Genomic DNA, 56,215 nt, shown 5'->3' on the forward strand with positions numbered 1-56,215 from the left:
CTGGGCCCCCCAGTTGAAGAAGGTCGCGCTGGAGGCGAGCAGGGTGGCGATAAAGCCGGTGGTGGCAAAATTGATGAGGGGGCTGTGGTGATGACGCGCCATCAGCTGGCGCGCCCGCATGGCGACCGAAGCCGAGAAGCAGGTCACCAGGAAGATGGGCCAGTCACCGCCAAACAGCAGACTGAAGGCACCGCAGGAGAGCCCCACCATGGGCACCACCAGCCAGGGGTGATAGTGAAACGGTACTATGGCCTCCAGGCGCTGGCGCACTTCCCGCGCGCCGATCAGATCCTTCTCCGCCATGATGCAGATACGCTGGATCTCGCACACCACCTGCATGTTGATGCCGTGCTCGCGCACCCGCCGGGTGGTGGTGACGCAACTGCCCTGATAGAGGCTGGTGAGCACGATGGCGCTGGAGGAGATGGCCATCTCGACGCTCTCCAGCCCGAGCGCCATGCCGAGCCGGACCGTGGTCTGCTCTATGATGCGACTCTCGGCGCCGAACTGGGCCAGCATCTGGCCCACCTTGACGATGATCCGGGTGATCTCCGTCTGCTGTTCCCGCGACAGCACCCGCCTTGGTGTGATACTTCTCATAATCCCTTCGAGTCGTAGCAAATTAAAAAAGTGTCGCCATGTTAGCCTAACTATCGGCGCCGTTCATCTACACATATCACGCCAATAAACAAACTCAAATAAAATAAAAAGCGACACAAAAATACATCAAATAGATTACAAATCACCCCAAACAGTTCAACGCCAGTCAGATAGCCTCACCCGGAAACCACAACAATGGCGGGAATATATTAAAATGACTCATCCAGAATAATATTATTTTCTCTTGCGATAATAATCACTGAAATAGAGGATGTTGTTCTCTTTATATTCCGGTAGCGGTTCAACATAATCAGGATTATTGAGCTGAACCATTTCACAGCGCATGGAATAAAAGGAGTCGTGCATCATGGCGGCAATCCGGATGCAGCTGTCCATATTGTTCTTGGCCAGCTGGCGCTGACAGTCGATGCGAAATTGCAGGCCGCGCAGGCGCATTTGCTGCTGCGGACTGACCCGGTCTATCAGCCCTTCTATCTCTTGCTGAAGCAACTCATCGAGCCGCTCGGGCTCCGCCACCGCCAGCCGTTTCAAGGTATCAAAATCAGGCAACTCCATATGCCCTCCCGCGGCCAGCCGCTGCATGGTGATACTCAAACAACAACAATCGGTTCATATTTTCACCAATCGCTTCAGGTGTTATATAAGCCGAACCCCGCCGCGGTTCAATCCATGAGGCCGGCTTTCCCCTCCCGCTGCGCCAAAAGATGACGGCGCAGGAAAACCACGACCCGGTTATTCGTTATGGATCAAGCGATTATTCCTGAATATCGGCGGCGGGTTCGTTTATACATTTTTGGCACGGCAATATGCCGATGTTATGTCTTATTGAAAGGAAGCGGCCAATATAGTTTGCCATTTGACGCTCGCCTTCGCGCCGCGATCTGGCTGGTTTAACATATCTTGCTGATTATGTTATTTTATTTGCCACTTATAGCGGCAACCAAGAGCAGACCATGAGCAAGGCAAGAATCGGTATCGTCACCGTCAGCGATCGCGCCAGTGCGGGCATCTACGAAGATCTCTCCGGCAAGGCCATCATCGACACCCTGAACGCCTATCTGACCTCGGAATGGGAACCCCTTTATGAGGTGATCCCCGACGAGCAGGAGCAGATCGAGGCAACCCTGATCCGGCTGGCGGACCAGGAGCAGTGCAGCCTCATCGTCACCACAGGTGGCACCGGGCCGGCCAAACGGGACGTCACCCCGGAGGCGACCGAGGCGGTGTGCGATCGCATGATGCCGGGCTTTGGCGAGCTGATGCGGGCCGAATCCCTCAAGTTCGTGCCGACCGCCATCCTGTCGCGCCAGACCGCCGGTCTGCGCGGCAGCTCGCTCATCGTCAACCTGCCGGGCAAGCCCAAGTCCATCCGCGAATGTCTGGATGCGGTCTTCCCCGCCATCCCCTACTGCATCGATCTGATGGAAGGCCCCTATCTCGAGTGCGACGAGGCCGTCATCAAGCCGTTCCGTCCGAAGAAATAAGGGCTGATTGGACGGGGGATTTGAACCCCCGTCCAGCGTTTATTTGCGGCCGTACACCTTGACCCCGGCCCGACTCCCTTCCGAATTGCCGTATACCTCGATCCGCTTGATGCAGAGCCGGCTGCCGAGGGATTTCCACTCCGACTCCTGATCCTCTCTCAGATCCTTGCCGAAATAGAGGGTCTTGCTGCGATCATTGCCATAAAACACCTTGACCCGCTCCAGGGTTAATTCCCGCCCAGCCTTGACCATGATGGATTTGGTCGGCCGGCAGGCGAGCATGGGAATGATGGCGGGATGATCGCCGACCCCGAGCAGAATGGTCTTGCCCAGCCGAAATTCATCATCGGCCATGGCCGGGGCGGCCAACGCCCACAACAAGGTGGATAACAGTACGCTCTGAATGACGCGAAGACGCTTGGCAGAAAAAGAAAAAGCAGATAACACAGACATGATGCCTCCCGAAAAAAACGGGGGGCATATTAATTCATCAAGGCTAAACCCAACCTGTACCGGTGCCCTGCCAGGCAGGGCACCGACACTCAGGACCAGCGCTTGAAGATGAGGGAGGTGTTGATGCCGCCGAAGGCGAAGTTGTTGGACATCAGGTACTCCACCGCCAGCGTGCGACCGCTGCCCACCACGTGATCGAGCGGGGCGCAGGCTGGGTCCGGCTCGGTCAGGTTGATGGTGGGGGCAAACCACCCCTCCTGCATCATCTCCAGCGCCAGCCAGGCCTCGATGGCGCCGCAGGCCCCCAGGGTATGGCCGAAGTAGCTCTTGAGGGACGAGATGGGGGTGCGGTCGCCGAAGATGGCGGCGGTGGCGTGACTCTCGGCGATGTCGCCGCGCTCGGTGGCGGTGCCGTGGGCGCTGATATAGCCGATATCCTCAGGCTGGAGCCCGGCCTGGGCCAGTGCCATCTCCATGCAGAGCTGCATGGTCTCCTGCTGGGGCTGGGTCACGTGAGCGGCATCGCAGTTGGTGGCAAAACCCACCAGCTCGGCGAGGATGGTGGCACCACGCGCCTGCGCATGTTCCAGCTCCTCCAGCACCAGGGTGCCGGCCCCCTCGCCTATCACCAGCCCGTCCCGTTGCCGGTCGAACGGACGCGGCGCCAGCTCCGGGTTGTCGTTCATCTGGCTGGTGGCAAACAGGGTATCGAATACCACGGCCTCCGACGGGCAGAGCTCCTCCGCCCCACCAGCCACCATCAGGGTCTGGTAGCCGTGCTTGATCGCCTCAAAGGCGTAGCCGATGCCCTGGCTGCCGGAGGTACAAGCGCTGGAGGTGGGAATGACCCGCCCGCGCAGGCCGAAGAACAGCCCGGTGTTGACCGCCGCCGTGTGCGGCATCATCTGCACATAGGTGGTGGCCGTGATGCTGGCGGTGCTCTTGTCGTTGAGCATGACCCCGAAGGCGCGGATGGGGTCCGTACTGCCGGTGGAGGAGCCGTAGGCGATGCCGGTGCGCCCGTCGGTGAGCACCGGGTTGTCCAGCAATCCCGCCTGCGCCAGCGCCAGCTCGGTGGCGACGGTGGCCAGTGCCGAGACCCGCCCCATGGCGCGGGTCTTCTTGCGCGGATAGTGGGCCGGCAGCGTGAAGTCCGGAATGGGGGCCGCCAGCCGGGTGTTGAGGCCGTCGTAGATGGCCCACTCCGGCATGTTCACCACCGCATTGCGCCCCGCCTGCAGGCGGGCCCGCACGCTCGGCCAATCCTGCCCGAAGGCGGTCACCCCGGCCATGCCGGTGACTACGACTCGCTTCATACCATGCCTCCGTTGATGGAGATGACCTGGCGCGTGACATAGCCGGCGATGTCGGACATCAGGTAGGAGACCAGACCGGCCACCTCGTCGGCCTGCCCCATCCGCTTGAGCGGAATGATCTTCATCGCCTCCGCTTTCACCTCCTCGTCCACCATGCCGGTGTCGATGAGGCCAGGGGCCACGCAGTTGACCGTTATCTTGCGTTTGGCAAGCTCGAGGGCCAGCGCCTTGGTGGCCCCCATGATGCCCGCCTTGGCGGCGCTGTAGTTGACCTGGCCCCGGTTGCCCATCAGCCCGGACACCGAGGAGATGGTCACGATGCGCCCGCCCCGGCGCAGGCCGATCATCGGCATGATGCAGGGCTTGAGCAGGTTGTAGAAGCCGTCCAGGTTGGTGTGCAGCACCCCGTCCCACTCCTCGTCGGTGAGGGCGGGAAAGGCGCCGTCACGGATGATGCCGGCGTTGCAGACCACGCCGTAATAGGCGCCATGCTCGGCCATGTCGGCCTCCAGCCGCGCGCGGCACCCCTCGCGATCGGCGATGTCGAACTGGAGCAGACGCCCCTCTCCCCCTGCTGCCTGCAGGCTGGCCAGGGTGGCTTCGGCGCCGGCCCGATCGCTGTGGTAGTGCACCACGATGGAAAAACCGTCGGCCGCCAGCTTGAGGGCGATGGCGCGGCCTATCCCCTTGCTGGCGCCCGTGACCAATACGCTAGAGATCATGAAGCTTCCTCAGGCTAACAAATCGGACAATTCGCCGGGGCTCGGCTGGTAGGTGGAGAGCCGCGCCTGGGCGCACTCTTCCCCCTCCAGCAGGATCCGGCAATCAAAACTGGCCATGCCGCCGTCTTGCAACAGGCAGCACGCCTCTATGGTGAGCAGGCTGCCGGCCGCGAAGACGGGACGCAGGCAGCGATACTTGCGACTGCCGAGCAGCATGCCGATGCGCACCGGCTCGCCGCGCAGGCGCCCCTGCATGCCGGCCCAGGCGGCGATGGTCTGGGCCATCAACTCGATGCCGACCCAGCCGGGCAGATTGCCCTCGCCATCCAGCAGCAAGGCATGGCGGGCACCGATACGGGTCTCGCAGCGCGCCTGCTGGGCATCCGCCGCGCAGAGCCGGTCCAGCAGCAGCATGGGGGCCTGATGGGGCAGCAGGGTCTCGATGGCGGGCAGTGAACCTGGCTCATTCATGGTGAGCGCTCCCAAACAGCAGACTGACATTGTTGCCACCGAAGGCAAAGGAGTTGGAGAGCACCCGGGGCGCCGCCAGTGGCACCTCGCCGCTCACCAGCCGGATGGGGGCCAGCGCCGGATCCGCCGTGGCCACCCGCTGGGGCGGCAGCGGCAGAGTGCGCTCCAGCAGCAGGCAGGCGAGCGCGGCCTCGATGGCTCCCGCCGCCCCCAGGGTGTGGCCGGTGAGCGGCTTGGTGGAGCTGCAGGGCACCTCGGCACCAAACAGCCGGTGCACCGCCTGGCTCTCCATGGCGTCGTTGAGGCGGGTAGCGGTGCCGTGCAGGTTGACGTAGCCCACCTGCTCCGGCGTCAGGCCCGCCTGGGCCAGCGCCATGCGCATGGCCGCCTCGGCGCCGACACCGTCTGGATGGGGTGCCGAGATGTGCCAGGCATCGGAGGACTCCCCCGCTCCCAGCAGGGCCAGCGGCGCAGGCGTGCGGCTCAACAGAAACAGCGCCGCCCCCTCGCCGATGTTGATCCCCTGGCGCGCCTCATCAAAGGGCTGGCAGCGCACACAGCTGAGGGACTCCAGGCTGTCAAAGCCGTTGAGGGTGAGTCCGCACAGGCTGTCGGCGCCGCCCACCAGCACGGCGTCTGCCAGTCCGGCCGCCAGCAGCCGCTGGCCGCTGATGAAGGCGCGCGCGCTGGAGGAGCAGGCGGTGGAAATCGTCCAGGCCGGCCCGGTCAGGCCGAGGTGGCGGGCCAGAAATTCCGACGGTGAGCCCAGCTCCTGCTGACGATAGTCAAACTCGGGGGGCACGGCCTCCCCGCGCCGGGCAGCCGCCACCGCCAGCTCGGCCTCGCCGATCCCGGCGGTGCTGGTGCCAAGCACCAAGCCGACACGGTCGCAGCCAAAGGTGGCTAGCGCCTCATCGAGGGCGGGCCGGATCTGGGCCAGCGCCGCCAGCAGCAACTGGTTGTTGCGCGAGGCATAGGGGGCCAGCGCCGCCGGGATGGTTGGCAACTCCCCTTCCACCCGCCCCACCGGAGTCAGGCGGCCATCCAGCAGCGGCGCCCGGTGGCGATCCAGCGGGCTGATGCCCTCTCTCTGCCAGGCCAGCTGCGCCTCGGCGCTGGCATCACGCCCCGTCCCCAGCGCCGAGACGAGGCCATAGGCGGCGATATAACAGCTCATTGGCTCAGGGTCTCCAGTTGCAGGCGGTAGTTGAACACGTGTTGCTGCAGGCCGACCGGCTCGCGCACGCCGTCGGCGTCGCGGTAGCGGATTTCGGTCACCAAAGTGCCGTCGGGGGCGCGCAGTCGGCGCAGCAGCCCCTCGTCACGCAGCGTCCAGCCTGGCGGCAGTTGCGGTTGCCAGCTGGCCAGCGGCCAGTAGCAGAGCATCACGTCCGCCAGCACCTGGTTCACCGGTGGCATGCCGCTGGTGAGCAGCGGGCTGAGCTGGCGGGTCTCGATGCCCTGCTGGTCATAGCGCACCAGAAACAGCCGTACCCCGCTCGGGGTCAGCCCCACCAGGGTCAGCTGGTGGCCGTCCGCCTCCAGCACCGTCATCAGCTGGTAGTTGCTCTCCCCCACGCTGGCGGTCAGCAGCTGCTGGCGATAGAAGGGGGCGGCCAGCACGGGGGCCGGCAGCGTCATGACGGTCCCCTTGTCGAGATAGGCGGTGGGGGTCGGCTGGCTGCTGCAACCGGTCAGCAGCAGGACGACGAACACGAACAAGGCTTTCATGATGAGGTTGGCTCCCGGCCATGTGGCCCCGGCAACTGCGGTCGCACCCGGTCCAGTACCAGGGGCGAGAGCAGGAAGGCGGTAAAGATACCGCCGCTCAGCACCAGACCAAAGCCCGCGATGGCGGGGGTGTGACTCAGCGCCAGCAGACCGAAGGCCAGCTGGGTGGTGAGGTTGGCCAGCAGGATGGCGAGCAGGGTGGAACTCTGGCGCGCCACCCCGCTCCCGCTGTGGGCGAAGAAGAGGCCGTAGTCGATGCCGATGCCGAAGATGAGGCTGAGCGCCAGCACCCCGAACAGGGTGAGCGGCTGGCCGCAGGCGGCGAGCAGCGCCAGCCCCATGGCCAGCGCAATCAGGTTGACCAGCAGCACCCGGGCAGCTCGCGCCGCCCCCATCCGCCGCCATAGCAGCAGGGCCACCAGCGCGATGGCCACCGACAGCAGCTCCGCCAGCTTGATGCGGTAGTGGGCGAACAGCTGGCTCCACTGGCTGCGCTGATCCTGCCAGTAGACCCCTGACTCGGCCGCCGCCAGCGCCGTCAGGGCTCCTTCGTCTGCCACCCCCACCAGCGGCACCCAGATGGCGACACGGCCATCCGCCAGGGCGTGCCACAACAGGCGGCTCCCCTCGCTGACCGGGCTGGCCAGCCAGGCGGCCGGGGTCAGCCAGTGCGGCTCGCGCACGGGCGTCTGCAGCGGCAGGCCGGCCGCCTTGAGCTGGCTCACCACCTCGGGTAGCAGGGCCCGGATGGCGGCGGCATCCTCCTGCTGGCGTGCCAGCGAAGGCAGCCAGCGGGCAAGCGAGACGAACGCCTGCAGCGCACCGCGCTGTTGCAGCTCGGCCAGCCGGCCATCGAGCCGCTCCAGCCGTTGCAGTGCCTGCTCGCCGTCCGCCCCCGTCACCAGCAAGCCCTGCATGCCCCCCTGCTGGCCAGTGAGGGCCTGGATCCGCTGCTCCTGCCCCTGCAACGCCACCGGCAGAGGCTGCAGCCGGCGGATGTCGTCATCCACCTGCAACCGGCTGATGCCGAGGGCCGCCAGCAGCAGGCAGCAGAGCGGCAGACCGATGCGCAGCAGCGGGCGCTGCTGCCAGGCCAGCAGCCAGCCCTGCAACCAGCGCTGACCCAAAAGCGGCCTTGTCGGCAGCGGGCCGGCCCAGCGCGGAAACAGGCAAAGCACGGTGATGAAGGCGCTGAACAACCCCGCCAGCGCGCACACCGCCAGCTGCTGCAAGCCGGGGAAGGGGGCAAACCAGAGCAGGCCATAGCCGATCAGGGTGGTCAGCACCGCGAGCGACAGGCTTGGCAGCAACTTGAGCCGGGTCTGGTGCGGTGTCTCGTCGTCGCCGTGCAGCCGCCGCTCGCACAAAAAGTGGATGGCGTAGTCGATGGCGATACCGATGAGGCTGCTGCTGATCACCAGGGTGAAGACGTGGATCTCGCCGAACAGGATGAGCACTGTGCCGAGCCCCCACATCAGCCCTACGCCGATGGGCAGCAGGGAGAGCAGTAGCGCCCGGGTGGAGCGAAACACGCCCCAGATGAGCAGGATGACCCCGACCATGGAGCCCAGCCCTATGGTGGAGATGTCCTGCTGGGCCAGCTGGCTGGCGTGCTGGCTGTAGAAGAGGGTGCCACGGCGCAGCAGCTCGGCGCCGGGATAGGCCTCGGCGAGGCGCTGCTCGGCCCCGGCCAGTTCGCTCAGCAGCGCCTGGTTGCGCTGGATGTCGAAGGCGGAGAGATCCAGCTCGGCGCGCACCATGTACCAGTCGCGCCCCGCCTTGTCCCGGCTCACCAGCCAGCCCTCCTTGAGCTGCATGGGGCCGCGGGCCTCGGCCAGCACCCCGGCCCGAGTCAGCAGCAGAGGGTCGCTCTGCCACTCGGCGCGGGAGACGCCGCCGAAAGGGGAGTAGATCTGGCCGAGTACCCACTGGCTCCACCCCTCGGCCCCCCCGGCGAGCCGGGCCCGGCTCGCCGGATCCAGCCGCTGCCAGGCCAGCTCGTGCAGATAGCGCTGCCAGGCGGGGGCCAGCTCAGGCTGATACCCCTTGATGCGGGACAAGGCAGGCAGCTCGCCGAGCTGCTGCGCCCAGAAGGTGGCGGCCGCGCGCCCGTCCTGGCCGGCGGGCAGGCTCAGCAGCCAGACCAGCTGGCGGTCGAGCTGCTGCAGCAGACCCTGCTGCAGGGCCGGGTCCAGATCGCTGCGGGACTCGTGGGGCAGCAGATCCATCAGGCTGGTGTTGATGCGGCTGTGGGGCAGTTGCCAGGCAAGCACAGCCGCCAGCAGCAGACAGAGCCCGATCCAGAGGGTCCCGAGCCGGCGCCAGGTGGTTTCAGCGTGCAGCAAGGTGGGCTCTCCTCGTCCCGGCGGGGACGGCGCGCTGGCGCAGCGAGGTACTAGTGGACAGCAAAGCGGGCCTGCTCCTCAGGGGTCAATGGCAGGGGGCGCTCGCGCCAGTCGCTGAAGCGGATGCGGGTGCTGTCACCCTGCTTGTCGGCAATGAGCAGCTGATCCAGCTGCCCCTGCCCGCTCAGGGTGAGGCTGGCAAACACCTTGTCGAGCGGCGCCAGGGTCGGCACCAGCACCAGCTGCCAGCCCTCCTCCGTGCTGTGAAAGTCGATGCTGAAGTAGCGCCCCAGGGTCGCCTCGTCCGAGCCAAACAGCGCCAGCAGCATCTGGCTGAACTCCAGCAGCTGGGGGTTGTCGATGACGGTGGCAGGCTGGCCCGCCATCTGCTGCACCATGCGCGTCGGCGTCAGGGTGAGGGTCAGCGGGAAGGGCTTCTGCTGCTGCCACCAGAGCCCCAGATCGCGCACCAGCAGCAGCTCGCCGGAGGCCTTGAGCGGCTGGCTCAGCCCCGCCACCTGCTTCTCCTGCTCGAAGCGGGCCTCCTTGGCCTGGCTCAGGGCGAGCAACTGTTGAACCTCGGCCCGGCTCAGGGGCGCCGCCTGCAGCGGCCATGTCAGCAACAGGATCAGACCGGCCAGCAGCGGCCCCATCAGCCGGCTCACTGGCTCACCCCCAGCTTGTCCAGCAGCACCTGGGGCGAGGCCAGACACATCTCGCCGCTCGCCTTGCTCACCGCCACCTGGATGCTGTAACCCTTGCTGGTGCGGGTGCCGCTCACGGCGTCGCTCAGCAGGTAGTCGATCTTCAGGCGGTTCTGGTACTCGGTCAGGGTGGCGCGCACCCGTACCCGCTGGCCGAAGCGCAGCGGCGCCAGGTACTTCATCCGGGTGTCGATGATGGGCCAGAGGTAGCCGGAGGCCTCCATCTGCGGGTAGTTGTAATCGATGAGGTCGAGCAGGGCGCAGCGGGCCAGCTCGATGTAGCGAAAGTAGTGGCCGTGCCAGGCCACTGCCATCATGTCCACGTCGTGGAATGGGATGGTCACCTCGACTTCGGCGCTGATCTGCCAGGGTTCTTGCTGCATGGTTGTTCTCACAAGTAGTGCCCCCGCCAGAGCGACACAACCACCCAGTCCACGCCGTGGAACGGGATAGTCACTTCTATCTCGGTGCTGATCTGCCAGGGTTCAGGCGTAGTCTGGATACGGCTCATAGTGAAGAGTCCTGATAGAGGGGATAGTGGCGCTGGCGAATGCGGGCGATCAGCGCCCTCAGCTCGGGCTCTAGCCCCCGGTCTTCCAGCAGCGGAGCAAACTCGGCCCGCACCTGCGCGACCATGGCGGCCAGCGCCGAGCCGAGCGGGCGGGTGAAAGGGGTGGGCCGGGCGAGGCGCAGCTCCACCCCCTGCACCGCCGCCAGCAAGCAGGCGGCCGCCACCTGCTCGGTCAGGGTAAGCACCCGCAAGGCATCCCGCGCCGCTATGGTGCCCATGCTCACCTTGTCCTGGTTGTGACACTCGGTGGAGCGGGAGAAGACGCTGGCGGGCATGGTCTGCTTGAGCGCCTCCGCAGTCCAGGCCGAGACGCCGATCTGCACCGCCTTGAAGCCGTGGTTGATCATCTGCCGCCCATCCGGCGCGCCGGAGAGGTTGCTCGGCAGGCCGCCGTTGAACTTGCTGTCCACCAGCTGGGCCAGCTGGCGATCCAGCAGGTCGGCCAGGTTGGCGACGGCCGCCTTCATGCTGTCCATGGCCATGGCGATGTGACCGCCGTAGAAGTGGCCGCCGTGCATCACGTGCTCCTCTTCGCCATCGATCAGCGGGTTGTCGTTGGCGCTGTTGAGCTCGTTTTCGATGAGCTGGCGCCACCAGGGCAGGCTGTCGGCCACCACCCCGATGACGTGGGGGGCGCAGCGCAACGAGTATCTGTCCTGCAGCCTATCGCTGTGGCGCGGCAGCTCGCCGGCCACCAGATCAGCCCTCAGCCAGGCCGCGACCCCCTGCATGCCGGGGTGCGGCTTGGCGGCAAACAGCCGCTCGTCGAAGTGGAAGGCGTTGCCCCCCATGGCGACGCTCACCAGGGCGGTGATCCGGGTCGCCAGTTGCATCAGGTAGTCGGTGCGGGCGTAGGCAAGGCAGGCCAGCGCCGTCATCACCGAGGTGCCGTTCATCAGCGCCAGCCCCTCTTTCGGGCGCAGGGTCAGGGGGGTCACCCCCAGCTCCCGATAGACCTCGGCGGCAGGGCGCAGCCGACCCTGCTGATGGAGCTCACGCTCACCCACCAGCACGGCGGCGACATAGGAGAGCGGGGTGAGATCGCCGCTGGCGCCCACTGAACCCTCTTCGGGAATGCGCGGCACCAGATCCTGTTCCAGCAGCCAGCAGAGCCGCTCGAGCAGGGCCGGGCTGACCCCGGAGACCCCCTGCGTCAGGGAGCAGAGCCGGGTGGCCAGCACGGCGCGCGCGGCATCGAGCTCGAGATCCGCCCCCAGCCCGCAGCCGTGAAAGCGGGTCAGGTGCAGCGGCAGCTCGGGCACCAGCTCGGTTGGCACCGGCCGGGTCACCGAATCGCCGTAGCCTGTGGTCACCCCGTAGATGACCCCCTCTTCGGCCAGCAGCCGGTCGAGGAAGTCGGCACCCCGCTGGATGCGGGCCATGAAGGCGGGATCCGGGTTCAATGCGGGGGTGGCACGGCGTTCGGCCAGGGCCACCACGTCTTCGATGGTCAGCGGCTTCGCGCCGAAGACAACCCTGCTCATCTCACTCTTGTTCATCGGTCAGCTGCCAGAAATCAAAAAAGTTGAACCAGTCCAGCGGGGCGCGCAGGCAGTGGTGCTGCAGGCGATCGGCATAGGCCTGTACCCGGGACGCGAGAATCTGTTGGCGCCCCTGCCGCGGCAGAGGTTGGCCATCGGCAAAGGGCTCGAAATGCACCCGAAAGCGCCCCTGCTCCTTGAGGCCGAACATCAGGTAGACGGGGCAGCCCAGCACGCTGCTGAGCACGAAGGGGCCCAGGGGAAACGGCGCCGGCGCGCCGAGGAAATCGGCCCAGATCACCCGCTTCTCCCGGGTCACCGAGGTGCGATCGCCGACGATCACCACCCACTCTCCCTGTTCCAGCTTCTCCTTGAGCAGGATGGCGGTATCGGCCCCCAGCTCCTGCACCTGGATGAGGTTGAGGTGCGAATCCGGGTTGATCTGCTTGAGCAGGGCGTTGAAGCGGGCCGCATGGCGGGTGAACACCAGCGCATTGATGCGCAGCCCCTGCTTGCGACTGCCAAGGGCCCGGCACAGCTCTAGATCGCCCAGGTGGGAGCCCAGCAGCAACACTCCCTTGCCGCTGCCGATGGCGGCCTGGTAGTGCTCAGCCCCCACCAGCTCCACCTGCTGCTCGGTGATATCGCCGCGCCAGCCCGCCAGCTTGTCGAGGGCCGCCTCGCCAAAGCGCAGGAAGTGGCGAAAGCTCGATCTCGGCTCGGCGGGCAGCGCAACGCCTTGTGCGTTGGCGAAGGTCTCGAGCCGGGCCAGATAGGCCCGGGATGCCTCCCGCTGGGCGCGGCCGGTCAGCCAGAAGTAGCCGATGACCGGATAGAGCAGCAGGGAGAAGCCGCGCCGCCCCAGCAGGCGGTAGCTGGCCAGCATGATCTGCATGCCGAGCAATGAACCCCGCTCCGGGGTGCGCGACCAGTGGGTACGCCGCTCGCGCCACAGCCGGGTCAGCTGGGCGCCCAAGCGGGCGGGCCAGCGGCAGAGGCGCAGCAGCAGATCCCACAGCAGGCGGCACACCAGCCGGGTGTGCATCCAGGAGATGTCGAGGTTGTCGCGAAAAAGCCGAAAGTGGGAGCGGCCGTCGACGGGATAGATGACCCGGGTCGGCACGAAGCGCATCGGCACCCCGGCCCAGTGCAGGCGCACCATCACCTCGGTGTCAAAATCCATCCGCCGGCCGAGGGCCACCCGCTCCAGCAGGGCGCAGGTGGACGCCAGCGGATAGACCCGAAAGCCGCACATGCTGTCCTTGATGGCGAACGACAGCGTCTCGATCCAGACCCAGACATGGGTGATATAGCGGCCGTAGAGGCGCCCCTTGGGCACGGAGTCGTCGTAGAGCGGGCGGCCGGAGACGAGCGCCGCCGGGTGCTGGCGCGCCTCCGCCAGCAGGGCCGGCAGATCCGTCAGATCATGCTGGCCGTCGGCATCCACCTGCAGGGCGTGGCTGAACCCCAGCTCATGGGCGCGGCGCAGCCCCGTCATCACGGCGCCCCCCTTGCCCTGGTTGTGGGGATGGCGCAGCAGGCTGACCCAGGGGTGCTGGGCGGCCAGCGCATCGAGCGCGGCGGCGGCGACGGGCTCGCTGCCATCGTCGACCAGCAGGCAGGGCAGCTCGAATTCGGCCAGCCGCGCCAGCACGACGGCCAGCGGTCCGGCGTGGTTGTAACAGGGAATAAGAAGGCAAGGGTTCATGGGGTCAGCCGCACCCGTCCGCTGCTCGCCGGCTCGTCGTCGAGCAGATAGCTGAAGAGAAGCTGGCCCTTGTCCGCCTGCCACTGCAAGCTCAGGCTGCACTCGGCCCCGGGGCGCAGCGGGCGCTGGAACTTGAGCTGATCCACCCCGTGAAACGGCAGTGTCAGCTTGAGCCGGCTGGCGGCGTAGTGCATCACCCAGTGGATCTGGGTCACCCCGGGCAGCAGGGGCGCGCCGGGAAAGTGCCCTGCAAACCAGGGCAGTGCGGGATCGAGTCGCAGCCGCAGGCGCACGCCATCGGCCAGCACCTCGCAACCCAGCTCGGTTGGCAGCGTGTCAACGGACAGGCTCATCGAACAGCTCCTTGAGTTGTGACCAGGGGCGCTTGCCCTGGGCGTTGACGGGCATCTGCACCACCCGGCGCACGCTGCGCGGCAGGGCGACCGGCTCGAGCCAGGGGCGCAGCTGCTGGCGCAGGGCCAGCAGGAAACGCCCCTGACCAAGTTCGTCCCAGCGGGCGGCCCCCAATTCGCTTAGCACCAGCACGGCGCCGAGGATCTGGCGCTGGCCCTGTTGCAGCGGCAGCACGGCGGCCGACTCCACCTCCGCCAGGGCCTGCAGGCGCGCCTCCACCTCGTCGAGGGAGATGCGCTTCTCCTCCAGCTTGACGATCCTGTCCTGGCGCCCCAGCAGCTCGAAACCCTCCTCGCGCAGGGCGATGCGATCGGCGCAGGCCAGCCAGCCATCCTCTTCCAGAAAGGGGGAGCGCAGCAGCAGCCCCTGCTCCGGGCCGACCCGTACCTCGACCCCGGGCAGCGCCGTCCAGGGGGTCTGCTCCTGGTGGCGCTGGCGCCAGCCGATGCCGCCGGTCTCGCTGCTGCCGAAGATCTCTACCGGCAGCTGACCGAAGAGCGACCGGGCTTGCCGGGCATCCTCCAACTGCAGGGGACCGCCGGAGGAGACGATCAACCGGCAGCTGGCGGCGGGCATGGCCGGATCGAGCCGGCTCAGAAACGCCGGCGACGCGATCAAACACCAGGGGGCGCCTTGCGCCGCCAGCTGCTCCGGGTAGTCGATGGTGCGGCGATCGAACGGGCGACCGAGGGCCAGCGGCAGCAGGATGCGAAACAGCAGGCCGTAGATGTGCTGGTGGCTGACGCTGGCCAGCACCCTGCTATCGGCCAGTCGCTCGCCCCACAGCGCTATCTGCACCCGCAGCTCGGCCTCCAGCTGGGGCCAGGCCTTGGGGATCGCCTTGGGCTCGCCGGTGGAGCCGGAGCTGAACAGGGTGATATCCAGGCGCGCGGGCGCAAGATCACCAAGATCACCGTGTGCGGCGTCCAGCCCCTCGTGGGCATCGGCCAGCGGCAGCCTGAGCTGAGGCACGGTGAGCGCTGCTCCCGGCAGCTCGGAGTCGGTGAGCAGGCCGTCAAACTGGCTCTGCAGTTCCTGCAGGCCGGCCAGCCGCTGATGACCCGGCAGAATAGCCTGATAGCCGCCGAGGGCGCAGGCAAGCAACGCTTGCGTGAACAGCAGGCTGTCATCGAAGCAGAGCGCCCAGCGCGCGCCTGGCTGGCCGGCGCCGTCGTGACGGGACATGGCCCTGGCCAGTTGCAGGCTGGCGCGGCGCAGCTCGGCCAGGGTCACATCCCCCTGCGGGCCGAAGGCCACCGGCTGGGCACCATCGCGCTGCCAGAGGGCTTGCAGCAGGCTCATGGGGTCAGCCTCTTGAGCAGGCGGCGACGCACCAGATACTCAGCCCCCATCAGGCAGCCCATCAGGAGGTAGCTGACGAGGCCGTTGTAGAGGCTCCAGAGCGCCAGATCCCCGTGCCAGATGGTGAAGGCCGCCAGGGCGCCGTTGATGACGAAGAAGCCGCACCAGACCTGGGTCACCCGCCGGGTGTAGCCGATGGCTGCCGGCGGCAAAGCGGGATCCTGCAAGCGGGCCAGCCGCTCCACCAGGCTCATGGGGCGGGTCAGGCTCCAGCCAAACAGGCAGAGCAGGCAGAGGCTCACCGCCAGCGGGTAGTAGAGCAGCCAGTGCCGGGCGCTGAACAGAGCGCAGAGCAGGGTCAGCCCCAGCCCGATGCAGGCCAGCAGGCGCCCCAGCCAGAGCCACTCCGGCAAGGGGCCGAGCCGGACTCGCCCCTTCAGCAGGCCGGGCAAGAGTCGCAGCGAGAAGATGAGCAGCAGGCCGAGCAACAGCGGGGTCTGACCGGCATGGGTCAGCCCCCAGTAAACCGCCAGCGGGTAGAGCAGCAGGGCACCACCGGCCAGCCAGGAGAGCCAGCGCATCATGGCAGGGCAGACACCGGCATCAGGCGTCGGCCAGCAGACGCTCGACCGCATCCACCACGTCGTTGACGCTGCGCACCGACTTGAACTCCTCCGGCTTGATCTTCTTGCCGGTCAGCTTCTGCAGGTGCACCACCAGATCGATGGCGTCTATGCTGTCGAGCTCGAGATCCTGATAGAGGCGGGCCTCGGGGGTGACGGCCTCTTCGTCGACTTCGAACAGCTCCACGAGGGCGGCCTTGATCTGGGCAAAGATGTCGTCGCGGGTCATGGCTCAGGCCTCCCCTTTCGACTGAGCCTGCACCAGGGCCACCAGGGCCGCAACGGAGGCAAAGTGGCGACGGGTGTTCTCATCCTCGGCGGAGAGGACGATGCCGTAGCGGCCCTTGATGGCAAGGCCCAGCTCCAGCGCATCGATGGAGTCCAGCCCCAGGCCGTCACCAAACAGCGGGGCCTGGCTGTCGATGTCGTCAGGGGTGAGCCCCTCGAGGTTGAGGCTGTCGATGATGAGTTGTTTTATCTCTAGATGCAGGTCTTGCATAACTGTTCCATATGCTGTCATTGGGGCCCGGGTTGCAGGGCCCGGGTGAGAAACCGGGTCAACTGGCGAGCGGCCAGCGCACTGCTCTGGCCGGTGGCGACCACCTCGTCCGCCGCCACTTGCTGCAGGAATTCTATGGTGAAAGTCGGCTTATTTTCCGGGATCTTGAACCATTTGTCCTGCTTGGTGAGAAATCGGGTGCTGCAGTGGATCCGCACCAGTTGCAGCGGCACCTGGCTGCGCACCGCCAACTGGGCCGCGCCGCGCTGCAGCTTGATGGGTTCGCCCGGCGTGGTGCGGGTCCCTTCCGGGAAGATCAGCAGCAGGCCGCCAGCCCGGATCCGCGCCATGCACAGGGCCAGCAGATCCTCCCCCGCCACGTTGGGCAGGTAGTCGGCCGCCCGCACCACGCCGCCGATGAAGGGGTTGCGCCAGAGGGACTGCTTGACGATGCAGTCGCACACCGGCATCTCGGCCGCCAGCATGACGTAGTCGAGCAGGCTGGGGTGATTGGCCACCACCAGGGCGCCACGCAAATCGGCGGGCATGCCGCTGACGCGATAGTCGAGCACCCCCCAGCCGCGCAGCATGGCGAGAAACAGCCGGAAGCTGTGGCGGATGGTGAGTTGGGCCAGGGTGCGCCGCCGCTCCCCGCGCAGACAGAGCGCCAGCAAGGGGAACCAGAAGAGGGTGAGCAGCAGGCCGCCCACCCCGAACAGGGTGAAGCCAAGCGCCGTGCCGATCAACCGCCAGGCCCGGTTCAGCAACGCTGCCATCTCCACGCCTGACGGTCATCGCCGAGGATCAGGGTCGGCTCGCTCCGCAGCAAGGCGCGCCACAAGGCGAGACTCTGGGGCAGCGAACGGGTGGGTTCAACCACGGGGCTAACCCCCTCGCAGCGCCACTGCTCACCTGCCTCCAGCACCAGTCCCAGCGCGTGGGGCGGCGCCTCCTCCGCCAGCCAGGGGCGATGAAATTCGGGCACAGGCCCCTCGAAGGCCACCAGCAGCACCCGGCGGGCGCCGGCCTGCAGGGCGCCGACCGCTTCGGTCAGGCCTGCCATCAAGCTGTTCTCCCCCGCAGCCAGCGAGCTCATGGGAATGGCGGCCTTGCCCTGGATGGAGCAGAGTCCGGCGGCGGTGTTGTGCACCGACATGGAAAAATCGGTGGGGGAGAGCGCCTGCCCGTCCGCCAGCGCCTGCAGCAGCGTCATGGAGCGGGCCAGCTCGCCGTGGCGGCTGACGAAGATGGCACTGTCTACCTGGTGGCGGGCCAGCAGGCTCAGCCCCACCTGCACCGCCAGCCGTGAGCCCTGGCTCAGGCGGCGCGCTATCATCATGGGCAGCAAGGGAGTGGCGGGAAACGGCGGGTCGACGGGCCAGCGCCCCTGCTGCGCCCACACCTGCCAGGCGGCCTCATCGGCCAGACCGGGTGACAGCGCCTGACTATCCAGCAGCGAGAAAGAGAGCATGTTGCAGGCGACCTGTCCTTAAAACCGTGGTGGGAGCGAAGAGCATAAAAGGCACTCACCCGACGGGCAGTGCCTGCGCCATGGTATTGAATGGCGTCATCGGCTTAATACCGGCGGATAATACCATTATTCATCAAAAATAATAGCCAGCCCGGATTATCCACCGCCTTGGTGATTGAAAATAAACAATTTGTGTTGTCTCATTGCCACGCTCAACTGATGAATATCCTTCTCAAGGAAAATATTATGAAAATTATTAATAAAATATCCCTGCTGCTGGCCTGTGCCCTGCTGGCCGCCTGCTCCACCAGCCAGCCCATCCGCAATATGGCGGCCAATCCGGTGCCATCCAACCTCACCGAGGAGCAGGTTGCCAACGCCATTATTACGGCCGGTATCAGCAAGAGCTGGGTAATGCGCCAGGAGCAGCCTGGACTGATTCGGGGCCAGGTCAATGTGCGCCAGCATCAGGCGGTAATCAATATTCCCTACAGCGCTCGCGATTATTCCATCAATTATGTGAGCAGCGTCAATCTGGACGACAAGGGCAAGGGCAGCATCCACCGCAGTTATAACCGCTGGGTACTGGGTCTGAACCAGGCCATTCAGCTGGAACTCGCCCGCGCGCAGAGCCGCTGATCCGGCAGGAGCCCCCCGTGAATCACTATCAGACAGACCCCTACAACGCGCTGGAAGCCATCAGCGAGGCCCAGAAAATCGCCTTCGGGCCCATGCTGTTTCAGGCCAGCTGGTGCCTGCGCGAAACCGGGGTGCTGGCCTATCTCGAGACCCGTGGCCAGCGGGGGGCACCACTGGCCGACATCGCCCAGGCATGCGAGCTGAGTGAATACGGCGCCAGCGTGCTGCTGGACATGGGGCTCGGCGGCGGGCTCTGCTACCTGGCCGAGGAGCACTATGTGCTGGGGCGGGTCGGCAAATACCTGCTGAACGACACCATGAGCCGGGTCAATCTCGACTTCACCCAGCACGTCTGCTACCAGCCCCTCGCCCACCTGCTCGACGCCATCCGCAACGGCACGCCGGCCGGCCTGCAGGAGTTCGGCCCCTGGCAGACCCTCTATCCGCACCTGAGCGAGCTGCCCGAGCCTGCCCGCCGCAGCTGGTTCGCGTTCGATCACTTCTACTCCGACTGGGCCTTCCAGCAGGCCCAGGACAAGGTGTTCGGTTACGAGCCGCGCCACCTCTACGACCTGGGTGGCAACACCGGCAAGTGGGCCATCGCCTGCGCCAAGCGGGATCCGGCGCTGCGAGTCACCATCCTGGACTTGCCCGAGCAGCTGGCACTGGCTCGCCGCAACATCGAGGAGGCGGGGCTGACGGAGCGGGTACAGGGTCACCCGGTGGATCTGCTGCAGCCAGGCACCCTGCCCGGCGAGGCGGACATCTGGTGGATGAGCCAGTTCCTCGACTGCTTCAGTCACGAGCAAATCGTCGCCATCCTGAACCGGATCCGGCTGGCCATGAAGCCGGACGCCCGGGTCTGCATCCTGGAGCTGTTCTGGGACCGCCAATCCTTCGAAGCCGCCAGTTTCAGTCTCAACGCCACCTCCCTCTACTTCACCTGTCTGGCCAACGGAAACAGCCGCTTCTACCACTCCAAGGAGCTGTACCAGTGCCTGCGCGAGGCCCACTTCCACGTGGAAGCCGAGCACGAGATCCCAGGCCCGGGCCACACCCTGCTGGTTGCCCGCCCGTTGCACACGAGGCCATAATGCCGCCATCGGCATAACGATGATGAAACGAGAAGGAGCACGGCATGAGGCGTGACTGCATGGCCCTGATGGCCCTCGGCCTGGTTCTGGGCAGCCTGCTCGGCGGCTGCGCCGACATCAAGGAGGCGGGCAGAACCGTGGGGCACACCACCCGCAATGTGACCCGCGAGATTGGCCACACCACCCGGGACGTGACCCGCGAGATCGGTCACGGCACCCGGGACACCGTCAAGAAGGTCGGTGATGAGCTGAGCAAATAGAAACAGGGGCCGACAGGCCCCTGTTTTCATCAGCGTCATGGGTGAACTCAGTTGCTCCACATGGCCATCAGCTGGGACTCCATGGCCTCTTCCTGTTCATCCGGCAGCTCGGCGAAGAAATCGAGCCCGGTCTGCTGCTCCACCTCATCCACCGTCACTATGTAATCCGCCAGCCGGCTGGCCGACACGTTCTCCTGCGGCAGGATGAAGGCGATCGCCTCCTGGTTGGCCACATCCATCACCACCCGGTAGTAGGCGTGGGGCACGGTCACACCGTTGCCGATGGAGGCATCGGAGTTGGTGAAGATGGGGCCGGTGATCACATAGACATCCTGATAGGCGATGGCCCACTGCCGGGTCTTCTCCTCCAGGATGCGCCAGGCCCCCTGGTTGAGCGCCGGCAGCTGCGGGGTCATGTTGGTCAGCAGGAAGCTCTGCTTCATGGTGGTGGCGGTGGAGCGCATGTCCGCCGCGGGCGCCTGGTGACCGCGGTCATAGCCGGAGCCCTTGTAGTCGGCCAGGGTAGCGCGGAACTGCACCGGCACCTCCTTGTCCTCGGCAAAGGCATCCTTGCGCGGCACCTGACCCTGGGCGCTGGCGGCCGTCATCCGATAAGAGACCCAGTCAGAGACCTTGGTGTCGTAGTTGTAACCGGCGGCATAGCCGTCCCGGCACAGCAGTTGACTGGATTGGCTGGGTACCCCGAGCTTGACGTGATCCTTGCATTGGAAGCCCGCCGCCAGGCTCGGGAAGGTGGTGAGAGTGAATCCGATAGCCAGAACTAATTTATTGATATTATTCATTATTATGCCACTCCTTGTGTTAGGCGGAGTGATTTGACACCAGGTCGGATGAGTAAGGCAATCGAACGAATTGTGAGCGTGTCGGAAATGTGAAGAGGGCTGCAAATCGGTAAAATCGCCGTCGCCAGCTGGGGGATTGTCATCCCTTTGTCATTGTGTAGTGCAGTAACTTCGAGAGGCTTATCAGATAGATAGGAACAAAAAAGCGGAGCCGGCGGCTCCGCTGCAATCATCACGCCCGCTCAGCTCTTGACCTGAGGCCTGGGGGTATCGGGCTGGGAGGGCGGCAGGATCGGCAACACGATCTGCGGCTGCTCGCCGGTCAGGCTCTTGAGGTAGGCGGTCATGTCGTCCGCCTCCTGCTCGCTCAGGGTCTGGCCGAGCTGGATGTCCGCCATGATCTGCACCGCCTCCTTCAGATCCCACACTGAGCCGTCGTGGAAGTAGGGGTAGGTCAGCTCGATGTTGCGCAGGGTCGGCACCTTGAACCAGCCGATGAACTGCTTCTCGCCGGTCACCCCACCGCGTCCCTGGGCCGGGTTGTCGGTCTTGAACGGCTTGACCAGCCCCATCTTCTGGTAGGAGTTGCCGCCGATGGCCACCCCGTTGTGGCAGGCGGTGCAGCCCTTCTCCTTGAACAGCTGATAGCCCTTCAGCTGCTGCGCAGTCAGCGCCTTGGCATCCCCCTTCAGCCAGCGATCGAACGGCGCATCGGGGGTGACCAGGGTCTCCTCGAAGGCGGCGATGGCATCGGTCACCTCGTCGATGCCGAAGTCCGCCTTGCCGTACACGGCGCTGAAGCGGGCCCGGTACTCGGGCAGGGTGTGCAGGGTCTCCACCGCCAGCTTGTGGCTGAAGGCCATCTCCAGCGGGTTCTCGATGGGGCCCGCTGCCTGCGCCTGCAGATCCTTGGCGCGCCCATCCCAGAACTGCACGAAGTTGAGGCTGGCGTTGAGCACGGTGGGCGAATTGATCGGCCCCTCCTTCCACTTGTGGCCGAGGGAACTGACCTGGTTGTCCACTCCGCCGGTCGCCAGGTTGTGGCAGGAGTTGCAGGAGATGGCGTTGGATTTCGAGAGCCGCGGCTCGAAAAACAGCATCTTGCCCAACTCGACTTTTTCCGGTGCGCTCACCTTGGCTGCTTCCACTGCCTGGATAGGCTCGTTCGCCCACCCCATCCCTGGCAGGCCCAGCGCCAGCAACAGACAATATTTATTCATTGTTTCTCTCTCCCTTGTGGCTGTGCATAACAGCAGCCTCAGCCTGCCCGGGAAAGCCTGTGTATTATTTGCTCAAGATCAAATGAGACCAACAAAAACCACATTTAAAACAATGAATTAGTTTATTGCGGACGGAATAATGGCGGGGACTTGCGCGGCAAAAAAGAGCTGAATTCTGATGAGTGAATTATGAACAAATTCATCCGCGATGACAGCCAATTAATTAGATTGCTGTCATTGAATAAAGCGATTATTCAATATGCAGGCGTGACCGCCCATTATTTAGATTCATATTAAATGCATCATAAATATCATCGGCGTTCACCCAGCCAATAATAACAATAGCGTCTGACCTTCTGTATCCCGCAATTCAGATGATGCCTTCCGTTATTTCCTCGTCAATGCAGGAAACGGATCGCCGTGCTTTTCAATCAAGATAAGGATGCATGATGAAAGAGTCCCTGTTGGCCGCCACCCTGTTGCTCTGCCCCGCCGCTTTTGCCGCTACAGTGCACTGGGAATACAGCGGCGAGGCCGGCCCGGCAAAATGGGCCAGCCTGACCCCGGAATATGGCCAGTGCGCGGGCAGCAACCAGTCGCCGGTCAATCTCTCGGGTCTGGTCAAGGCCGAGCTGGCCCCGCTGCAGTTTCACTACCTGGCGGGGGGCCGCAGCGTCACCAACAACGGCCACACGGTGCAGGTCGACTATGCCCCGGGCAGCACGCTGGAGCTCGACGGCATGCACTTCACCCTCAAGCAGTTCCACTTCCACGCTCCCAGCGAAAACCTCATCGAGGGCAAATCCTACCCCCTGGAGGGGCACATGGTGCACGTCAATGATCAGGGAGAGCTGGCGGTGGTGGCGGTGATGTTCGAGCCGGGTAAGGCCAATGGGGCCCTGAGCCAGGTCTGGCAATCCTTGCCAGCCAAGGCGGGGGAGCAGCGCCAGCTCAAGGAGGCGGTCTCGGCGGAGCAGTTGCTGCCCGCCAAACGGGACTACTACCGCTTCAGCGGTTCGCTGACCACCCCGCCCTGCTCGGAAGGGGTGCGCTGGCTGGTGATGAAGGAGCCGGTACAGGTAAGCCAGGCCCAGATCGACGCCTTCAAGGCGGTGATGTACCACCCCAACAACCGACCCGTCCAGCCCCTCAACGGGCGCCTGGTGCTGCAGTGACAGGGCAGCCGATCTGACAATAAAAAGAGGGCCAGTCGGCCCTCTTTTTCATTCGTCGCATCGCATTACAAGCTGGCTGCGATGCGCGCCCCCAGCGCCGCGTTGTTCAGCACCAGCTGGATGTTGGCCGCCAGGGAGTTGCCGCCGGTCAGCTCGCACACCCGGGCCAGCAGGAAGGGGGTGGACGCCTTGCCCTTCACTCCCAGCTCGTCCGCCTCCCGCAGTGCCTGGGCGATGGCGGCATCGATGTCGGCCTTGGGCATGGCAAACTGGGCCGGAATGGGGTTGGCCACCACGGCGCCGCCGGCCAGCCCCAGCTCCCACTTGAGGCGCAGCGCCTCGGCGATGGCCGCCGGGCTCTCGAGGCGGTAATCCACCTTGAAGCCGCTCTCGCGGGTGTAGAAGGCGGGCAGCTCCTCGGTCTGGTAGCCGATCACCGGCACCCCCTGGGTCTCCAGGTACTCCAGGGTCAGACCGATATCGAGGATCGACTTGGCGCCGGCGCAGACCACGGCCACCGGGGTCTGGGCAAATTCCTGCAGGTCGGCGGAGATGTCGAAGGTCTCCTGGGCGCCGCGATGCACGCCGCCGATACCGCCGGTGGCAAACACCCGGATCCCGGCCATGGCGGCAATGATCATAGTGGAGGCAACCGTGGTCGCCCCCAGCCCCTTGTTGGCCAGCACGAAGGGGATGTCGCGGCGGCTGCACTTGGTGGCGGCGTGGCCGGCCCGACCCAGCGCCTCCAGCGCCCCCTCATCCAGACCCACCTTGAGGCGGCCATCGATGATGGCGATGGTGGCCGGCACGGCGCCGTTGTCCCGCACCACCTGCTCCACCTGGCGCGCCGTCTCCACGTTCTGTGGATAGGGCATGCCGTGGGAGATGATGGTGGACTCCAGGGCCACCACAGGCTTGCCGGCGGCCAGGGCTTCGGCGACGACCGGTTGGATATCGAGGTAAGCGTTCAACATGGGTACTCCTCCAGCATGCGTTCAACGGCGGCCTTGGATAGGCCGGAAAAGACGGTATCGGGACAATTGACGGTAAGGGCGGCGCAGCCGAGGGCGAAACGGGTGGTCTCGACGATGTCCTGCTCCTGCAACCAGGCGTGGGCCAGCCCTGCCATGAAGGCATCGCCGCCGCCGGTCACGTTGACGACCGGGCTGCCGAGCACGGACAGATGGCCCTGGCACTCCCCGTCGCTATAAAAGATCCCCTGATCGCCGAGGCTCAGGAACAGCCGCTGCACCCCGGCGCGGTGGAACCAGGCCGCCGCCATGGGCCAGGTGTCGGGCCCGGCGATGCGCAAGCCGCACAGCTGCTCCGCCTCGCTGCGATTCGGTTTGAGGGTGTGGATGCGGTGCAGCCAGGGGCGGATCTTCTCCACCTTGGCCACCGAGACGGTGTCCACGAAGATGGTGTGCTCCCCCTGACGCTCGAACAACCAGTCGAGGGTGTGGGTGGCGAGGTTGGTGTCGAGCAGCCAGAGCCGGGCAGCCCCGAGAAAGCCGCTCAGGGGGGCGAGCCGGGCCGGTGTGAGCTGGTCGATGATCCCCATGTCGTTGACGGCGCAGCTCATTTCGCCGCTGCCATCGTGCAGGCTGAGGTAACAGGAAGTGGCCTGGCCGTCCAGCACCAGCACCTGGCGCACGTCGACGCCGGCGCGCTGGCTCACCTCCAGCAGGTGATGGCCGTACTGATCGTTACCCACCGCGGTCAGCAGCCGGGTGTCGGTGCCAAGGCGCGCCAGGTTTTCGGCGATGTTGCGCCCCACCCCGCCGGCGGAGGTGCGCACCCGGCCCGGGTTGGAGTCGCCAATGCGCAGGTTGTCGTGGCTGCAGCCGCAGATATCCATGTTGGCACCGCCGATCACCACGGCGTAGGGGCCCTCCCGCAGCACATAACCACGCCCCTGCACATAGCCCTGACGCATCAGGCTGGAGATGTGGCTCGCCAGCGCCGAGCGGCTGATGCCGAGCCTGTCCGCCAGCTCCTGCTGGGCAATCATGGGATCCTGGCGCAGCAGGGCGAGGATCTCTTGCTCACGTTCCGTCATAGACAAACATCCAGTTACAAACGTTTGTCCATTATTTCCGAAAAACGTTTACCCGCCATCGCTTCGTGCAAAAATTGTCGGCTTGCGCACAAAAACTCGACGATGGGAAGCAAGCGAATCTCGGCCTCTACCTGTTACTTTTTCTGCTTTTGCCGGCGGGCACGGCTTATAATGCGGCCGCCACAGAGGAGAGCGAGATGAGAGAGTCAGACCACGAATGCCTGCCACCACAGGGGGATGAGTCAGCACCGCATGGCGACGCAGGCTATTGCTGCATCGGGCTGGTCAACCCCAAGTCACCGGAGAACGTGGGGGCCGTGATGCGGGCTGCCGGCTGCTATGGGGCGGATGAGGTCTACTACACCGGCAACCGCTTCGAGCTGGCGCGCCGCTTCGTCACCGACACCAAGCAGATGGTGGAGCAGATCCCCCTGCTCGGGGTCGACGATCTGATGGAGATGGTGCCGGCCGGCTGCACGCCGGTGCTGGTGGATCTGATCGAGGGGGCGACCTCGCTGCCGGACTACGTCCACCCCGAGCGCGCCTTCTACATCTTCGGCCCCGAAGACGGCACCCTGGAGCCGGCCCGCTTCAAGGCGGTGAAAGAGGTGATCTACGTACCGACCCGGGGATGCATGAATCTGGCCGCCTCGGTCAACGTGATCCTCTACGACCGGCTGGCCAAGCAGTTGAGGCGCTGATGATAAAGACGAGCAACAGGAGGTAATCTGCGTGGCCATACCCAGGGTCGCATCAATCTAGCCGCCTCGGTCAACGTGATCCTCTACGATCGGCTGGCCAAGCAGCTGCGCGGCAACTCGGCAAGCTGACAGAAAAGTTCCTGAACAGGTAACCAGCCCTCCCCGACGCAGGGCGTTTTAGTTGTCAGGCTTTAGCCGCTGCTCCTGCTCTTCGATAAAACCGCGGTAGTAGTCGTGCAACCGATAGCGTCGGTAGATTTCGGCCAGGGTGCCGTGCCGCACCAGGTTGACCATGCCCTGATCCCAGAGCTGCTGCAGGGTGCGACCCTTCTCGGTATCGGCAAAGATGGGGTAGGTCGGGATCCAGCGCAGGAAGGTACGATGCATGTTGGCAGGAATGGAGTCCTCCGAGTAGAGCACCCCGGCAGTCAGATAGTAACGGTAGCGCTCCTTGGCCAGCAGTTGCAGCGCCATATCGTGGCTGTCTATCTCGTGCCAGCGCATGGAGACCGGGATGTACTTGTCAAAGGCCCAGCCCCGCAACCACACCACCCCCTGCCCCTTGAGGCTCGACTCGCCCAGCCACTGGGGCTGCCACTTCTTGAGCATCAGCACCGTCAGGTCATCGGCCGAGGCGGGATAACGGGGTTGCAGCACGCCACTCACCTCATCCCGGTAAACCCCCATCGCCATGTCCCCCCCCTGCTGGGCGATCACCGCCAGCGCCCGCTTGTAGGGCACGATGCGGGGGATGACCTCGTAGCCGTTGGGCTGGTAGATGGCGCGCACTATGTCCAGATAGATGCCACGCCCATCCCGCTGGCAAAAACCCGGCCAGTCATCGCAATAGACATTGAGGGGATCGGCCCGACCGGGCCAGCAGAGCAGCAGCAATACCCATGAAAGCAGCAAACGAACCATGTCTTGACTATTTCTCCGGAGGCGAACGCTGTCACCCATCGAGCCGGCCTATCTGGCAAGGGTGCACAGGCCATATCCCATGATATGAAGATCCGTCGGCAAAGCACCACTTTTTACCGGTTTTGCGAGCGAGTCGAGGGTTATTGCCGACCGAATGGGTATTATTGACAATGAGATTCATTAGTAACCCAACCATAGGGGAGCCTTCATATGCCATCCATCAAAACCCTGCTCTGCCCGGTCGATTTTTCCCAGATGTCGCAAGCCGTGCTCGACTATGCCGTATTCATGGCCCAGAGCCATCAGGCCGAACTCAAACTGGTTCACGTGGTGGACCAGCTGCACGGCTTCGACAGCTACAAGATCCTGCACATGACCGCCATCGAGATCACCCACGAGATGGAGCGTCAGGCCAAGAGCCAGATGAAGGAGCTGATCGCCAGCCTGCCCATTCCGGCCACCTTCGAGGTACGCTTCGGCCGCGCCGCCGACGAGATCGTCGTGCAGGCCAAAGAAGAGAAGGCCGATCTGGTGGTGATGGGCAGCCACGGCCGCTCCGGTATCAGCCACCTGCTGGTGGGCAGCGTCGCCGAATCCGTGGTCCGTCACGCCCCCTGCCCCGTGCTGGTGGTGCGCAAGTAATCCACCGCCCGAAACAAGAAGGCCAGCATATGCTGGCCTTCTTTTTTGGCTCTAAGGCAGGCCTCAGCCGTGGGCGTAGATGACGCTGCCCCCCTTGATGATGTCGATGATGGCCCTGGACTGCTCCTTGGGCAGCGCCGGGCAACCCCAGCTGCGCCCCAGCTTGTCATATTTGAGCAGATGGCGAGGGCTCGCATAGTCGGCGCCGTGCACCACGATGGCCCGCTTGCGGGCGTTGCTGTTCTGGCCCGGGCTCAGGCCATCGAGGCGCAGCGAATAGCCGTGCTTGCCCTGATAGGTTTCGGCTGTGCGATAGACCCCGAGCGAACTCTTCATGGAGTTGAATTGGTTGGAAAACTGGCGAGCGTCCCGCTCACCCGAATTGCGGCCATGGCTGACCCAGGTGTGATAGAGCAGCTTGTGGCGTTTCACGTCGATGACGAACAGACGGCGCTGGGTTGAGGGTTTGCTGTAGTCGATGATGGTGAGAATGGGTTTGCGCTTGTGGCTCACACTCTGGTAACTGCTGAGAGCCTTGCGAAACACCTGTTTGTCGAGCTTGCCGGCCAGCCCCAACTGGCGATAGAGATCCTGATCCCAGCTGGCGTGGCTGCTGCTGCTGAAACAGATCGCCCCCAGCAACAGTGGCACGCTCAGCCACAGCGCTCCCCAGCGCTTTATCCAATCTGTCTGCTTCATCCTTGAATCTGCTCCCGTTTTTGTTGCTAGCAAAGTGTGCAAATTATCGCCACACCCTGCTGGATAGTTATATGCAAGCCCCTGATAGCCCGCAAGAAAAAAGCAAAAAAATGCCGACCAGGGTCGGCATCTTCACACAGGGCAAAACGGGGGCTCAGGCGCGGCTCAGATAATCCGCCAATCCCACCCATTTGTAGCTGGTGAGCTCGGTCAGCCCCATGGGGCCACGAGCGTGCAGCATCTGGGTCGATACCGCCACTTCGGCGCCGAGACCAAACTGGCCGCCATCGGTGAAACGGGTGGAGGCGTTGACGTAGACAGCCGCCGAACCGGCGCCGTTGACGAAACGCTCGGCATTGGCCAAGTCGTTGGTGAGGATGGCATCGGAGTGACCGGCATTGTGCTCGCGCATATGGGCCAGCGCCTCGTTCACGTCCGCCACCAGCTTGACCCCCAGGGTCAGCGAGAGCCACTCGGTATCAAAGTCTTCCGGGCCGGCGGCACGCAGGCTGTCGGCGCCCGCCAGCAGCGGCATGGCCTCCGGCGTGGCCACCAGGGCCACCTTGCGCTCGTTCATTAAGCCAACCAGTTGCGGCAACAGGGCCGGCGCCACCTTCTCGTGCACCAGCAGGGTGTCGAGAGCGTTGCAGGCGGAGGGGCGCTGCACCTTGGCATTGTCGATGAGGGGCAAGGCACGGGCCAGATCGGCGCTCTCGTCCACGAAGATGTGGCTGATGCCGAATCCGCCGATGATGACCGGAATGGAGCTGTTCTCCTTGCACATCTTGTGCAGACCCGCACCGCCGCGGGGGATGATCATGTCCACGTAGCGGTCGAGGCGCAGCAGCTCACCCACCAGGGCACGGTCCGGGTTGTCGATGTACTGCACCGCCGCCTCGGGCATGCCGGAGGCCGCCAGCGCGCGCTGGATCACCCGCACCAGCTCCAGGTTGGAGTGGAAGGTCTCGCGGCCGCCGCGCAGTATGCTGGCGTTGCCGGTCTTGAGGCAGAGGCTGGCGATGTCGATGGTGACGTTGGGGCGCGCCTCGTAGATGACGCCGATGACCCCGATGGGTACCCGGCGACGGGAGAGACGCAGGCCGTTCTCCAGCACCCGGCTGTCGATCTCGCTGCCGACCGGATCATCCAGGGAGATCACCTTGCGCACGTCCGCCACGATACCGGCCAGTCGGGCCGGGTTGAGCAGCAGCCGATCCAGCATGGCTTCGGAGAGGCCAGCCTCTCGCCCGGCGGCGATGTCTTTCTCGTTGGCGGCCAGGATCTGGTGGCTGCGCGCCTCCAGCTCGTCGGCGATGGCGGCCAGCGCCCGGTTCTTCTGCGCCGTGCTGACGGTGGCCAGCTGATAGGCGGCTTCGCGGGCAGCCTGCCCCATTTTCTCCAGACTCATCTCTCTTCCCTTTGGTTCTTGCGGGGCCGCCTGATGGCGGCGCCTCTCTTATCCTGGTGTGCCGCTGCCCATGCTCTGCCGCGGCTGACGCCTCACAGCAGCACCATGTCGTCGCGGTGGATCGCAACGGCGCCGTAGCCGTAGCCCAGCACCTGTTCGATGTTGTCCGAATGGACGCCGCGCAGTTTATCCAGCTCCAGATGATTGTAACGGCAGATGCCGCGCGCCAGCTCGGCCCCCTTGGGATCGAGAATGCGCACCACGTCGCCGCGCACGAAATCCCCCTTCACCGCCACTATGCCCTTGGGCAGCAGGCTGGAGCCCTTCTCCTGCATGGCGGCGACAGCCCCCTGGTCCACCTGCACCTCGCCGTGAGGGGGCGGCCCTGCCAGGATCCAGCTCTTGCGTCCTTCCAGCGGAGAGGCCAGCGCCGGGAACAGGGTGCCGATGCGCTCGCCCCTGGCAAGACGCCCCACCACCTCCGGCATCTGGCCGGTGGCGATCACCACGTTGACCCCCGCGCGGCGCGCCACGTCGGCCGCCTGCAGCTTGGTGGCCATGCCACCGGTGCCGAGCCCGCTGACGCTGTCACCCGCCAGCTTGCGCAGGGTGTCGTCTATGGTCTGTACCTCTTCGATGAGCTGGGCATCCGGATTGGTGCGCGGATCGGCGGTGAAGAGCCCCTTCTGGTCGGTAAGCAGGATCAGCAGATCCGCATCGGCCAGGATGGCGGCGCGAGCGGAGAGGTTGTCGTTGTCACCCACCTTGATCTCGGCGGTGGCCACGGCGTCGTTTTCGTTGATGACCGGGATGATGCGGTGATCCAGCAGGGTGCGCAGGGTGTCGCGGGCATTGAGGTAGCGCTCCCTGTCCTCCAGATCGGCTCTGGTCAGCAGCATCTGGCCGATGTGCAGCCCATAGAGGTTGAACAGATCCTGCCAGACCCGGATCAGCTGGGTCTGGCCCACCGCCGCCAGCATCTGTTTGTTGGGCAGGGTTGGCGCCAACGGAGGGTGGCCCAGATGCTCACGGCCGGCGGCGATGGCCCCCGAGGTGACCATCACGACCCTGTGGCCGTGACGGTGCAAGGCTGCACACTGTCTGACCAGCTCGACCATGTGGGCACGATTGAGCTGGGAAGATCCCCCGGTGAGCACGCTGGTGCCCAGTTTGACGACTATGGTTCTGTTTTCCATGGGAGCAAAAAGGCTGAAATGTAAGGAATCCCTTTATACCCACGGCCCTGTTGCCCTGCAAGGCAATTAACGCTGCCCGGTAGGCGGGAAATCAGGATGGCCGGCAGCGCGGCAAAGAAATGCCCCGCCAGCCGATGGGTGGCTGGCGGGGCGGCGGGTCATCAGGCGGCGGTGACGGTCAGCTCGTTGGTGACCTGCTCGGCGGGAGCGAGCTGGCAACCAAGCTGGTGCAGCTTGTCGCTGATGAGCTTGTAGAAGTGGTTGAGGGTGCGTTCGACTTCCACCTGATGCTTCTTGGGCAACGGCTTGTCGAGCCACTCCCCGTCCGCATTGTAGAAGCCGACCTGATAGTGGTAGCTGAAGCTGTGATCGTCTTGCTCCAGCACCAGCCACCAGCCCCAGAACTCCCGTTTGTCCGGTGCCGGCTTGGCACTGACACAGACGGAAAGGCAGTCGAAACGGTAACGCCCCTCTTCACACAGGTCCTCACGTAAATAGGGGCCAATCGCGGCAAACTGCCTCAGCAGTCGCTTGTAGGTCACTCTTTCTGACATGTTAACCTCCCTGTTGAACAAGCCACGTCACCCTGGGATGACGATAAATTTTAGCGCTATATCATGTACATAAGTGCTTCTTGAGCCAGTCGACCATCTCTTTCAACGCCTCGTCGTACACCTCCAGCAAGGGTTGTTTGTCGAACACCACCGCCTTGCCGTTGCGGCTGGCGGAGGCCAATGCCCGTACATCCTGCTCGGGACAAATGAAATCTCGCTTGTGCCCAATACTCAATATCGGCACGGATGTGCGAGTCCCCAGCAATCCTTGCGTCTTGAGTGAAAATACCTGGCACTTGGTGCGCAGCGACTCCCACTCGGCCGCATCGGCGCCGAGGCGGTTGGCCAGCCCGTCCCGCATCATGCGGGGGCAGCGGGCGAACATCTCATGATTGGTAAACACCTGGTTGACGCCGGCGCCGATGCAGACCACGGTCCGCAGCTTGAACGGTTCGATGAAGGCGAGCCGCGCCGCCACATTGCCCGCCAGACGGAATCCCACCATGGCGATGCGCTGGTGATCGACCCAGGCCACCTCGGACAGATGGTTCAAGACCGCCTGGTGGAGCCGGCTGGTGTCCTGCACCAGTGGCCAGTGCTCGGCATAACCGATGCCCGGCATGTCCAGCGACAGCATGCCGATGCCGTTGGGCTCCAGGCACTTGAGATAGAGATTGAGGAAGTCGACCTGCAGCGAGTCGATGCCGCCGCTGACGATGACCAGGGGTACCGGCTTGTCGGTGGTCGGCAAATGCAGGTAGCCTTGAATGTGCTTGCCGCGAAATGGTACCTGGATTTCCTTGAGCGGCACCTTGAACAGGCGTCCCGCCTCGCGGTAGGCCATGTTGCCGAGCAACTGGGCCTGATCCGCCAGCTCGTCATTCTTCAGATGGGGATAACTGGCAATGGAGTAGTAACGTACCGCCTTGAGCAGGCTTTTCAGGGCTGCGCCCCGCTCGCCCTGCGCCACCAGCTCGCGACCCCGGTTGAAGTAGCGGCCGGCCAGCTGGCTCCACTCATAGACCCAGTTGCCGGGCACATAGCCCTTGATGGTGTCGAGGAAACGCTCGTGGGTACGCTCGCCCTCGCCCATGGCGATGCGGGCCAGAGTCTGCTCCACCTCGACCGGATCCGCCCCCTGCCAGGCCCAGGTCGGCCGGCGCAGCAGACGATACCAGCGCGTTGACATGGAACCGTCGATGAAGCTCTCGTCCACATTGTGATCCCGCTCCTCCACCGGGCTGGAGTTGGAGACTTCGGAGGTCTCCAGCACCTTCTTGACCCGGGTAAAGAGCTGCTCGGTCAGGTTTAGGTCGTCGTTCAAGTCCAAAGCTGTTACTCATTTCTGTCATGCAATGGCTCCATCTTAACCACTTTTGCCGCCGGGCAGCCAGTTGCACCACAAAAAAACAGGGCCCCATACAGGGGCCCTTTGCAGCAGCTTTGCGGCTTACTCTTCGTCGCAGATGGGGGTGGCGAACTCCAGCGCCATGTCCCACGGCTGTTCGATCCAGGTGTCCTGCGGGATGGCCACTTCGAAATCATCCAGCAGCGGCTCGCCCATGGGCTTGGCGAAGATGGCGATGAATTTGGCCTTGGGGTAGAGCTCGCGGATCACCTTGGCAGTGGTGCCAGTGTCCACCAGATCTTCCACCACCAGCCAGCCTTCGCCGTCACCCGCGGTGCTGGCGGCCTTCACCACCACCAAGTCGCGCTGGTTGTTGTGGTCGTAGCTGGAGATGCAGAGGGTTTCGACGTTGCGGATGCCAAGTTCACGGGCCATCAGCGCCGCCGGAACCAGGCCACCACGGCTGACCGCGATGATCCCTTTCCACTGGCTGACAGGCAGTTGACGACGGGCCAGACGGCGCGCTTCACGTTGCAGGTTGTCCCACGACACATAAAACTTTTTCGGCATACTATCGATCTCAACGAGTTATAAAAACAATCACTTAAGACTTTAAACCCCGTGCAAACACACGTGATTTCGTTAATGCTGGCGGCCCTTTTCCCCAAATTCGGCTTGCACCGCGGCCGCCTCGGGAGAAGACCCTCGGCAGCGAAAACAGATGCAATGAAAGCAGGATGGGCAGAGCTGGCGGTCATCTCACTCGGGGGCAGGACCGCAGACAGGCTGTTGGGCGGGCATGATACCATCGTTTGCGGATAAATTGACTGGCAAACGTATGCGAAATGCAGGAAAAAAATCGAAGCAAGTCCGGCTGACTCCCTCTTTTTCCTCTCCCCGGCGGGGTTTGCCGCTCGGCAGATAAAAAAATAGCAGGGGGAGGATGGATTCCTCACTCACCTGCTTTTTTCGATACGCCTGTCGTCAGCCTGGCTGACGGCCCGCATCAACGGCGGTTGGCGTAGGGGTTCGGGTAGCTGAAGCCCTGGGTATAAAGAGACTGGGCGAACCAATAGGTTGAATTGCTGCCTGACATAATAAACTCCTGATTGCTTAACAAGTTACGTACCTTTATGCGGGTTCAGATCCTTGAACGGACACTCGGTTCCATGGAGGCGCACTTGCTTTGCTTCGGTTCCCTGGAGGCATTCATCGTCATCCTGACGGGTGGCGAACCACGGTCGTTAATTTACCAGTCGGCGCCATAAACTCAATATTTTTGTGATGTGAATCACAAAAAATCTTTTGTGCTGGCTCATTTTGCCCCCATCGGAGCAGTTCGCTGCCAATCCCCCGCTTGCCAGCACAAGCTGCCCGCAATTTGCGCTGATCGCTCACATTTTTGTGTGATTGACTGTATTATCGTTATCCTCTTCCTCGCCCCGCTGCCGGGGCTCTGTCATTTTCCGTGCTGGTAAGGAGTCCCGACGTGGCACAGCTTAGCTCTCTCTCTCCCAAACTGATTTGGCACTTCTTCGAACAGATCTGCTCCATCCCCCACCCCTCCAAGCACGAAGCCCAGCTGAGCGCCTGGATCATGCAGTGGGCCGAAGGGGAAGGGCTGGCGGTCAAGCAAGATGCCGTCGGCAACATCATCATCAAGAAACCGGCCACGCCGGGGATGGAAAACCGCAAGGCGGTAGTGCTGCAGGCCCACATCGACATGGTGCCCCAGGCCAACGCCGACACCCAGCACGACTTCACCAAGGATCCCATCGATGCCTACATCGACGGTGAATGGGTCACCGCCCGCGGCACCACCCTGGGTGCCGACAACGGCATGGGCATGGCCGGTTGCCTGGCCGTGCTGGCCGACAAGACCATCAAGCACGGTCCGCTGGAAGTGCTGCTGACTACCGACGAAGAGACCGGCATGACCGGCGCCTTCGGTCTGGAAGCGGGCTGGCTGGAGGGCGAGATCTTGCTCAACACCGACTCCGAAGAGGATGGCGAGGTCTACATGGGCTGCGCCGGCGGGGTGGATGCCAATATTCGCTTCCCGCTGGAGCAGGTGGCCGCCACTGAAGGCGAAGGTTTCGAGCTGCAGGTAAAAGGGCTGCGCGGCGGTCACTCCGGGGTCGACATCCATCGCGGCCGCGGCAACGCCAACAAGCTGCTGGTGCGTCTGCTCAAGGCCGCCGAGCCGCTGGGCCTGCGCCTGGCCGAGATCCACGGTGGCACCCTGCGCAACGCCATCCCGCGCGAGGCCCGTGCCAAGCTGCTGGTGCCCGCCGCCAGCGTCAACGAATTCAAGGCCCTGGTTGACCGTTATACCGGCATCTACCAGAGCGAGCTGGCCGCCACCGAAGCCAACCTGACCGTGCTGCTCACCGCCCAGGAGAAACCAGTCCAGCTGATGAGCGAGTCCCTGCAGGCCCGCCTGCTGGACTCCCTGATGGCCTGCCCGAACGGGGTGATCCGCATGAGCGATGCCATCCCGGGCGTGACCGAGACCTCCACCAACCTGGGTGTCATCAAGACTCAGGATGGCGAAGTGTACGTGCAGTGCCTGATCCGCTCCCTCATCGACTCCGGTCGCGAGAGCGTCGAGCAGATGACCCGCTCCCTGTTCAATCTGGCTGGCGCCAGCTGCGAGTTTACCGGCGCCTACCCTGGCTGGGCACCGAACGTGGACTCCCCGGTGATGGCGCTGGTACGGAACAGCTACCAGACCCTGTTCGGCGAGATGCCGAACGTCATGGTGATCCACGCCGGCCTCGAGTGCGGTCTGTTCAAGAGCGCCTACCCGGAGTGGGACATGGTCTCCTTCGGCCCGACCATCCGCGGCGCCCACGCACCGGGCGAGAAGGTGCACATCCCGGCGGTCGAGCGCTTCTGGCAGCTGCTGGTCCACGTGCTGGAACAGATCCCGGCCAAATAAGCGTTTTTGTCACGCCTCAAGATGCCCCGCCCCGTGCGGGGTATTTTTTTGCATGCTCCCGCCAGCCCTTGGCGTGCTTCCCCTCGAAACCGCCGGACTGCTCTGCTGCTCTGACATGCCCCATCTCCCACTCACCCAGGCCTGTCAGCCTGGCCATCAGCACCGCAACCTGAGTGCCTGCTGAAACCGTCTCCATAAGCAGCGCTGGATTTGAAAACCCTTTCCATGATTTATGTAAATTTACAACACAAAAAGTTGATCCAGCTCACAGAAGGCCATAGGATCAAAGCGTGACCCAGGTCACAGATAACAAGTCAACGACAGAGCGATGAGGTGAAAATATGTTTGAGAATCTGGCAGTACTGTTCCACCTGAAGGGTGTAACCAGCAAGAAAGGCGTGGCAGAGAAAGATACCTATGCACCGTCAACCCGCAACTACTACTTCCGCTATGGCGCCTGATACCGCTGGCGGCCAATTTCGTGAAAGAGTTACCGGGCATTTAAGTAGTAAAATTACAAACAACAGCAATCCACACAGCAGCCATCCCCTCTCGGGGGCGCTGTCCTGCCCTGGCCAGATGTCCCACGGCCAAACCTGAACTCCAACCATGAAGATGGGGCCCGCAGGCCCCATTTTTTATTCGTTGTTTCCCGTGCCATCTTGCTGCGATGCGGGCACCGGCATCATACCGCCTTTCCCAGGGGGATCGCCTCGGCCAGCGGCAACGGCGTGTGGCAGGCCACCTGGTGACCGGCCCCGTCGCACGACTGCAGACTCGGTGACTGGGTGCGGCACAGCTCGCCGGCATAGGGGCAGCGCTGGTGAAAGTGGCAGCCGCTCGGCGGCGAGATGGGGGATGGCACATCACCGGTCAGCAGGATGCGCTGGCTGCGCCGACGCGGATCCGGCACCGGAATGGCCGAGATGAGCGCCTGGGTATAGGGGTGACGCGGCGCCAGGTAGAGCGACTGGGCCTCGGCCAGTTCGACGATCCGGCCCAGATACATCACCGCAATCCGATCCGAGATGTGCTTGACCACCGACAGGTCGTGGGCGATGAAGATGATGGCGAGGTTCATCTCCCGCTGCAGGGTGAGCAGCAGGTTGACTATCTGGGACTGCACCGACACATCCAGCGCCGACACCGCCTCGTCACAGACCAGCAGCTTGGGCTTGAGGGCAATGGCCCGGGCGATGCCGATGCGCTGGCGCTGGCCGCCAGAAAACTCATGGGGATAGCGATCTACCGCGCTGCCAGGCAGCCCCACCTTCTCCAGCAGCTCCAGCACCCAGACCCGCCGCTGTTCGGCGTTGCCCTTGCCGTGGATGACGAAGGGCTCCTCCAGGATCTGCCCCACCGTGTGGCGGCTGTTGAGGGATTCTGCAGGATCCTGAAACACGATCTGCATCTCCTGGCGCAGGGAACGCATCTCCTTGGGCGAGAGGTGGGTGATGTCACGCCCCTCGAAGGTGATGGTGCCGGCGGTCGGTTCGAACAGCTTGAGCAGGGTGCGCCCCAGGGTCGACTTGCCGCAGCCGGACTCGCCCACCAACCCCAGCGTCTCCCCCTGCTTGAGATCGAAGCTGATGCCGTCCACCGCGTAGACGTGGTACTTCTTGCGCAACAAGCCGCCGCCCAGCTGGAAGTGCTGCTTCACGTCGCGCACCGATAAAAGCGTCTTCATACGGCTAGCTCCCTCCAGTGGTGGCAGGCCACCCCGTGCCGCTCGGCGAGCTGCTCGGTGGCCGGAATGGCCCTCACGCAGATCTCGGTGGCATGGGGACAACGGTTGGAGAAACGGCACCCGGCGGGCATCTCGTGCAGGGCGGGCACCTGCCCCTTGATGGTCTTGAGCAGGCTCTTGGGCTCATCCTCGAGCCGCGGGATCGAGCTCATCAGACCATGAGTATAGGGATGGCGCGGGTGGTCAAACAGCTCGAACACGTCGGCCTGCTCCACCGCCCGGCCCGCATACATCACCACCACTTCGTCGCACAGCTCCGCCACCACCCCGAGATCGTGGGTGATGAAGATGATGGCCATGCCGGTCTGGGCTTGCAGCTCCTTCATCAGCTCCAGGATCTGGGCCTGGATGGTGACATCGAGCGCCGTGGTCGGCTCGTCGCAGATAAGCAGCGCCGGCTCGCAGGCGAGCGCCATGGCGATCATCACCCGCTGGCGCATGCCGCCGGAGAGGTTGTGGGGATAGACGGCAAAGCGCTGGGCGGGCTCGGGGATCCCCACCTTCTGCAGCATGGCGATGGCCGCCTCCCTGCGCTGGGCCTTGTTGTAGTCGGGACGGTGGAGGCGGAACACCTCCATCAGCTGATCGCCGACCGTCTGCACCGGGTTGAGTGCCGTCATCGGCTCCTGAAAGATCATCGAGATGCGGTTGCCGCGCACCTTGTACATCTGATCCGGTGACAGCGCGAGCAGATCCTCCCCCTGAAAACGGATGGAGCCCGCCACCACCTGACCATGGGGCTTGGGCAACAGCCCCATGATGGCGAGCGAGGTGACGCTCTTGCCGCAGCCGGACTCGCCGACCACCCCCAGCGTCTGGCCGGGGGCAACCTGGAAGCTGACCCCGTCGAGCACCTTGATCTTGCCGTCGTCGACGGCAAATTCCACCTCGAGATCGCGTACCTCAAGAATCGGGGCCTTGCTCTGGCCATCATCCACGCCGAGCTGCCTCCCATGATCCCGGGCGCCGGGGTGGGGAGCCTGTGTGTTGGGCATGACTGCTGCTCCCTTCTGCGCCATATCAGTGACGTGCATAGGTCTTGTCGAGCAGGTTGATGGGCGCCAGCGCCTCCCCTGCCTCCTTGGCTTTCAGGGTCTCTTCCTTCACCTTGGGATCGAGCCAGAGCAGGCCGCCACTGCTGTGGGGGTAGCCGTCCATGGGCCAGTAGAGCAGATCCGGCGTGTTCTTGGTGGCGGGCACCTCGGGCAGCATCACGTAACGCCAGCTGCTGGCCCGCACGTAGTTGAGCTGTACCCCGGGCACGAAGATGGCCAAGTCATAGATGCGCTGCTGGATCTGGCGAGAGAGCTCGGCCCGCTTGGCCATGTCGAACTCGACGTTGTAGGCGTCGATCAGCGCGTCGAGCTCCTTGTCGGCCACGTTGAACAGGTTGTTGGTCTGCGGCTTGTTGGCGTTGGCGGAGTGGAACGACTCCCAATACTGCGGATAGAGACCGCCGCCGGCCCAGCCCATCCAGGCCGCCTCGTGTTTCTTCTCCAGCATCGCCTTGAAGCCGGTGGCACCATCCACCAGGTTAAGCTCCAGATCCAGCCCCGCCTTCTTGGCCTCTTCCTTGAGCACGGTCAACCGCTTGGAGTGCTCCTGGCTGGTGTAGGTGAGCGCCAGGTTCAGCCGCTCACCCTTGTCGTTCTGCAGGATGCCGTCCGGCCCCGGTTTGCTGTAGCCCGCCTTGGCAAAGTAGTCGCGCGCCTTGCTGATGTCATAGGCCCGCTCCGGCAGCTGCATGTCGGTGAACTCGCCAAAACCCGAGCCGAAGGTGGTGGCTCTGTCGTAGTCGCCACGCAGCACCGTCTTGATCATCTTGTCGATGTTGAGGGCATGCTGAATGCCGAGCCGCACGTTGATGTCGGCCAGCTTGGGAGTGGCGATATTGAGATGCAGCCCCTGCCCGCCCTGCTTGGTGTCGGTCATGGCCATCACCTTCTGCACGTATCCCTGCTTGTACTCGGGGGTGACCGCTTTCTCATGCCACCAGTTGGGCAGGATCATCTCGAAGGTATCCAGCTCCCCTTTCAGGAAGTGACGGAAGGCGATGTTGTGATCGCGGATCACCTGCACCTTGATGGTGTCGAGGTTGAACCTGTGCTGGTTGTAGCGATAGTTCTGGGCCCACCACCCCTTCTGCTTGCTGAAGGTGATGGACTTGCCCTTCTTCACGTCGGTCATCACGTAAGGGCCTGTGGTTGGCACCACGGCCCAGTTGTACTGCTTCACCCAGTTGGGGGTGAGCTTGTAGTAGTGCTTGGGCTGAGGCCACAGCTCGGTGGTGTTGAGCAGATCCAGCTTGGCCTTGCGGGTGCCCGCCTTGACCAGGATGGTGTGGTCGTCAATCTTCTCCACCGCCACCACCTCGGTGGTGTAGTAGTTGTTGAACCAGGGCCCCTTGATGTCCTTGGAGCGCATCATCTCGTAGCCGAAGGTGTAGTCATCGGCGACCACCGGCTTGCCGTCGGACCACTTGGCCTGCGGATCCAGCTTGAAGTAGACGGTCTGGTTGTCCGGCGCGATAGCCCAGTGGGTCGCCAGCGCAGGGATGGGGTTGCCGGTATTGGGATGGAAGCTGATGAGCCTCAGCTGGTTGTCCATGATGAAGGAGCGGAACGCGCCGTTGGAGTCAGGACCCACGGTGCGAAACGTCAGCGGAAAGCTGTCTACAAACATGGTGATGCTGCCGCCGGGCAGCGCCTTGGGCGAGGCGAACACGGGGTCGGTGTCGTTGGTTTCCCACTTGAGATCCGCAGGCAGGCTGGCCGCCCACACCCAGGTCCCGTTCACCAACAAGAATAGAGCACCTATCCATTTGATTTTATTGTTCATGTTTGACTTCCTGGTCATACCCCTGCACTGGGGGTTTAGCAATTTAAGGGTGAGCAACCCGGCGCCTTGAGTGCGCCACAGGTCACTGATAACGGGTAAATTTGCGCGGGTCGAACGCCTCGCGGATCGCCTCGCCGATGAAGGAGACCATGATCAGCACCAGACTCACCGCCGCCACCACCGAGCTCACGATCCAGATAGCATCCAGGTTGTTGATCCCCTGGGAGAGCAGCTCCCCCCAGCTCGGGGTGGGCGGGGCCAGACCAAAGCCCAGATAGTCCAGCGCCGTCAGGGTGGAGATGTTGCCCACCACGGCAAACGGCGCCAGGGTGACGATCATCATCAGGGTGTTGGGCAGAATGTGGTTGAAGATGATCCGCCCGGTGCCGGCCCCCTGGGCCCGCGCCGCCATCACATAGTCCCGCGCCCGCTCCTTGTAGGTGAGGGTGCGCATGTACCAGGTGATGCCCATCCAGCCGAACAATACGTTGATGGCCACGAACAGGCCGAAGTTGGGCTTGGCCAGCGACACCAGGATCATGATGACGTAGAGAAACGGCACCTGGGACCAGATCTCGATGAAGCGCTGCAGCACCAGGTCAAAGCGTCCGCCGAGAAAGCCCATCATGCAGCCGATGGTGACGCCGATGGCGTAGCTGGCCACCAGCGCGATGAAGGCAAAGCCGATGGCGATGCGAAAGCCGTAGACCAGCCGCGCCAGCACGTCGCGGCCGCTGGTGTCGGTGCCGAGCAGGTGGCGCTCGGCCAGGCTCGGCGCATAGGGTGGGTAGGCGTCCTGCTTGAAGTCCTGCTCATAGGGATTCCAGGGCACAGGTGGCAGCAGCGCCCAGTTCCCCTTGCCCTCTGCGGAAAATTTGTCTTTGAGCTGGCGGTAATTGGTCTCGTACTCGTAATCGAGCCCGAACTGCTGACCCGGGATCACGTCGCCATAGGTGGGAAAATATAGCTCCCCCTGATAGCTCACCATCAGTGCCCGGCTGTTGACCAAGAGCTCCGCCAGCAGGGAGAGCAGCACCAGGGTGGTGAAGATGATAAAGGAGTAGTAGCCGCGTTTTATCGATTTGAAACGCTTGAGTTTTTTCAGCGTTACCGGATTCAGGTTCATGTTCACTCTCCAAACCGCACGCGGGGATCGACAAGGGCGACACAGATGTCGGAGACAATGTTGCCCACCAGCATCAGCATGGAGGTGATGGCCAGAATGCCCATCACTGTGGGGTAGTCCCGTTCCACGATGGCCTCGTAGCCAAGCAGGCCGATGCCGTCGATGTTGAAGATGGTCTCGATGAGGAAGGATCCGCCGAAGAAGACGGTGAGCACAGATCCCAGGTGGCTCGCGATGGGGATCAGGCTGTTGCGCATGGCGTGATCGGTCACCGCCTTGCGAAACGGCAAGCCCTTGGCCACGGCGGTACGTACGTAATCCGCCGACAGGTTCTCCATCAGGCTGTTTTTCATGGTCATGGTGAGGATGGCGAAATCCCCGATGGCATAGGCGATGAGCGGCAGCAGCGCGTGGGCGAAGAGGGTACGGATCTGATCCCAGCTGTTCTCCATCCCGTCAAACTCGTCTCCCGGGAAGCCCCCCATGGGCAGCCACTCCAGATGAAACGCGAACACTGTGATGAGGAAGATGCCCACCACATAGGCGGGCAACGCATAGGCCATGTAGATGAGCATGGAGCTGACTGAATCGAAGCGGGTGTTGTGTCTGAGCGCCTTGGCTACCCCGAGCGGGATGGAGACGGCGTAGCTCAGCAGAAAGGTGGCCAGCCCGAAGAAGGCGGTCACCGGCAACCTGTCCTTGATAAGATCCCACACCGGCTCGTAATAGCGGGTCGACTCGCCGAGATCCAGCACCGCCAGCTTCTGCAGCCACTCCCAATAGGCGACCAGCATGGGCTTGTCGAGGCCGTAGAACGCCTTGAGCTCCTCGATCTGCTCGTCGGAGAGCGCCTGCGCCCCCTTGCTGCCGCTGGAGCGACCGGACTCATTCTGGGAAACCTGGGCCTGCAGCAACATGCGTTCGACCGGACCGCCCGGCACGAAACGGGTGATGGTGAAGACGAGCAGGGTGATACCGAGAAACGTCGGGATGATCAAAAGCATCCGACGTAGGAAATACGACAGCATGGTGGAACCTCGTCCTTGTTGTTCTTTTATGGCCAGTCACATCCGGTGACGGGCCCGTCCTTCCTGGCATTACTCACTGAATAGCCGATGATTGACAGACTATCCGCTCGGTCACTGTAAAAGCTCTGCAACAAAAATCAAGTAGAACTAGGGGTGCATTCTGGTCCCGGCTTGTGCAGTGGAATTTATCGTGAGTTTTTTCTGAAATTCGCAACTTCAAGATAAAAAACTACAAGATGAACAACTTAAATAACGTTTAAGAATTCAACAAAACAAATAAAAACTAGCAAGAAAATTAAATAACCCATTAAAAACAGCCACTTAAAACAAAACCAACAAAAGAACACCTTCTCTATATGGCTGCATATAAATAGGCAGCCGGCGCCCAGCCTGAACCTCAGCCGAACACACTACCAAAACAGACAATAATGCTAAAAACACCTAACTCAACAATATAAAACCCAGAAAGACACCACCCTTATCGATAAGTTCAAAATTAATCGATAAACTGGAATCAATTTACTTTAACAAAACCTTTACATAGGAAAACGTTACCAAATCAGAATAAATCGCTGCCAAATGCGAACAAATAAAACATAGTCATCTTATTACCCGCCACGCCCCCATCCGTACCGCCTCAATTGACGTCAACCGCCAAACCTTGATAAGCCTTACGCATCGCCCCAACGAGGGCGGTATGGAAGCAAACAAAAAAACAACCAGGAAGGATATAAGCGATGCTTAGGAAAAGCAGACTCTCTGCTGCCGTTGCGTTTGCCTTGGCGAGCGCGGCAGTAGTGGCCACCCCTGTCTTGGCCGAAGAAGGCCAAAACGTCGAAAAACTCCAGAAGATCAAGGTTACCGGCTCGCGCATCTCCCGTGTCGACGTGGAAGGCGCCACCCCGGTCGTCTCCGTCAGCAAGGCCAAGATCGAACAATCCGGTCAGCAGACCGTAGCCGACTACCTGAAGCAGGCTTCCTACAACTCCTTCGGTAGTATCTCCCCCTCCTCCGGCAGCTCAGCCCAATCCCAGGCCACCGTCAGCCTGCGCGGGCTTGGCTCAGAGCGCACCCTGGTGCTGCTCAACGGCAAGCGGGTCGCCGGTTCTCCTTCCATGGGTGGCAGCGCCATCAACCTCAACTCCATCCCCATGGCGGCGGTGGAGCGGGTAGAAGTGAACCTGGACGGCGGCTCAGCTCTGTACGGTTCCGATGCCATCGGCGGTGTCATCAACGTCATCCTGAAACAGGACTATGAAGGGCTGGAATTCCAGGGCCGTATCGGCTCTCCCACCGAAGAGGGTGGTGACGAGAAGAGCGGCTCCATCGTCAGCGGCATCACCGGGGAGAAGGGCGCCCTGATGATGGTGTACGAGCACGACGTCAAGGACGAGATCTACTACAAGGATCGCGACTACCTGGCGTTGCAGGGCTCGTCTGCTCCCAGCCTGTATGGCCGCAACATCAAGGGCATCGATGCCGCCACCGGCAAGACGGTCACCCGTACCCTGGACGGCATCGACTGCGCCAATACCGGCCCCGGCTTCGTGCCGGTCGGTACCGCCTGCCGCTTCGACTTTGCCCAGGTCGCCGCCAAGACCGCTTCCCGTACCCGGGACACCGTCTATGTCAACGGCCGCTATCACATCAATGACAACGTCGATTTCGTACCCCAGCTGATCGGCTCGCGGGTCACCAGCTTCGGCCGCTTCGCCCCGGCCGCCGGTCCCTTCAGCATCGACGGCACCACCCCGGGCGGCGCCCAGCTGCTGGCCGACAACGGCTTCATCGGCGACAAGGCTACCGTCTACTATCGCTTCAGCAACGTCGGCCCCCGTGACAACGACGTCACCGACCTGACCGGCAGCATGAACCTGGGCTTCGAAGGCACACTGCCGACCGAGGCGGTGGGCGATGTGGAGTGGAATGCGGGCTACATGTACTCCAAGACCGACAACAAGAACCGCGGGACCGGCTATGTGCTGAATCCGGCGGTCCAGCAGGAGGTCGACAGCGGCAACTTCAAGAACGGCGAGTTCTCCAGTGCCGCCACCAACAGCCTCTCCTACGACACCAGCCGCACCTCCAAGATGGACTTCTTCCAGTGGTACGGTGGCCTGGGCTGGAGCATGGGCGAACTGCCGGCCGGCCCCATCGGCTGGTACCTGGGGGCCGAGTACAACGACTGGGTCTACTCCGACACCTATGACAGCCAGTCTGCGGCCGGCAACGTCATCGGCTCTTCCGGCAACTCGGGCGGTGGAGTGCGCGACGTCTTCGCTGCCTATATCGAGAGCCTGATCCCCATCACCGAGCAGATCGAGCTGAACCTGGCCGGTCGTTTCGACAAGTACAGCGACTTTGGCAGCGCCTTCTCGCCCAAGGCGAGCCTGCGCTATCAGCCGCTGGACAACCTGTTGTTCCGCACCTCCTGGTCGCAGTCCTTCCGCGCTCCGGGTCTGGATGACCTGTACGCGGCCGATGCCGACTCCGCCGACTTCGCCAAGGACTATGTCTCCTGCCAGAAGAACGGTGTGGCCAACTGCCCGGAAGAGCAGTACACCACGGTTCGCCAATCCAACAAGAACCTGAAGGAAGAGACGGCTGACACCTTCGGCATCGGTGCCGCCTACAGCCCGATCGACGACCTCAACCTCTCGCTGGACTACTACTACATCAAGATTGATGACGTGATCCAGCTGGCCACCACCCAGACCCAGTTCTATCAGGAGCTGAACACCGGCAGCAACCCGAACGTCATCCGCGATGCCAACGGCGATGTGGAGCAGGTTTACGCCGGCATGGTCAACCTGGGCCAGCTCAAGACCAGCGGTCTGGACTTCAAGGCTGACTACAAGTACGACTTCAACGTCGCGACCGTGCGCTACGACTTCGGCAGCACCTACATTCTGAAATACGAAGAGGGTCTGTTCGCCGGTGGTCCCATGGTCGACAAGAAGGGCTGGAACGCCAAGCCAGAACTGCGCTTCAACTCCGGTGTCGGGGTCAATGTGCCGCAGTGGTGGAACATGGATACCTACCTGAGTGCCAGCTATATCGACTCCCAGAGCCAGGACTATGTTGACGGTCGGACCGAGGGCCATATCGCCTCCCAGACCACCTGGAATCTGAACGTCGGTGTTGACACCCCCTGGAACGGCAAGCTGCAAGCCGGTGTGAAGAACATGTTCAACGTAGGCCCCTCGCTCTCCAGCGACGGCTTCACCTACGACGAAGATCTCTACGGCATCGACGGACGCATCGTCTACCTCGACTACACCCAGAAGTTCTAATCAACTGCCGTTGATATACCAACCTAAGCCGGCCCGGTCGGGCCGGCTTTGCCCAACGTCCAAGGAAGTTACGGAGATAGGGTAATCCTATGAAAACAAGGACAATTACAATGAAGAAAGCGCTCCTCGGCAGCCTGGTTTCTGCTGCCTTGCTGACCAGCTTCAATCTGAGTGCCGCCTCTGCCAGCCAGGCAGTGGACGCTCAAGCCGCCACCGACAATGCATCCAAAGTTTCCCAGCAGAAGATCGACAACTACGCCGACTCTGCCGAATCCGCCCTCGCCCAGTACAAGGCCGCTCTGCGCCAGGTCGACAGCCTGCGCACCTACAACGAGCAGGTGGGCAAGATGGTCGAATCCCAGAGCAGCGAACTGGCCTCCATGCAGCGCCAGATCGCCCAGATCGATCAGACCAGCACCGAAGTGGTGCCCTTGATGCTCAAGATGATCGACTCCCTCGATCAGTTCGTCTCGCTGGACCTGCCGTTCCAGAAGGTTGAGCGGGAGGACCGCGTGGCGGCCCTGACCGACCTGATGAACCGGGCCGATGTCACCATCTCCGAGAAGTACCGCAAGATCCTGGAGGCCTATCAGATCGAGGAGGGCTTCAGCCGCACCATCGAGTCCTACAAGGCCAGCCTGGACAAGGATGGTAGCGAGAAGACTTACGAGTTCCTGCGCGTCGGCCGCATTGCCCTGCTCTACCAGTCCCCTGACGGCCAGGAAACCGGCATGTGGAACAAGCAGACCCGCCAGTGGGAAGAGTTGCCCCAGGAGTATCGCAGTGCAGTGGAACAGGGCCTTCGCATCGCCAAGAAGCAGGCGCCTCCCGCCCTCATCAAGCTGCCGGTTCAAACTGCGGAGAAAGCATCATGAAAGGAATCAAACTTGCCATCGCCTCGCTGATCGCGGGCGCTACCCTGGTCACCCTGCCGGTGACCGCCGCCGAGAAACCGGTGGATCTGAACGCCCTGCTCAATCAGGTCAAGGCTGCCAGCACCACTGAATCCCAGCTCAACAAGGAGCGGGAAGCCCGCTTCCTGGCCGACAAGAACGAGCAGACCGCCCTGCTGGCCAAGGCCAAGGCCGACCTGGCTGCCGAGACCGCCAGAGGCGAGCAGCTCAAGGCCACTTTTGATGCCAATGACAAGCAGCTGACCGAGCTGACCGAGACCCTGCGCCAGCGTTCCGGCAACATGGGCGAGATGTTTGGCGTACTGCGCCAATTCGCCGGCGAGTTCAAGGGGATCTTCAACGCCTCCGCCCGTCGGGTCGAGCATCCGGAGCAGACCGCCCTGCTGACCCGCCTGGCCGAGAGCAAGGAGCTCCCCTCCAGCGATGACCTGACCGCTTTCTGGACCACCACCCTCAGCCGCATGGTCGACGGTGGCAAGGTGAGCCAGATCCCGGCCACCGTGGTCTATGGCGAAGGCAACCAAGCCGAGAAGACCGTCACCCAGATCGGCGAGTTCAACACCGTCTCCGAAGGCAAGTACCTGACCTTCGTGCCGGAGACCGGCAAGTTCGAACAGCTCTCCCGTCAGCCTGAAAACAATGTGCTGGAACCGGTCGCCAAGTTTGAACAGGGCGGTGGCAGCGTCGAACCCATTTTCATCGACCCGTCCCGCGGCGTGATCCTCTCCCTGCTGGTGCAGTCACCAACCCTCAAAGAGCGCATCGATCAGGGCGGCTCCGTGGGTTACGTGATCCTGGCACTGGGGGTCATCGGCACCCTGCTGGCGCTGTTCTGCGGTGCCCGTCTCTCCCTCATCGGCGGCTCCATGCGCAAGCAGCTGAAATCCGATCAGATCATCAAGGGCAACCCCATCGGCGAGATGCTGGGCGCCTACCAGGCGCACCGTGGCGACAACATCGAGGATCTGGAGTCCAAGCTCGACGAGATCATCCTGCGCAACGTGCCCAAGTTCGAGAAGGGCATCAGCATCATCAAGCTGATCGCCTCGGTGGCACCGCTGCTGGGTCTGCTGGGAACCGTGGTCGGCATGATCGCCACCTTCCAGGCCATCACCCTGTTCGGTACCGGCGATCCCAAGCTGATGGCAGGCGGTATCTCCGAAGCCCTGGTCACCACCATGCAGGGTCTGGTGGTCGCGGTGCCCATGCTGTTCCTCTACACCATAGTGCAGACCCAGAGCCGCCGTCTGATCCAGGTGCTGGAAGAGCAGAGCGCAGGCTTCGTCGCCCGTTATCAGGAACGTCTGCACGCCTCCAAAGCCGCAGCGTAAGGAGTCACCCATGTGGTTCTGGTTGATTGAAGAAGTCGAGTCGGTCCGCCGGTTTCTGGGATTGGGGGGCGACGTGCTGGTCGCCCTGTTCTTCCTGACCCTGATGATGTGGGCCCTGCTGCTGGAGCGCTGGTTCTACTTCATGGCGGTCTACCCGCAACAGGTGAAGCAGACCAAGGCCGCCTGGCTGGCCCGCAGCGATCACCTCTCCTGGTCTGCCAGGCAGATCCGCCGCGAGCTGGTCTCCCGGGTGGCCATGGCGGTGGACAAGGGGATGCCGGTCATCAAGGTGCTGATCGCCCTCTGCCCGCTGATGGGACTGCTCGGGACCGTGGTCGGCATGGTGCAGGTGTTCGACACCCTGGCCATCACCGGCACCGGCTCACCGCGGGCAATGGCCTCGGGGATCTCCAAGGCGACGGTACCGACCATGGCGGGCATGATTGCCGCCCTTTCCGGTCTGTTTTTTGTCAGCCGGCTCGATCACAAGGCCAAGCTGGCCGTGCAGAAGCTGGAAGACAACCTGAAACACGGCTGATGCAGGATGCACTCCCCCGCCGGGCCCGGTTCTGGCGGGGGCACAGAACAAGCAAGGAGTTTTTGCCATGAGAAAACGTCACAGCGACAGCAGTGCTGATGAGGCGGCCATCGATTTGACCCCCATGCTGGACATAGTGTTCATCATGCTGATCTTCTTCATCGTCACCACCTCGTTCGTCAAGGAGTCCGGCGTGGAGATCAACCGCCCGAGCGCCAGCACGGCCGAAACGGTGAAGAAGGGGAACATCATGGTCGCGGTCCGCGAGAACGGCCAGGTCTGGGTCGACAAGCGCATCGTCGAAGTGGGTGCCGTGCGTGCCAACATTGAGCGGCTGCGGGCAGAGAACCCGGAGAGCGCCGTGGTGATCCAGGCCGACAGCGAATCCCGTTCCGGTCTGGTGGTCCAGGTCATGGATCAGATCCGCATGGCCGGTGTCCAGAACATCTCCATCGCCGCCGACAAGAGCAGCTGATGCCGGAGCGAATGCCATGAGATACCTGATATCGTTAGCGGTCTCCTGCGTGGTGGTGTTCTTCCTGTTCCTGGGAATGAACAAGCTCATCACGCCGGATCACCGGGAGCTGACGGAGAAGGAGGACGTCACCATGACCGACTTCATTCGCCTCAAGCCTCAGGAGACCCTGCAAGAGAGACAACGTGAGCTGCCTAAACCGCCGCCCCCGAAACGCCCGCCGCCCCCTCCCGAGATGGAAGTGGCGAGTACGGACCGGCCGCAGATGGAGAGCTCGCCGATGGACATGCCCAAACTCGACATCCCGGTCAACATCGGCGGCGGCAACGCCCTCGGTGCCTACAGCACCGGTGGCGGTGGCGGCGGCATGGGTGGCAACAACGGCGCCATTCCACTGGCGACCTTCGAGCCCATGATGCCCCGCAAGGCGGCGCTGGCCGGCCTCGCCTCCGGCAAGGTGCTGGTGGAGTTCACCGTCACCGAGCGCGGCACCGTCAGCAACGTGCGGATCGTCAAGGAAGAGCCACGCAGCTACGACCTCGGCAAGGCAGCGCGCCAGACCATCGCCAAATGGACGTTCAAACCGGCCATGGTGGATGGCAAGCCGCAGGCCAGTCGCATGCAGCAAGAGATCGAGTTTGCGACCAACTAAGGAAGGTGGCGATGAAAAAGTTACACACCCTGATCCTCGCCCCGGTCGCCATGGCGGTGCTGCTCAGCACCGCCGGTTGGGCCGCCGAGCAGCCCGCCCTCTCTGACCGCGCCTACCGCGCGGTCAACAAGGCGCAGGCACTGATCACCGAGAAGAAATATGGCGAGGCCAATGCCAAGCTGCAGGAGGCGCTGTCCGGCGCCGGCGAGCGGGTCTACGACAAGGGGGTCATTCTGCAGACCCTGGGCTTCGTGGCGGCGCAACAGGAGAAGTACGGTCAGGCGACCAAGTACTTTGCCGATGCCATCGCCACCGGCGGGCTGCCCCAGCCGGTGGCCCAGCAGGTGCGCTACAACCTGGCCCAGCTCTACATGGCGGAGGGGAACTTCAAGGCCTCCATCAGCACCATGAACCAGTGGTTCGCGAACCTCGGCAAGGACGAGAAGCCGACCCCGCACGCCTACATCACGCTGGCCAACGCCCATGTGCAGCTCAAGCAGTATCGGGAAGCCATTCCGGCGGTGGACAACGCGATCAAGCTCTCCGCGGGCAAGGCGCCGGAGTCCTGGTACCTGCTGAAGATGGCGGCCCACTACGAGCTGAAGCAGTACAAGCCGGCCACCGAGGTGCTGACCGCACTGGTCGACCGCTACCCGGAGAAGAAGAAGTACTGGACCCAGCTGTCGGCCATGCACATGCAGGCGGGCAACGATGCCAAGGCCCTGGCGGCGCTGGAAGGCGCCTACAACCTTGGCATGCTGACCGAAGCCAGCGAGCTGCAGCGCCTCGCCAACTACCTGGCCTTCGCCGGCATTCCCCACCGCGCCGCCCGCGTGATGGAGAAGGCGATGAAGGAAGGGACCATCGAGAGCAACGCAGCCAACTACAAGACCCTGGCCAACTACTGGCACCAGGCCAAGGAGCTGGACCCGGCCATCGACACCCTGGCCAAGTCCTACAAGCTGGCCCCCAGTGCCGATCTGCAGTTGAAGATGGCGCGCATGATGATCCAGAGCAAGCGCTACCAGGATCTGGTGGCCTTCGCCGCCAAGCCTGCCGCCAACGCCAGTGGCGAGCAGCGGGCGGATCTGAAGTTCCTGACCGGGGTTGCCTATTTTGAGCTGCAAAAGCCGAAGGAGGCACTCTCCGCCTTCACCCAGGCTGCCCAGAACGGCAACGTCAGTGGTCGCGCCTCCCCCTGGATCAGCTTCTTGAAAGAGCAGCAGGGCGGCGCCGTCACCCAGTAACCAAGCCGCGTGCCGACCGGGGCCATCCCTCGGCAAGGCACGCAACAACACTCGGCAGGACGGGCTCCCGCCCTGCCGATCAACAACAAGGGGATTACCCCGCAGATTGCCTTGGTGGCAATTGGCCGCTCCCCGGAGCGGTCTTTTTTATGCCCCTGCCTTTATTACCCCGCCATAAAAAATCCGGAGCCTGGGCTCCGGATTGGGTCATTGCCTTGCGAGAGAACAGGCCAGGCAGAGTGCCGGCCTGTCTCTCAAACGGTCATCAGTAACTGCACACCAGCTTCCAGCTGCCGTCGCCCGCTCTGAGCTCGCTGCTGGTACAGCAGCCTGGACAACTCAGTAGCTGCATACCAGTTTCCAGCTGCTATCGCCCGCTCTGAGCTCGCTGCTGGTGCGGCAACTTGGACAACTCAGTAGCTGCACACCAGCTTCCAGCTGCCATCGCCCGCCTTGGGCTCGCTGCTGGTCCACCAGTTGGCCTGCCAGACCGCCTTGTTGTTGGTCATACGATCACCGCCGTTGGCGTGATCCCCCTGCGGCCAGGTCGGATAGGCCTTGTAGGCGGCCGGGTTGACGTTCTGGCTGCTGCAGGTGCTACCGCCCGGGTTCTCACCGCCACCACTGCTGCCCAGCACGGCCTCCGGCAGGGTCGGGAACTCGGCCTTGAGACCCGCAGTCTGGGTGCCGCTGATGATGCGGATACCGCTCGGTACACCGGCGGCCGGCAGATAGTAGGTCATCGCCACTTCCACGTCGCTGCCAGGCGCCCACGCCTTCCAGGTCGGCAGCGTGAAGGCCGCCTTGTGGAAGTCCTTCTCGTTGGCGATGCCGTCGGAGTTCTGGTTGCCGCCGCTCTCCACCACTTTCAGCCCCATCCCGCTCTGGTCGGTGATGGTGTCGGAGGTGGAGGTGGGCACCAGGAACTCGATGCGGGTACCGCCCGGAATGGTCTGGGTCGAGTTGTTGGTGAGTTTCAGGGTCGGGTTGATCGGGTAGTTGGAATCCCCCTCCTTGAAGCCGGAGAGGCTCACCGCGATGTCGAGCTGGACGGTTGGCGCCGCCAGATCGTTCTGCCTGGTGTCGTACTTGGTCGCCTTGGCAAACTTGTCGTAGGCGAGCGTGGTCAGGGTATCCCCCATGCCGTACTCGTTCTTGGCCGGATCGAAAGCGTAGTCACCCGCCATCTCCCAGAACATGACCCCACCCAGGCCCCGCTTGATGATGTAGTCGAGCTTGTGGCCCATGGACTCTTCATCTTCGGTGGAGAGGAACACCTTCTTCTCTTCGTTCCACAGCCAAGGTGCCTGCGCCTTGTCATCGTAGTAACGCACGTACTTGCCCTGCATCACGTGAGCCGGGTTGTTGGGATCCAGACCCCAGGCCTGGCCGTAGCTCGGCATGGTGGTGATACCCAGGCTGGCGGCGTTCTCCAGGTTCTTGGCATGCCACATGGGCACGGCACCACCGCCGATCTCCTTGCCGTTCTTGTCGAGATCGTGCCAGATGTTGTCGATGCCGACCGCCCCGTTGCCGCACGGAATGGTGCTGCCACCGGTGCCCGGCTGACAATCGCTCTGGCTCGGCAGGGCTGCCTTGCCACCCAGACCGTGGGTGCCACCGCTGACCCCTTGCCAGCCGCGGGTGTAGTAAGGCACGCCCACGTTGATCTTGCCGGCCGCCAGGGCGCCACGGAAGTAGTGGGCAGACCAGGCCGCGTTGAGGTAGCCGATGCCGCCAAACTGGCTCTGGGTATAGACGCCCCAGTGAGCAAGTTCGGCATCCGCCTTGTTGTCGAACAGGGCGGCGTTGTGACCGACGAAGTTGTTCCAGGCGCCGTGGAAGTCGTAGGTCATCAGGTTGACGTAGTCGAGGTACTGGGTGACCTGGAAGTTCTCCATGCCGCGCAGCAGGTAGGCCGAGGCCGGCGAGGCGATGGTCAGCATGTACTTGCGGCCATCCTCGCTGCCGGCGCTGTCGAGCTTGCTGCGCAGGGTCTGCATCAGCACCTTGTAGTTGGCAAACAGCTTGCCGCGGCACTGGTTGGAGAGCGGGAAGTCGTTGGGGTTGCCCGCATCCTTCATGGAGGTGGGATACTCGTAGTCGACGTCGACCCCGTCAAAGCCGTACTGGCGGATGAAGCTCACCGCCGAGTTGGCAAAGGCGTTGATGCCGTCGGTGTTGACCGAGCAGTCACCCTTGGTGGTGGCGGTATAGAAGCCGCGGGTATCGGCCCAGCCCCCCACCGAGATCAGGGTCTTCACGTCCGGATACTGCTTCTTGTACTTGGACAGCAGGTTGAAGTGGCCCTGGTAGGCGAACTCCGGATCCATCTCGGCACCCGGCACCCCGTCCCAGGTCATCTTGGTCGCCGAGTCATCCACCTTGATGGTGTGGCTCTGCTCGTCCACCGCCGCGAAGGCGTAGTTGATGTGGGTGATCTTGTCCCAGGGAATGTCGCTCACCAGATAGGAGGGCAAGCCGTTCTTGCCGGTACGCCAGGAGGTGAAGTAACCGATGACCCGGCGGGCGTGATCATCCCCCATGCACTCGTAGCCATCCGGGCGGTAGATCTGACGAATGTCGCAGGAGAGGTTGCCGCCGGTGGGCGGCAGGGCGGCCTCTTCCACCTGCACGTCGACCTGGGCCGACTCGCCGCTCAGGTTCTCCTTGTCGGTCGCCACCAGCTTGAGGCCGGCCAGCCCCTTGCTCTGGGGCGTCCAGTTCACCTGCCAGGGGGCACTGGTGTCTTCACCCACTTTCTTGCCATCGACGAACAGCTCGACCTTGGCGACGTCGTCGTTGGCATCGGTGACGTTGCCGTTCACTGCCACGCTGCGACCCAGGGTCACCTTGGCGCCGGCGGCTGGGCTGCTGATGCTCACCTTGGGCGCCTCTGGCGCCACCACGGCGGCGACCTTGAAGCTGGAATCCGCTTCGCTCAGCACCTTGCCGTCTTTATCCAGCGCTCGCGCCTTGAGGGCGTGGGCGCCGACACCGGCGGCACGCCAGCTGCCGTTCCAGGGCGAGGCACTCGCCGTGGCGACCAGGGTGCCGTCGATGAGGTACTCGACCTTGACCAGCGCCGTCACCGGGCCGCTCAGGGTCACCGCCAGCGCGACGCTGGCCCCTTCGTTGACACTGGCGCCGGCAGCCGGCGAGCTGACAGCTACGCCGAGCGCCGGGGGCGGCACCTCGCCGCCATAGAGTTTCCAGGCATCCGCCCAGACGACCCCGACACCGGGCTCATAGTGATAGGGCGAGGCCCCGCACCAGCCGGAGTAGGGAAATTCTTTGCACTCATAGAGGTTGCCGACGTTGCTGACGATGTCGCCGGCCTTGTAGGCGGTACCGGCCTGATAGGCGGGATAAGCGGCCTGTGCCCAGGCGGGCATGGCAGCCAAAGCCACCAGCATGGCAAGCCTGCTGGGCCTTAGGATCTGTTGCATATTGTTATCTTCCTTGTTTTGTCTTGGCATTGGTCTCCAAGGCAAAGCACAAGCGCAACCTGCGTGATGGGCGCAGACAACTGGCAATGGACCTGCCACAAACGTCACCCTCACCCTGGGAAGCCCCGCTATCTGGATCGCTCGATCTGAAGACCGGAGGCATTGCGTCCCGGCGTCTCGGCCGGTTTGCCCTTTACCTGGGTTCCGTGAGGAACAAGCCGAGTATAGGAATCAACCAGCCGAGTCTCAATCTTCATTCTCGAGGAAAAATATGTGGATGCCAGCGGGATCACATTTTCGCCAATCGGATGAAATAACAAAATTGTCATTAGTTTCATGCTGTTAGCCAAGTCAAAAAAACCGGTATTGCCCTCATTTGTATCCCCGTAATGTGCGTTGGCTCACTGGTACGACATGCCAGAAATGTGACAATGCGCGCCCTTGGCCGATGCGCCAAGGCTATGGAAACACTGGCAAAAAATAAAAAAGGAACAGATATGAAAGGAACACGTACCCTGCTGTCGCTGGCCGTGGGGATTGCGCTCGCCTCCCCGTCCGTCTATGCCGCCGGCTTCAGCTGCCCGGCCGACAGCGACCTCACCCCGATCCCGGTCATTCAGGGCAGCGGTGACAAGAGCCCGCTCATTCCCGCCGACAAGTTCGAAAGCCCCCAGAGCGTCATGGTCAAGGCGGTGGTCTCGGGTCTGGGCGAGAGCCTCAACAAGGGGTTCTACCTGCTGGACGTGCAGGGCGACGGCAACCCCCAGACTTCGGACGGCATCTTCGTCTACCTCAACGACAAAAACTTCGCCAGCAAGTACCCGGACATCAAGCCGGGCGCCGAAGTCTGCCTGGAGGCCAAGGTCGAGGAGTATTACGGCCATACCCAGCTCAAGCCACTGACTGACAGCGGCACCCCGCGCCTGCAGGTGATCGCCCAGGGCACAGCCCCGGCCGCCATCCCGCTGCGGGTGCTGGAAAACGAGACCCTGGCCCGGGCACTGGAGCGCCACGAAGGGATGCGGGTACGCCTCGATGCCGACAGCGCGCTCAAAATCAGCCGCAACTTCAGCTATGACTACGCCGCCCGACGCAACAACCTGGTGCTCTCCCACCAGGCGCCGCTGATGAAGCCGACCCAGCTGCACGACGCCGACAGCAAGGCCGCCAAGGCGCTGGCCAAGGCCAACGCCGGCAACCGGGTGTTCCTCGAGTCGGACTTCAAGGCCGCCGACGGCAAACTGCCCTGGCTGCCGGCCTGGGAACCGGAACAGGGTTACCTGCGCATCGGCGATGCCCCGGTCAATCTGGACGCCATGGTGGGCTACAGCTACAACGAGTACCGGCTGATCGTGCCGCAGGATCAGGTGATCACCGCCGGCGATCTGCTGCGCACCAGCGACAACGACCGCCAGAGCGCCCCGGCCCGTGCCGACGGCACCGATCTGCGCGTCGGCAGCTTCAACGTGCTCAACTACTTCACCAGCCACTCCAGCGTGGGCGGTGCCCTCAACGTGCTGTGCAAGGATCAGGCGGATGCGGACAGCGCCAAGGGCTGCAACCGCGGCGCCAAGAACCTGGAGGACTTCCAGAAGCAGCGCGCCAAGATAGTCAACGCCATCACCGAGATGGATGCCGACCTGCTCGGCCTGATGGAGATGGAGAACAACGGCTTTGACAGCCACTCCGCCATCAGCGACCTGGTACAGACCCTCAACGCCCAGCAGAAAGAGGCGGGCAAGCAGTACGCCTTCGTCACCCTGCCCAAGGCGCTGCTGCAGGGCGAGCACTACTTCGGCGGCGACGCCATCATGGTGGCCATGCTCTACCGGCCGGCCAAGCTGACCCCGCAAGGGGACGCCAACGTCATCACCCTGCCGGTGCAGAAATACCTGGATGCCAAAGGGGTCGAGAAGCAGGCTTCCCAACGTGACTCCCTGGTGCAGACCTTCACCGTCGAGGGCAGCAAGGATCCGCTGACCCTGGTGGTCAACCACCTGA

The 56,215-nt window shown here is 63.3% G+C and carries 52 protein-coding genes, 2 pseudogenes and 1 riboswitch (2 of these 55 running past the window's edge); of the genes and pseudogenes, 17 read left to right on the forward strand and 37 right to left on the reverse strand.

What is annotated here, in order from left to right:
* Together I6L33_RS21505 and I6L33_RS21510 are read right to left on the reverse strand one after the other, a co-directional pair.
* A protein-coding gene (locus tag I6L33_RS21505) for a threonine/serine exporter family protein (protein ID WP_005297956.1) crosses the window boundary here: on the reverse strand, nucleotides 1–600 show its 5' portion. 198 nt of this gene lie to the left of the window's left edge; only the first 600 of its 798 coding nucleotides appear in the window; the start codon lies at nucleotides 598–600; its stop codon lies off the left edge, out of view.
* A gap of 234 nt (nucleotides 601–834) precedes the next feature.
* Nucleotides 835–1,176, reverse strand: coding sequence for a DUF3135 domain-containing protein (locus tag I6L33_RS21510; RefSeq protein WP_024941464.1), 342 nt, complete (start codon nucleotides 1,174–1,176; stop codon nucleotides 835–837).
* A 398-nt stretch (nucleotides 1,177–1,574) separates the two neighbouring features.
* On the opposite strand from I6L33_RS21510, the gene mog reads away from it, so the two are divergent.
* Nucleotides 1,575–2,105 (forward strand): molybdopterin adenylyltransferase, encoded by a 531-nt coding sequence (mog, locus tag I6L33_RS21515; RefSeq protein ID WP_010633055.1) that lies wholly within the window; start codon nucleotides 1,575–1,577, stop codon nucleotides 2,103–2,105.
* A gap of 39 nt (nucleotides 2,106–2,144) precedes the next feature.
* Here the strand turns inward: mog and I6L33_RS21520 are convergent, their stop codons facing one another.
* From I6L33_RS21520 to I6L33_RS21605, 18 genes are all read right to left on the reverse strand, one after another.
* Nucleotides 2,145–2,483 (reverse strand): DUF2541 family protein, encoded by a 339-nt coding sequence (locus I6L33_RS21520; protein ID WP_017766388.1) that lies wholly within the window; start codon nucleotides 2,481–2,483, stop codon nucleotides 2,145–2,147.
* 164 nt (nucleotides 2,484–2,647) lie between these two features.
* Nucleotides 2,648–3,874 carry a beta-ketoacyl-ACP synthase gene (locus tag I6L33_RS21525; protein ID WP_005297952.1) on the reverse strand — a complete coding sequence of 409 codons (1,227 nt, stop codon included), beginning with the start codon at nucleotides 3,872–3,874 and terminating at the stop codon, nucleotides 2,648–2,650.
* Nucleotides 3,871–4,596 (reverse strand): 3-ketoacyl-ACP reductase FabG2, encoded by a 726-nt coding sequence (locus I6L33_RS21530; protein ID WP_042052118.1) that lies wholly within the window; start codon nucleotides 4,594–4,596, stop codon nucleotides 3,871–3,873. Before I6L33_RS21530 ends, I6L33_RS21525 begins: the two co-directional genes overlap by 4 nt.
* A 9-nt stretch (nucleotides 4,597–4,605) precedes the next feature.
* Nucleotides 4,606–5,067: a hotdog family protein gene (locus tag I6L33_RS21535; RefSeq protein ID WP_139398162.1), complete on the reverse strand. Its 462-nt coding sequence runs from the start codon at nucleotides 5,065–5,067 to the stop codon at nucleotides 4,606–4,608.
* Entirely contained in the window at nucleotides 5,060–6,244 is a 1,185-nt protein-coding gene (locus I6L33_RS21540) for a beta-ketoacyl-[acyl-carrier-protein] synthase family protein (protein ID WP_216973326.1), read from the reverse strand. Before I6L33_RS21540 ends, I6L33_RS21535 begins: the two co-directional genes overlap by 8 nt.
* Entirely contained in the window at nucleotides 6,241–6,798 is a 558-nt protein-coding gene (locus tag I6L33_RS21545; RefSeq protein ID WP_216973327.1) for a DUF3261 domain-containing protein, read from the reverse strand. The genes I6L33_RS21540 and I6L33_RS21545 overlap by 4 nt, the downstream gene beginning before the upstream one ends.
* Nucleotides 6,795–9,143, reverse strand: coding sequence for an MMPL family transporter (locus I6L33_RS21550; RefSeq protein WP_216973328.1), 2,349 nt, complete (start codon nucleotides 9,141–9,143; stop codon nucleotides 6,795–6,797). The genes I6L33_RS21545 and I6L33_RS21550 overlap by 4 nt, the downstream gene beginning before the upstream one ends.
* Nucleotides 9,144–9,193: 50 nt before the next feature.
* Nucleotides 9,194–9,808 carry an outer membrane lipoprotein carrier protein LolA gene (locus I6L33_RS21555; protein WP_216973329.1) on the reverse strand — a complete coding sequence of 205 codons (615 nt, stop codon included), beginning with the start codon at nucleotides 9,806–9,808 and terminating at the stop codon, nucleotides 9,194–9,196.
* Nucleotides 9,805–10,230 (reverse strand): thioesterase family protein, encoded by a 426-nt coding sequence (locus I6L33_RS21560; RefSeq protein WP_017766381.1) that lies wholly within the window; start codon nucleotides 10,228–10,230, stop codon nucleotides 9,805–9,807. Before I6L33_RS21560 ends, I6L33_RS21555 begins: the two co-directional genes overlap by 4 nt.
* A 124-nt stretch (nucleotides 10,231–10,354) precedes the next feature.
* Nucleotides 10,355–11,917, reverse strand: coding sequence for a histidine ammonia-lyase (gene hutH / locus I6L33_RS21565; protein WP_017766379.1), 1,563 nt, complete (start codon nucleotides 11,915–11,917; stop codon nucleotides 10,355–10,357).
* Complete coding sequence (locus tag I6L33_RS21570; protein ID WP_216973330.1) at nucleotides 11,904–13,607, reverse strand: glycosyltransferase; 1,704 nt, start codon at nucleotides 13,605–13,607, stop codon at nucleotides 11,904–11,906. The genes hutH and I6L33_RS21570 overlap by 14 nt, the downstream gene beginning before the upstream one ends.
* A complete protein-coding gene (locus I6L33_RS21575) occupies nucleotides 13,604–13,960 on the reverse strand; it encodes a hydroxymyristoyl-ACP dehydratase (protein WP_201988264.1) in 357 nt (118 codons plus the stop codon). Before I6L33_RS21575 ends, I6L33_RS21570 begins: the two co-directional genes overlap by 4 nt.
* Nucleotides 13,944–15,323, reverse strand: a complete 1,380-nt coding sequence (locus I6L33_RS21580) for an AMP-binding protein (RefSeq protein WP_201988263.1) — start codon at nucleotides 15,321–15,323, stop codon at nucleotides 13,944–13,946. Before I6L33_RS21580 ends, I6L33_RS21575 begins: the two co-directional genes overlap by 17 nt.
* The gene (locus I6L33_RS21585) at nucleotides 15,320–15,958 is read right to left on the reverse strand and encodes a hypothetical protein (protein WP_254204950.1); all 639 of its coding nucleotides are present in this window, start codon (nucleotides 15,956–15,958) and stop codon (nucleotides 15,320–15,322) included. The genes I6L33_RS21580 and I6L33_RS21585 overlap by 4 nt, the downstream gene beginning before the upstream one ends.
* A complete protein-coding gene (locus I6L33_RS21590; protein ID WP_005297934.1) occupies nucleotides 15,927–16,175 on the reverse strand; it encodes an acyl carrier protein in 249 nt (82 codons plus the stop codon). Before I6L33_RS21590 ends, I6L33_RS21585 begins: the two co-directional genes overlap by 32 nt.
* 3 nt (nucleotides 16,176–16,178) lie before the next feature.
* Nucleotides 16,179–16,445, reverse strand: coding sequence for a phosphopantetheine-binding protein (locus I6L33_RS21595; RefSeq protein WP_005297932.1), 267 nt, complete (start codon nucleotides 16,443–16,445; stop codon nucleotides 16,179–16,181).
* A 17-nt stretch (nucleotides 16,446–16,462) separates the two neighbouring features.
* Complete coding sequence (locus I6L33_RS21600; RefSeq protein ID WP_017781051.1) at nucleotides 16,463–17,221, reverse strand: lysophospholipid acyltransferase family protein; 759 nt, start codon at nucleotides 17,219–17,221, stop codon at nucleotides 16,463–16,465.
* Complete coding sequence (locus I6L33_RS21605; protein ID WP_124249664.1) at nucleotides 17,206–17,916, reverse strand: beta-ketoacyl synthase chain length factor; 711 nt, start codon at nucleotides 17,914–17,916, stop codon at nucleotides 17,206–17,208. Before I6L33_RS21605 ends, I6L33_RS21600 begins: the two co-directional genes overlap by 16 nt.
* A gap of 246 nt (nucleotides 17,917–18,162) precedes the next feature.
* Between I6L33_RS21605 and I6L33_RS21610 the strand changes: the two genes are divergently transcribed.
* Genes I6L33_RS21610 through I6L33_RS21620 form a run of 3 tightly spaced genes read left to right on the forward strand, consistent with a single transcriptional unit; the run spans nucleotide 18,163 to nucleotide 19,909 of the window.
* On the forward strand, nucleotides 18,163–18,555 hold the full coding sequence (locus I6L33_RS21610) for a hypothetical protein (protein WP_005297924.1): 393 nt from the start codon (nucleotides 18,163–18,165) through the stop codon (nucleotides 18,553–18,555).
* Nucleotides 18,556–18,572: 17 nt separating this feature from the next.
* Nucleotides 18,573–19,649: a methyltransferase gene (locus tag I6L33_RS21615; protein WP_095592120.1), complete on the forward strand. Its 1,077-nt coding sequence runs from the start codon at nucleotides 18,573–18,575 to the stop codon at nucleotides 19,647–19,649.
* 44 nt (nucleotides 19,650–19,693) lie between these two features.
* A complete protein-coding gene (locus I6L33_RS21620; RefSeq protein WP_005297921.1) occupies nucleotides 19,694–19,909 on the forward strand; it encodes a hypothetical protein in 216 nt (71 codons plus the stop codon).
* A 47-nt stretch (nucleotides 19,910–19,956) separates the two neighbouring features.
* Here the strand turns inward: I6L33_RS21620 and I6L33_RS21625 are convergent, their stop codons facing one another.
* A complete protein-coding gene (locus tag I6L33_RS21625) occupies nucleotides 19,957–20,712 on the reverse strand; it encodes a DNA/RNA non-specific endonuclease (RefSeq protein ID WP_005297919.1) in 756 nt (251 codons plus the stop codon).
* 242 nt (nucleotides 20,713–20,954) lie between these two features.
* The gene (locus I6L33_RS21630; RefSeq protein WP_216973331.1) at nucleotides 20,955–21,932 is read right to left on the reverse strand and encodes a cytochrome-c peroxidase; all 978 of its coding nucleotides are present in this window, start codon (nucleotides 21,930–21,932) and stop codon (nucleotides 20,955–20,957) included.
* Nucleotides 21,933–22,381: 449 nt separating this feature from the next.
* On the opposite strand from I6L33_RS21630, the gene I6L33_RS21635 reads away from it, so the two are divergent.
* Nucleotides 22,382–23,107, forward strand: a complete 726-nt coding sequence (locus I6L33_RS21635; RefSeq protein ID WP_216973332.1) for a carbonic anhydrase — start codon at nucleotides 22,382–22,384, stop codon at nucleotides 23,105–23,107.
* 65 nt (nucleotides 23,108–23,172) lie between these two features.
* Here I6L33_RS21635 and I6L33_RS21640 read toward each other — a convergent pair whose 3' ends face one another.
* Nucleotides 23,173–24,081 carry a pseudouridine-5'-phosphate glycosidase gene (locus I6L33_RS21640; protein WP_216973333.1) on the reverse strand — a complete coding sequence of 303 codons (909 nt, stop codon included), beginning with the start codon at nucleotides 24,079–24,081 and terminating at the stop codon, nucleotides 23,173–23,175.
* Entirely contained in the window at nucleotides 24,075–25,166 is a 1,092-nt protein-coding gene (locus I6L33_RS21645) for a PfkB family carbohydrate kinase (RefSeq protein WP_024941444.1), read from the reverse strand. Before I6L33_RS21645 ends, I6L33_RS21640 begins: the two co-directional genes overlap by 7 nt.
* Before the next feature lie 197 nt (nucleotides 25,167–25,363).
* Between I6L33_RS21645 and I6L33_RS21650 the strand changes: the two genes are divergently transcribed.
* A complete protein-coding gene (locus I6L33_RS21650; RefSeq protein WP_010633032.1) occupies nucleotides 25,364–25,867 on the forward strand; it encodes an RNA methyltransferase in 504 nt (167 codons plus the stop codon).
* 39 nt (nucleotides 25,868–25,906) lie between these two features.
* A pseudogene (locus I6L33_RS22210) lies at nucleotides 25,907–25,996 on the forward strand (RNA methyltransferase); the annotation flags it as partial.
* 48 nt (nucleotides 25,997–26,044) lie between these two features.
* Here I6L33_RS22210 and I6L33_RS21655 read toward each other — a convergent pair.
* The gene (locus I6L33_RS21655; protein WP_025201229.1) at nucleotides 26,045–26,788 is read right to left on the reverse strand and encodes a hypothetical protein; all 744 of its coding nucleotides are present in this window, start codon (nucleotides 26,786–26,788) and stop codon (nucleotides 26,045–26,047) included.
* Between the two features lie 210 nt (nucleotides 26,789–26,998).
* On the opposite strand from I6L33_RS21655, the gene I6L33_RS21660 reads away from it, so the two are divergent.
* Nucleotides 26,999–27,430, forward strand: coding sequence for a universal stress protein (locus I6L33_RS21660; RefSeq protein ID WP_005297901.1), 432 nt, complete (start codon nucleotides 26,999–27,001; stop codon nucleotides 27,428–27,430).
* A gap of 63 nt (nucleotides 27,431–27,493) precedes the next feature.
* On the opposite strand, the gene I6L33_RS21665 is transcribed toward I6L33_RS21660, so the two are convergent.
* The 6 genes and pseudogenes from I6L33_RS21665 to gpt form a co-directional block, all read right to left on the reverse strand.
* On the reverse strand, nucleotides 27,494–28,129 hold the full coding sequence (locus I6L33_RS21665; protein ID WP_216973334.1) for a murein L,D-transpeptidase catalytic domain family protein: 636 nt from the start codon (nucleotides 28,127–28,129) through the stop codon (nucleotides 27,494–27,496).
* A 154-nt stretch (nucleotides 28,130–28,283) separates the two neighbouring features.
* Nucleotides 28,284–29,540, reverse strand: a pseudogene (locus I6L33_RS21670) (glutamate-5-semialdehyde dehydrogenase); the annotation flags it as partial.
* Between the two features lie 89 nt (nucleotides 29,541–29,629).
* A complete protein-coding gene (gene proB, locus I6L33_RS21675; RefSeq protein WP_005297894.1) occupies nucleotides 29,630–30,733 on the reverse strand; it encodes a glutamate 5-kinase in 1,104 nt (367 codons plus the stop codon).
* A gap of 161 nt (nucleotides 30,734–30,894) precedes the next feature.
* Entirely contained in the window at nucleotides 30,895–31,287 is a 393-nt protein-coding gene (gene crl, locus I6L33_RS21680) for a sigma factor-binding protein Crl (RefSeq protein ID WP_005297893.1), read from the reverse strand.
* Nucleotides 31,288–31,348: 61 nt separating this feature from the next.
* Nucleotides 31,349–32,617 carry an esterase FrsA gene (gene frsA / locus I6L33_RS21685; protein WP_216973336.1) on the reverse strand — a complete coding sequence of 423 codons (1,269 nt, stop codon included), beginning with the start codon at nucleotides 32,615–32,617 and terminating at the stop codon, nucleotides 31,349–31,351.
* A gap of 120 nt (nucleotides 32,618–32,737) precedes the next feature.
* Nucleotides 32,738–33,205: a xanthine phosphoribosyltransferase gene (gpt, locus tag I6L33_RS21690; RefSeq protein ID WP_005297888.1), complete on the reverse strand. Its 468-nt coding sequence runs from the start codon at nucleotides 33,203–33,205 to the stop codon at nucleotides 32,738–32,740.
* 919 nt (nucleotides 33,206–34,124) lie between these two features.
* On the opposite strand from gpt, the gene I6L33_RS21695 reads away from it, so the two are divergent.
* A complete protein-coding gene (locus I6L33_RS21695; RefSeq protein ID WP_201988255.1) occupies nucleotides 34,125–35,576 on the forward strand; it encodes an aminoacyl-histidine dipeptidase in 1,452 nt (483 codons plus the stop codon).
* Between the two features lie 685 nt (nucleotides 35,577–36,261).
* On the opposite strand, the gene I6L33_RS21700 is transcribed toward I6L33_RS21695, so the two are convergent.
* The 5 genes from I6L33_RS21700 to I6L33_RS21720 form a co-directional block, all read right to left on the reverse strand.
* Complete coding sequence (locus I6L33_RS21700) at nucleotides 36,262–37,263, reverse strand: ABC transporter ATP-binding protein (protein ID WP_201988254.1); 1,002 nt, start codon at nucleotides 37,261–37,263, stop codon at nucleotides 36,262–36,264.
* On the reverse strand, nucleotides 37,260–38,318 hold the full coding sequence (locus I6L33_RS21705; protein ID WP_042007445.1) for an ABC transporter ATP-binding protein: 1,059 nt from the start codon (nucleotides 38,316–38,318) through the stop codon (nucleotides 37,260–37,262). The genes I6L33_RS21700 and I6L33_RS21705 overlap by 4 nt, the downstream gene beginning before the upstream one ends.
* Nucleotides 38,319–38,343: 25 nt before the next feature.
* Nucleotides 38,344–40,161 carry an extracellular solute-binding protein gene (locus I6L33_RS21710; protein ID WP_025201225.1) on the reverse strand — a complete coding sequence of 606 codons (1,818 nt, stop codon included), beginning with the start codon at nucleotides 40,159–40,161 and terminating at the stop codon, nucleotides 38,344–38,346.
* A gap of 82 nt (nucleotides 40,162–40,243) precedes the next feature.
* Entirely contained in the window at nucleotides 40,244–41,287 is a 1,044-nt protein-coding gene (locus tag I6L33_RS21715; protein ID WP_010633024.1) for an ABC transporter permease, read from the reverse strand.
* Nucleotides 41,288–41,289: 2 nt separating this feature from the next.
* Complete coding sequence (locus I6L33_RS21720; protein WP_010633023.1) at nucleotides 41,290–42,315, reverse strand: ABC transporter permease subunit; 1,026 nt, start codon at nucleotides 42,313–42,315, stop codon at nucleotides 41,290–41,292.
* A gap of 737 nt (nucleotides 42,316–43,052) precedes the next feature.
* Between I6L33_RS21720 and I6L33_RS21725 the strand changes: the two genes are divergently transcribed.
* The 7 genes from I6L33_RS21725 (at nucleotide 43,053) to I6L33_RS21755 (ending at nucleotide 50,765) form a co-directional block, all read left to right on the forward strand.
* Entirely contained in the window at nucleotides 43,053–45,608 is a 2,556-nt protein-coding gene (locus I6L33_RS21725; protein ID WP_005297845.1) for a TonB-dependent receptor, read from the forward strand.
* Nucleotides 45,609–45,718: 110 nt separating this feature from the next.
* Complete coding sequence (locus tag I6L33_RS21730; protein ID WP_005297842.1) at nucleotides 45,719–46,483, forward strand: DUF3450 domain-containing protein; 765 nt, start codon at nucleotides 45,719–45,721, stop codon at nucleotides 46,481–46,483.
* Nucleotides 46,480–47,853, forward strand: a complete 1,374-nt coding sequence (locus I6L33_RS21735) for a MotA/TolQ/ExbB proton channel family protein (RefSeq protein WP_017784161.1) — start codon at nucleotides 46,480–46,482, stop codon at nucleotides 47,851–47,853. The genes I6L33_RS21730 and I6L33_RS21735 overlap by 4 nt, the downstream gene beginning before the upstream one ends.
* Before the next feature lie 10 nt (nucleotides 47,854–47,863).
* Nucleotides 47,864–48,391, forward strand: a complete 528-nt coding sequence (locus I6L33_RS21740; protein WP_005297834.1) for a MotA/TolQ/ExbB proton channel family protein — start codon at nucleotides 47,864–47,866, stop codon at nucleotides 48,389–48,391.
* Nucleotides 48,392–48,458: 67 nt separating this feature from the next.
* A complete protein-coding gene (locus tag I6L33_RS21745) occupies nucleotides 48,459–48,866 on the forward strand; it encodes a biopolymer transporter ExbD (protein WP_005297833.1) in 408 nt (135 codons plus the stop codon).
* Between the two features lie 16 nt (nucleotides 48,867–48,882).
* Complete coding sequence (locus tag I6L33_RS21750; RefSeq protein ID WP_005297832.1) at nucleotides 48,883–49,518, forward strand: energy transducer TonB; 636 nt, start codon at nucleotides 48,883–48,885, stop codon at nucleotides 49,516–49,518.
* A gap of 11 nt (nucleotides 49,519–49,529) precedes the next feature.
* Entirely contained in the window at nucleotides 49,530–50,765 is a 1,236-nt protein-coding gene (locus tag I6L33_RS21755) for a lipopolysaccharide assembly protein LapB (RefSeq protein WP_216973337.1), read from the forward strand.
* 413 nt (nucleotides 50,766–51,178) lie between these two features.
* Here the strand turns inward: I6L33_RS21755 and I6L33_RS21760 are convergent, their stop codons facing one another.
* Nucleotides 51,179–54,181, reverse strand: a complete 3,003-nt coding sequence (locus tag I6L33_RS21760) for a glycosyl hydrolase family 18 protein (protein ID WP_216974155.1) — start codon at nucleotides 54,179–54,181, stop codon at nucleotides 51,179–51,181.
* 148 nt (nucleotides 54,182–54,329) lie between these two features.
* A riboswitch (cyclic di-GMP riboswitch) is annotated at nucleotides 54,330–54,415 on the reverse strand.
* A gap of 296 nt (nucleotides 54,416–54,711) precedes the next feature.
* Between I6L33_RS21760 and I6L33_RS21765 the strand changes: the two genes are divergently transcribed.
* Nucleotides 54,712–56,215: the 5' portion of an ExeM/NucH family extracellular endonuclease gene (locus I6L33_RS21765; RefSeq protein ID WP_216973338.1), read on the forward strand. Its footprint extends 641 nt past the window's final position; 1,504 of the gene's 2,145 nt are visible here — the first part of the coding sequence; the start codon lies at nucleotides 54,712–54,714; its stop codon lies beyond the right edge, outside the window.

Origin of the sequence: Aeromonas sp. FDAARGOS 1403, from assembly GCF_019047325.1 — a bacterium.
Lineage (GTDB): Bacteria > Pseudomonadota > Gammaproteobacteria > Enterobacterales > Aeromonadaceae > Aeromonas > Aeromonas dhakensis.

Excerpts from the sequence above, each read along its gene's own strand:
- I6L33_RS21510 (WP_024941464.1), bottom strand. The coding sequence starts at position 1,176 with ATGGAGTTGCCTGATTTTGATACCTTGAAACGGCTGGCGGTGGCGGAG.
- mog (WP_010633055.1), top strand. The coding sequence starts at position 1,575 with ATGAGCAAGGCAAGAATCGGTATCGTCACCGTCAGCGATCGCGCCAGT.
- I6L33_RS21525 (WP_005297952.1), bottom strand. The coding sequence starts at position 3,874 with ATGAAGCGAGTCGTAGTCACCGGCATGGCCGGGGTGACCGCCTTCGGG.
- I6L33_RS21530 (WP_042052118.1), bottom strand. The coding sequence starts at position 4,596 with ATGATCTCTAGCGTATTGGTCACGGGCGCCAGCAAGGGGATAGGCCGC.
- I6L33_RS21535 (WP_139398162.1), bottom strand. The coding sequence starts at position 5,067 with ATGAATGAGCCAGGTTCACTGCCCGCCATCGAGACCCTGCTGCCCCAT.
- I6L33_RS21540 (WP_216973326.1), bottom strand. The coding sequence starts at position 6,244 with ATGAGCTGTTATATCGCCGCCTATGGCCTCGTCTCGGCGCTGGGGACG.
- I6L33_RS21545 (WP_216973327.1), bottom strand. The coding sequence starts at position 6,798 with ATGAAAGCCTTGTTCGTGTTCGTCGTCCTGCTGCTGACCGGTTGCAGC.
- I6L33_RS21560 (WP_017766381.1), bottom strand. The coding sequence starts at position 10,230 with ATGCAGCAAGAACCCTGGCAGATCAGCGCCGAAGTCGAGGTGACCATC.
- hutH (WP_017766379.1), bottom strand. The coding sequence starts at position 11,917 with ATGAACAAGAGTGAGATGAGCAGGGTTGTCTTCGGCGCGAAGCCGCTG.
- I6L33_RS21570 (WP_216973330.1), bottom strand. The coding sequence starts at position 13,607 with ATGAACCCTTGCCTTCTTATTCCCTGTTACAACCACGCCGGACCGCTG.
- I6L33_RS21575 (WP_201988264.1), bottom strand. The coding sequence starts at position 13,960 with ATGAGCCTGTCCGTTGACACGCTGCCAACCGAGCTGGGTTGCGAGGTG.
- I6L33_RS21580 (WP_201988263.1), bottom strand. The coding sequence starts at position 15,323 with ATGAGCCTGCTGCAAGCCCTCTGGCAGCGCGATGGTGCCCAGCCGGTG.
- I6L33_RS21585 (WP_254204950.1), bottom strand. The coding sequence starts at position 15,958 with ATGCGGTCGAGCGTCTGCTGGCCGACGCCTGATGCCGGTGTCTGCCCT.
- I6L33_RS21590 (WP_005297934.1), bottom strand. The coding sequence starts at position 16,175 with ATGACCCGCGACGACATCTTTGCCCAGATCAAGGCCGCCCTCGTGGAG.
- I6L33_RS21595 (WP_005297932.1), bottom strand. The coding sequence starts at position 16,445 with ATGCAAGACCTGCATCTAGAGATAAAACAACTCATCATCGACAGCCTC.
- I6L33_RS21600 (WP_017781051.1), bottom strand. The coding sequence starts at position 17,221 with ATGGCAGCGTTGCTGAACCGGGCCTGGCGGTTGATCGGCACGGCGCTT.
- I6L33_RS21605 (WP_124249664.1), bottom strand. The coding sequence starts at position 17,916 with ATGCTCTCTTTCTCGCTGCTGGATAGTCAGGCGCTGTCACCCGGTCTG.
- I6L33_RS21610 (WP_005297924.1), top strand. The coding sequence starts at position 18,163 with ATGAAAATTATTAATAAAATATCCCTGCTGCTGGCCTGTGCCCTGCTG.
- I6L33_RS21620 (WP_005297921.1), top strand. The coding sequence starts at position 19,694 with ATGAGGCGTGACTGCATGGCCCTGATGGCCCTCGGCCTGGTTCTGGGC.
- I6L33_RS21625 (WP_005297919.1), bottom strand. The coding sequence starts at position 20,712 with ATGAATAATATCAATAAATTAGTTCTGGCTATCGGATTCACTCTCACC.
- I6L33_RS21630 (WP_216973331.1), bottom strand. The coding sequence starts at position 21,932 with ATGAATAAATATTGTCTGTTGCTGGCGCTGGGCCTGCCAGGGATGGGG.
- I6L33_RS21635 (WP_216973332.1), top strand. The coding sequence starts at position 22,382 with ATGAAAGAGTCCCTGTTGGCCGCCACCCTGTTGCTCTGCCCCGCCGCT.
- I6L33_RS21640 (WP_216973333.1), bottom strand. The coding sequence starts at position 24,081 with ATGTTGAACGCTTACCTCGATATCCAACCGGTCGTCGCCGAAGCCCTG.
- I6L33_RS21645 (WP_024941444.1), bottom strand. The coding sequence starts at position 25,166 with ATGACGGAACGTGAGCAAGAGATCCTCGCCCTGCTGCGCCAGGATCCC.
- I6L33_RS21650 (WP_010633032.1), top strand. The coding sequence starts at position 25,364 with ATGAGAGAGTCAGACCACGAATGCCTGCCACCACAGGGGGATGAGTCA.
- I6L33_RS21655 (WP_025201229.1), bottom strand. The coding sequence starts at position 26,788 with ATGGTTCGTTTGCTGCTTTCATGGGTATTGCTGCTGCTCTGCTGGCCC.
- I6L33_RS21660 (WP_005297901.1), top strand. The coding sequence starts at position 26,999 with ATGCCATCCATCAAAACCCTGCTCTGCCCGGTCGATTTTTCCCAGATG.
- I6L33_RS21665 (WP_216973334.1), bottom strand. The coding sequence starts at position 28,129 with ATGAAGCAGACAGATTGGATAAAGCGCTGGGGAGCGCTGTGGCTGAGC.
- proB (WP_005297894.1), bottom strand. The coding sequence starts at position 30,733 with ATGGAAAACAGAACCATAGTCGTCAAACTGGGCACCAGCGTGCTCACC.
- crl (WP_005297893.1), bottom strand. The coding sequence starts at position 31,287 with ATGTCAGAAAGAGTGACCTACAAGCGACTGCTGAGGCAGTTTGCCGCG.
- gpt (WP_005297888.1), bottom strand. The coding sequence starts at position 33,205 with ATGCCGAAAAAGTTTTATGTGTCGTGGGACAACCTGCAACGTGAAGCG.
- I6L33_RS21700 (WP_201988254.1), bottom strand. The coding sequence starts at position 37,263 with ATGAAGACGCTTTTATCGGTGCGCGACGTGAAGCAGCACTTCCAGCTG.
- I6L33_RS21705 (WP_042007445.1), bottom strand. The coding sequence starts at position 38,318 with ATGCCCAACACACAGGCTCCCCACCCCGGCGCCCGGGATCATGGGAGG.
- I6L33_RS21710 (WP_025201225.1), bottom strand. The coding sequence starts at position 40,161 with ATGAACAATAAAATCAAATGGATAGGTGCTCTATTCTTGTTGGTGAAC.
- I6L33_RS21715 (WP_010633024.1), bottom strand. The coding sequence starts at position 41,287 with ATGAACCTGAATCCGGTAACGCTGAAAAAACTCAAGCGTTTCAAATCG.
- I6L33_RS21720 (WP_010633023.1), bottom strand. The coding sequence starts at position 42,315 with ATGCTGTCGTATTTCCTACGTCGGATGCTTTTGATCATCCCGACGTTT.
- I6L33_RS21725 (WP_005297845.1), top strand. The coding sequence starts at position 43,053 with ATGCTTAGGAAAAGCAGACTCTCTGCTGCCGTTGCGTTTGCCTTGGCG.
- I6L33_RS21730 (WP_005297842.1), top strand. The coding sequence starts at position 45,719 with ATGAAGAAAGCGCTCCTCGGCAGCCTGGTTTCTGCTGCCTTGCTGACC.
- I6L33_RS21735 (WP_017784161.1), top strand. The coding sequence starts at position 46,480 with ATGAAAGGAATCAAACTTGCCATCGCCTCGCTGATCGCGGGCGCTACC.
- I6L33_RS21740 (WP_005297834.1), top strand. The coding sequence starts at position 47,864 with ATGTGGTTCTGGTTGATTGAAGAAGTCGAGTCGGTCCGCCGGTTTCTG.
- I6L33_RS21745 (WP_005297833.1), top strand. The coding sequence starts at position 48,459 with ATGAGAAAACGTCACAGCGACAGCAGTGCTGATGAGGCGGCCATCGAT.
- I6L33_RS21750 (WP_005297832.1), top strand. The coding sequence starts at position 48,883 with ATGAGATACCTGATATCGTTAGCGGTCTCCTGCGTGGTGGTGTTCTTC.
- I6L33_RS21755 (WP_216973337.1), top strand. The coding sequence starts at position 49,530 with ATGAAAAAGTTACACACCCTGATCCTCGCCCCGGTCGCCATGGCGGTG.
- I6L33_RS21760 (WP_216974155.1), bottom strand. The coding sequence starts at position 54,181 with ATGCTGGTGGCTTTGGCTGCCATGCCCGCCTGGGCACAGGCCGCTTAT.